The 56,931-nt window shown below is 60.5% G+C and carries 53 protein-coding genes (2 of these 53 only partly in view); 25 read left to right on the top strand and 28 right to left on the bottom strand.

Features of this window, described 5'->3' with window-relative positions; all coding sequences use genetic code 11:
- On the bottom strand, positions 1–272 hold the 5' portion of the coding sequence (locus tag ACILSE_RS04300; protein ID WP_395716120.1) for a protein kinase domain-containing protein. The gene continues 3,694 nt to the left of window position 1, outside the view; the window shows 272 of its 3,966 coding nt (coding positions 1–272); it begins with the start codon at positions 270–272; the stop codon falls past the left edge of the window.
- Positions 273–388: 116 nt separating this feature from the next.
- Between ACILSE_RS04300 and ACILSE_RS04305 the strand changes: the two genes are divergently transcribed.
- Entirely contained in the window at positions 389–1,276 is an 888-nt protein-coding gene (locus ACILSE_RS04305) for a S1 RNA-binding domain-containing protein (RefSeq protein WP_395716121.1), read from the top strand.
- Here the strand turns inward: ACILSE_RS04305 and rpiB are convergent, their stop codons facing one another.
- Positions 1,277–2,965 carry a ribose 5-phosphate isomerase B gene (rpiB, locus tag ACILSE_RS04310; RefSeq protein WP_395716122.1) on the bottom strand — a complete coding sequence of 563 codons (1,689 nt, stop codon included), beginning with the start codon at positions 2,963–2,965 and terminating at the stop codon, positions 1,277–1,279.
- A 146-nt stretch (positions 2,966–3,111) separates the two neighbouring features.
- Positions 3,112–3,579 carry a low molecular weight protein arginine phosphatase gene (locus ACILSE_RS04315; RefSeq protein ID WP_395716123.1) on the bottom strand — a complete coding sequence of 156 codons (468 nt, stop codon included), beginning with the start codon at positions 3,577–3,579 and terminating at the stop codon, positions 3,112–3,114.
- Between the two features lie 149 nt (positions 3,580–3,728).
- Between ACILSE_RS04315 and ACILSE_RS04320 the strand changes: the two genes are divergently transcribed.
- Positions 3,729–6,356 carry a protein kinase domain-containing protein gene (locus ACILSE_RS04320; protein WP_395716124.1) on the top strand — a complete coding sequence of 876 codons (2,628 nt, stop codon included), beginning with the start codon at positions 3,729–3,731 and terminating at the stop codon, positions 6,354–6,356.
- Positions 6,357–6,367: 11 nt separating this feature from the next.
- On the opposite strand, the gene ACILSE_RS04325 is transcribed toward ACILSE_RS04320, so the two are convergent.
- Positions 6,368–7,318, bottom strand: coding sequence for a hypothetical protein (locus ACILSE_RS04325; RefSeq protein ID WP_395716125.1), 951 nt, complete (start codon positions 7,316–7,318; stop codon positions 6,368–6,370).
- Positions 7,299–8,108 carry a ParA family protein gene (locus tag ACILSE_RS04330; protein ID WP_395716126.1) on the bottom strand — a complete coding sequence of 270 codons (810 nt, stop codon included), beginning with the start codon at positions 8,106–8,108 and terminating at the stop codon, positions 7,299–7,301. Before ACILSE_RS04330 ends, ACILSE_RS04325 begins: the two co-directional genes overlap by 20 nt.
- A gap of 92 nt (positions 8,109–8,200) precedes the next feature.
- Between ACILSE_RS04330 and ACILSE_RS04335 the strand changes: the two genes are divergently transcribed.
- From ACILSE_RS04335 to ACILSE_RS04345, 3 genes are all read left to right on the top strand, one after another.
- Complete coding sequence (locus ACILSE_RS04335; protein ID WP_395716127.1) at positions 8,201–8,530, top strand: hypothetical protein; 330 nt, start codon at positions 8,201–8,203, stop codon at positions 8,528–8,530.
- 21 nt (positions 8,531–8,551) lie between these two features.
- Entirely contained in the window at positions 8,552–9,136 is a 585-nt protein-coding gene (locus tag ACILSE_RS04340; RefSeq protein WP_395716128.1) for a hypothetical protein, read from the top strand.
- A gap of 172 nt (positions 9,137–9,308) precedes the next feature.
- Positions 9,309–10,136, top strand: coding sequence for a hypothetical protein (locus tag ACILSE_RS04345; protein WP_395716129.1), 828 nt, complete (start codon positions 9,309–9,311; stop codon positions 10,134–10,136).
- A 66-nt stretch (positions 10,137–10,202) separates the two neighbouring features.
- Here ACILSE_RS04345 and ACILSE_RS04350 read toward each other — a convergent pair whose 3' ends face one another.
- On the bottom strand, positions 10,203–12,416 hold the full coding sequence (locus tag ACILSE_RS04350; RefSeq protein WP_395716130.1) for a redoxin family protein: 2,214 nt from the start codon (positions 12,414–12,416) through the stop codon (positions 10,203–10,205).
- A gap of 125 nt (positions 12,417–12,541) precedes the next feature.
- On the opposite strand from ACILSE_RS04350, the gene ACILSE_RS04355 reads away from it, so the two are divergent.
- On the top strand, positions 12,542–13,489 hold the full coding sequence (locus ACILSE_RS04355; protein ID WP_395716131.1) for a 6-bladed beta-propeller: 948 nt from the start codon (positions 12,542–12,544) through the stop codon (positions 13,487–13,489).
- Positions 13,486–14,151, top strand: coding sequence for a hypothetical protein (locus ACILSE_RS04360; protein WP_395716132.1), 666 nt, complete (start codon positions 13,486–13,488; stop codon positions 14,149–14,151). Before ACILSE_RS04355 ends, ACILSE_RS04360 begins: the two co-directional genes overlap by 4 nt.
- On the opposite strand, the gene ACILSE_RS04365 is transcribed toward ACILSE_RS04360, so the two are convergent.
- Positions 14,106–14,810, bottom strand: a complete 705-nt coding sequence (locus tag ACILSE_RS04365) for a DUF1080 domain-containing protein (RefSeq protein ID WP_395716133.1) — start codon at positions 14,808–14,810, stop codon at positions 14,106–14,108. The genes ACILSE_RS04360 and ACILSE_RS04365 overlap by 46 nt on opposite strands.
- Positions 14,811–14,989: 179 nt before the next feature.
- On the opposite strand from ACILSE_RS04365, the gene ACILSE_RS04370 reads away from it, so the two are divergent.
- From ACILSE_RS04370 to ACILSE_RS04400, 7 genes are all read left to right on the top strand, one after another.
- Positions 14,990–15,241 (top strand): hypothetical protein, encoded by a 252-nt coding sequence (locus ACILSE_RS04370; protein ID WP_395716134.1) that lies wholly within the window; start codon positions 14,990–14,992, stop codon positions 15,239–15,241.
- Complete coding sequence (locus ACILSE_RS04375; protein WP_395716135.1) at positions 15,238–15,444, top strand: hypothetical protein; 207 nt, start codon at positions 15,238–15,240, stop codon at positions 15,442–15,444. Before ACILSE_RS04370 ends, ACILSE_RS04375 begins: the two co-directional genes overlap by 4 nt.
- Positions 15,445–15,474: 30 nt before the next feature.
- Entirely contained in the window at positions 15,475–16,350 is an 876-nt protein-coding gene (folD, locus tag ACILSE_RS04380; RefSeq protein WP_395716136.1) for a bifunctional methylenetetrahydrofolate dehydrogenase/methenyltetrahydrofolate cyclohydrolase FolD, read from the top strand.
- A gap of 31 nt (positions 16,351–16,381) precedes the next feature.
- Positions 16,382–17,548, top strand: a complete 1,167-nt coding sequence (locus ACILSE_RS04385; protein ID WP_395716137.1) for a serine hydrolase domain-containing protein — start codon at positions 16,382–16,384, stop codon at positions 17,546–17,548.
- A 49-nt stretch (positions 17,549–17,597) separates the two neighbouring features.
- On the top strand, positions 17,598–19,142 hold the full coding sequence (locus ACILSE_RS04390; protein ID WP_395716138.1) for a S10 family peptidase: 1,545 nt from the start codon (positions 17,598–17,600) through the stop codon (positions 19,140–19,142).
- 252 nt (positions 19,143–19,394) lie between these two features.
- On the top strand, positions 19,395–21,596 hold the full coding sequence (locus ACILSE_RS04395) for a DUF1549 domain-containing protein (RefSeq protein ID WP_395716139.1): 2,202 nt from the start codon (positions 19,395–19,397) through the stop codon (positions 21,594–21,596).
- 47 nt (positions 21,597–21,643) lie between these two features.
- Positions 21,644–22,960: a DUF1501 domain-containing protein gene (locus tag ACILSE_RS04400; protein ID WP_395716140.1), complete on the top strand. Its 1,317-nt coding sequence runs from the start codon at positions 21,644–21,646 to the stop codon at positions 22,958–22,960.
- A gap of 58 nt (positions 22,961–23,018) precedes the next feature.
- On the opposite strand, the gene ACILSE_RS04405 is transcribed toward ACILSE_RS04400, so the two are convergent.
- A complete protein-coding gene (locus ACILSE_RS04405) occupies positions 23,019–24,116 on the bottom strand; it encodes a PEP-CTERM sorting domain-containing protein (RefSeq protein WP_395716141.1) in 1,098 nt (365 codons plus the stop codon).
- Between the two features lie 173 nt (positions 24,117–24,289).
- Here ACILSE_RS04405 and xseB point away from each other — a divergent pair, with 173 nt between their 5' ends.
- Positions 24,290–24,640 (top strand): exodeoxyribonuclease VII small subunit, encoded by a 351-nt coding sequence (xseB, locus tag ACILSE_RS04410; protein ID WP_395716142.1) that lies wholly within the window; start codon positions 24,290–24,292, stop codon positions 24,638–24,640.
- 3 nt (positions 24,641–24,643) lie between these two features.
- Positions 24,644–26,536, top strand: a complete 1,893-nt coding sequence (gene dxs / locus ACILSE_RS04415) for a 1-deoxy-D-xylulose-5-phosphate synthase (RefSeq protein ID WP_395716143.1) — start codon at positions 24,644–24,646, stop codon at positions 26,534–26,536.
- Positions 26,537–26,569: 33 nt separating this feature from the next.
- Here dxs and ACILSE_RS04420 read toward each other — a convergent pair whose 3' ends face one another.
- A complete protein-coding gene (locus ACILSE_RS04420) occupies positions 26,570–27,238 on the bottom strand; it encodes a L,D-transpeptidase (RefSeq protein ID WP_395716144.1) in 669 nt (222 codons plus the stop codon).
- A 191-nt stretch (positions 27,239–27,429) separates the two neighbouring features.
- Between ACILSE_RS04420 and ACILSE_RS04425 the strand changes: the two genes are divergently transcribed.
- Positions 27,430–28,116, top strand: coding sequence for a YdcF family protein (locus ACILSE_RS04425; RefSeq protein WP_395716145.1), 687 nt, complete (start codon positions 27,430–27,432; stop codon positions 28,114–28,116).
- 23 nt (positions 28,117–28,139) lie between these two features.
- Here ACILSE_RS04425 and pheA read toward each other — a convergent pair whose 3' ends face one another.
- Both pheA and scpB read right to left on the bottom strand, forming a co-directional pair.
- A complete protein-coding gene (gene pheA / locus ACILSE_RS04430) occupies positions 28,140–29,219 on the bottom strand; it encodes a chorismate mutase (protein WP_395716146.1) in 1,080 nt (359 codons plus the stop codon).
- Positions 29,220–29,236: 17 nt separating this feature from the next.
- Positions 29,237–29,977 (bottom strand): SMC-Scp complex subunit ScpB, encoded by a 741-nt coding sequence (gene scpB / locus ACILSE_RS04435; RefSeq protein ID WP_395716147.1) that lies wholly within the window; start codon positions 29,975–29,977, stop codon positions 29,237–29,239.
- 134 nt (positions 29,978–30,111) lie between these two features.
- On the opposite strand from scpB, the gene ACILSE_RS04440 reads away from it, so the two are divergent.
- Complete coding sequence (locus tag ACILSE_RS04440) at positions 30,112–31,311, top strand: hypothetical protein (protein ID WP_395716148.1); 1,200 nt, start codon at positions 30,112–30,114, stop codon at positions 31,309–31,311.
- Between the two features lies 1 nt (position 31,312).
- On the opposite strand, the gene ACILSE_RS04445 is transcribed toward ACILSE_RS04440, so the two are convergent.
- Together ACILSE_RS04445 and ACILSE_RS04450 are read right to left on the bottom strand one after the other, a co-directional pair.
- Positions 31,313–31,729 carry a cupin domain-containing protein gene (locus ACILSE_RS04445; RefSeq protein ID WP_395716149.1) on the bottom strand — a complete coding sequence of 139 codons (417 nt, stop codon included), beginning with the start codon at positions 31,727–31,729 and terminating at the stop codon, positions 31,313–31,315.
- Positions 31,730–31,807: 78 nt separating this feature from the next.
- A complete protein-coding gene (locus ACILSE_RS04450; protein WP_395716150.1) occupies positions 31,808–32,068 on the bottom strand; it encodes a hypothetical protein in 261 nt (86 codons plus the stop codon).
- A gap of 47 nt (positions 32,069–32,115) precedes the next feature.
- Here ACILSE_RS04450 and ACILSE_RS04455 point away from each other — a divergent pair, with 47 nt between their 5' ends.
- Positions 32,116–33,078 carry a phosphoglycerate dehydrogenase gene (locus ACILSE_RS04455; protein ID WP_395716151.1) on the top strand — a complete coding sequence of 321 codons (963 nt, stop codon included), beginning with the start codon at positions 32,116–32,118 and terminating at the stop codon, positions 33,076–33,078.
- 7 nt (positions 33,079–33,085) lie between these two features.
- Here ACILSE_RS04455 and radC read toward each other — a convergent pair whose 3' ends face one another.
- The 9 genes from radC to ACILSE_RS04500 all read right to left on the bottom strand — a co-directional run bounded on the left by radC (position 33,086) and on the right by ACILSE_RS04500 (position 39,570).
- Positions 33,086–33,781 (bottom strand): DNA repair protein RadC, encoded by a 696-nt coding sequence (gene radC, locus ACILSE_RS04460; protein ID WP_395716152.1) that lies wholly within the window; start codon positions 33,779–33,781, stop codon positions 33,086–33,088.
- A 51-nt stretch (positions 33,782–33,832) separates the two neighbouring features.
- Positions 33,833–34,843, bottom strand: a complete 1,011-nt coding sequence (locus tag ACILSE_RS04465) for a polyprenyl synthetase family protein (protein WP_395716153.1) — start codon at positions 34,841–34,843, stop codon at positions 33,833–33,835.
- Positions 34,844–34,941: 98 nt separating this feature from the next.
- Positions 34,942–35,544, bottom strand: coding sequence for an N-acetylmuramoyl-L-alanine amidase (locus ACILSE_RS04470; protein WP_395716154.1), 603 nt, complete (start codon positions 35,542–35,544; stop codon positions 34,942–34,944).
- On the bottom strand, positions 35,541–36,026 hold the full coding sequence (locus ACILSE_RS04475; RefSeq protein ID WP_395716155.1) for a LysM peptidoglycan-binding domain-containing protein: 486 nt from the start codon (positions 36,024–36,026) through the stop codon (positions 35,541–35,543). Before ACILSE_RS04475 ends, ACILSE_RS04470 begins: the two co-directional genes overlap by 4 nt.
- Positions 36,027–36,064: 38 nt before the next feature.
- Positions 36,065–36,466: a hypothetical protein gene (locus tag ACILSE_RS04480; RefSeq protein ID WP_395716156.1), complete on the bottom strand. Its 402-nt coding sequence runs from the start codon at positions 36,464–36,466 to the stop codon at positions 36,065–36,067.
- Positions 36,467–36,584: 118 nt separating this feature from the next.
- A complete protein-coding gene (locus ACILSE_RS04485; protein ID WP_395716157.1) occupies positions 36,585–37,001 on the bottom strand; it encodes a Tfp pilus assembly protein FimT/FimU in 417 nt (138 codons plus the stop codon).
- Positions 37,002–37,175: 174 nt separating this feature from the next.
- Positions 37,176–37,913 (bottom strand): TlyA family RNA methyltransferase, encoded by a 738-nt coding sequence (locus ACILSE_RS04490; protein ID WP_395716158.1) that lies wholly within the window; start codon positions 37,911–37,913, stop codon positions 37,176–37,178.
- Positions 37,914–37,925: 12 nt separating this feature from the next.
- Complete coding sequence (locus tag ACILSE_RS04495) at positions 37,926–38,504, bottom strand: hypothetical protein (protein WP_395716159.1); 579 nt, start codon at positions 38,502–38,504, stop codon at positions 37,926–37,928.
- Positions 38,505–38,553: 49 nt separating this feature from the next.
- A complete protein-coding gene (locus ACILSE_RS04500) occupies positions 38,554–39,570 on the bottom strand; it encodes a hypothetical protein (RefSeq protein ID WP_395716160.1) in 1,017 nt (338 codons plus the stop codon).
- A gap of 189 nt (positions 39,571–39,759) precedes the next feature.
- On the opposite strand from ACILSE_RS04500, the gene ACILSE_RS04505 reads away from it, so the two are divergent.
- The 3 genes from ACILSE_RS04505 to ACILSE_RS04515 all read left to right on the top strand — a co-directional run bounded on the left by ACILSE_RS04505 (position 39,760) and on the right by ACILSE_RS04515 (position 42,120).
- Positions 39,760–40,017, top strand: a complete 258-nt coding sequence (locus ACILSE_RS04505) for a hypothetical protein (RefSeq protein WP_395716161.1) — start codon at positions 39,760–39,762, stop codon at positions 40,015–40,017.
- Positions 40,018–40,108: 91 nt separating this feature from the next.
- Complete coding sequence (locus ACILSE_RS04510; protein WP_395716162.1) at positions 40,109–41,353, top strand: hypothetical protein; 1,245 nt, start codon at positions 40,109–40,111, stop codon at positions 41,351–41,353.
- Entirely contained in the window at positions 41,350–42,120 is a 771-nt protein-coding gene (locus ACILSE_RS04515; RefSeq protein ID WP_395716163.1) for a carbon-nitrogen family hydrolase, read from the top strand. Before ACILSE_RS04510 ends, ACILSE_RS04515 begins: the two co-directional genes overlap by 4 nt.
- Here the strand turns inward: ACILSE_RS04515 and gmk are convergent, their stop codons facing one another.
- On the bottom strand, positions 42,121–42,723 hold the full coding sequence (gmk, locus tag ACILSE_RS04520; RefSeq protein WP_395716164.1) for a guanylate kinase: 603 nt from the start codon (positions 42,721–42,723) through the stop codon (positions 42,121–42,123).
- A 92-nt stretch (positions 42,724–42,815) separates the two neighbouring features.
- Between gmk and ACILSE_RS04525 the strand changes: the two genes are divergently transcribed.
- Positions 42,816–44,162, top strand: a complete 1,347-nt coding sequence (locus tag ACILSE_RS04525; RefSeq protein WP_395716165.1) for a Gfo/Idh/MocA family protein — start codon at positions 42,816–42,818, stop codon at positions 44,160–44,162.
- Between the two features lie 67 nt (positions 44,163–44,229).
- On the opposite strand, the gene ACILSE_RS04530 is transcribed toward ACILSE_RS04525, so the two are convergent.
- Positions 44,230–45,504, bottom strand: coding sequence for an efflux RND transporter periplasmic adaptor subunit (locus ACILSE_RS04530; protein ID WP_395716166.1), 1,275 nt, complete (start codon positions 45,502–45,504; stop codon positions 44,230–44,232).
- A gap of 123 nt (positions 45,505–45,627) precedes the next feature.
- Here ACILSE_RS04530 and ACILSE_RS04535 point away from each other — a divergent pair, with 123 nt between their 5' ends.
- Both ACILSE_RS04535 and ACILSE_RS04540 read left to right on the top strand, forming a co-directional pair.
- Positions 45,628–46,431, top strand: a complete 804-nt coding sequence (locus ACILSE_RS04535) for an alpha/beta fold hydrolase (protein WP_395716167.1) — start codon at positions 45,628–45,630, stop codon at positions 46,429–46,431.
- Between the two features lie 53 nt (positions 46,432–46,484).
- Entirely contained in the window at positions 46,485–49,490 is a 3,006-nt protein-coding gene (locus ACILSE_RS04540; protein ID WP_395716168.1) for a PSD1 and planctomycete cytochrome C domain-containing protein, read from the top strand.
- Here the strand turns inward: ACILSE_RS04540 and ACILSE_RS04545 are convergent, their stop codons facing one another.
- The 4 genes in view from ACILSE_RS04545 to ACILSE_RS04560 are tightly spaced (at most 33 nt apart) and all read right to left on the bottom strand, a layout consistent with a single transcriptional unit that may run on beyond the window.
- Entirely contained in the window at positions 49,491–52,613 is a 3,123-nt protein-coding gene (locus tag ACILSE_RS04545) for a PAS domain S-box protein (protein WP_395716169.1), read from the bottom strand.
- A 4-nt stretch (positions 52,614–52,617) separates the two neighbouring features.
- Positions 52,618–53,484: an alpha/beta hydrolase gene (locus ACILSE_RS04550; RefSeq protein WP_395716170.1), complete on the bottom strand. Its 867-nt coding sequence runs from the start codon at positions 53,482–53,484 to the stop codon at positions 52,618–52,620.
- Between the two features lie 22 nt (positions 53,485–53,506).
- A complete protein-coding gene (locus ACILSE_RS04555; protein ID WP_395716171.1) occupies positions 53,507–54,787 on the bottom strand; it encodes a hypothetical protein in 1,281 nt (426 codons plus the stop codon).
- A gap of 33 nt (positions 54,788–54,820) precedes the next feature.
- Positions 54,821–56,931: the 3' end of an alpha-2-macroglobulin family protein gene (locus ACILSE_RS04560; protein WP_395716172.1), read on the bottom strand. 3,862 nt of this gene lie beyond the right edge of the window; 2,111 of the gene's 5,973 nt are visible here — the last part of the coding sequence; its start codon lies beyond the right edge, outside the window; it ends in the stop codon at positions 54,821–54,823.

The raw sequence follows: 56,931 nt of genomic DNA on the forward strand, positions 1-56,931 counted from the left end.
TGTCGCTCTGCCTCAAAGCGGGCGATGATCTCCTTCGAGTCCATGCCGGCCTTGATGACCTTGAGCGCCACCTCGCGGCGAATCGGCTCGCTCTGCTCCGCACGCCACACGGTGCCGAATCCGCCTTCCCCCAGGATTTCGATGAGCTTGTAGCGTCCGAGCATGTCGCCGGGCTGTTCCAGTCCCACCGGCAGGAATGCGCGCATATCCACTCGCATGGTGGCATCCAGGTCGGCGGGCGCGGTGAGTTCTTGGGAAGAATCAGATGTCATTGGGGAACGATTGACTCTAGATCACCCGGAGACGCTGAGGCCAGCGCATTTTCCGCGTCCTGTCGGCATGGAAGCAACCGCTGGCATGATTCCGCTCCGCGTCTAGTCTGCGGATCATGGCGCAGATCGGCAAACACAACTCACTCACCGTCCTTCACAGCACGGCGCATGGCGTTTATCTGGACGGTGGCGAGCATGGCGAGATCCTGCTGCCCAATCGTTACATCCCCAAAGGCACGAGCATCGGCGATGCGCTGGAGGTTTTCGTTTATCGTGATTCCGAGGACCGGCTGGTGGCGACGACGGAGAAGCCTTTCGCCACTGTGGGCGAGTTTGCCACGCTGGAAGTTGTCAGTGTGAACCGCAACATCGGCGCTTTCCTGAACTGGGGCCTGCTGAAGGATCTGCTGCTGCCGTTTCGCGAGCAGGCTGAGCCGGTGCGTGTGGGTGACAAGGTCGTCGCCTACATCCTGGTGGATGAAAAAACGGACCGGATCATCGCCACAACGCGGTTGAACCGTCATTTGAGCCGTGAGAGGCCGGCCTTTCGTCTGCAGCAGCCGGTTTCGTTGCTCATCACCGCCCGAACGCCGCTGGGATACAATGCGATCATCGAGGGAACGCATCTTGGACTGCTCTACCACTCGAATGTGGGCGCGCCGTTGCAAGTCGGACAGCAGGTGAAGGGCTTCATCGCCGCGGTGCATCCCGGCGGCAAGATCGACCTCAGCCTCGATGCTTCAGGCTACCAGCGCGTCGAGTCGTTGACGGACCGCATTCTGGAAGCGCTCAAAAACAATGGCGGACGGCTCGATTTCGACGACGACACACCGCCGGAACGAATACGCAGCGCGTTCGACGCGAGCAAGAAAGCCTTCAAACAGGCTCTCGGCGCACTGTACAAGCAGCGCCGCATCCGCTTCACGAATCCGGGCATTGAAACCTTGGACATTCGCGAAGCGAAGGAGGGCGATTGGAAGCCTTCCGCACAAAGCGGAAGATGATCACGGCAGCGGAAACCGCTGATTCGCCGCGCTGACCTCTTTGCGAATCTCAGCCAAGACGGCGTCGTTTTCGCGGTTGGTGAGCGCACGGTCGATCCAGGCGGCGATTTGGGTCATCTCGGCTTCTTTCATGCCGCGAGTGGTGACGGCGGGAGTGCCGATGCGGATGCCGCCGCCGAGAGTGATCTTCTCGGTATCGAAGGGGATGCCGTTTTTGTTCACGGTGATGGCGGCTTTGTCGAGGGTCTCGCTGGCGATTTTGCCGTTGAGGCCTTTCGGACGCAGATCGACGAGCATGAGGTGGTTATCCGTGCCGCCGCTGGTGATGCGGTAGCCGAGCGCCATGAGCGCGGCGGCGAGAGCCTGGGCGTTTTTCACGACCTGCTGCGTGTAGGTTTTGAAGTCAGGCTTGAGGCATTCGCCGAAGCAGACGGCCTTGGCGGCGATGACGTGCATGAGCGGGCCGCCCTGCACGCCGGGGAAGACTTGGCTCTGGATCTTTTTGAAGAGGTCCTCGTGGTTGGTGAGGATCATGCCGCCACGAGGGCCGCGGAGGCTCTTGTGCGTGGTGGTGGTGACGAAGTCGGCGTATTCCATCGGCGAGGGATGGGCACCACCAGCGACGAGGCCAGCGATGTGGGCCATATCGACGAAAAGATAAGCGCCGACGCTCTTGGCGATCTCGCTCATCTTTTTGAAGTCGATGATGCGCGGATACGCGGAGGCACCGGCGGTGATCATCTTCGGCTTCTCACGCAGGGCGACTTCGGCGAGTTCGTCGTAGTTGATGCGTTCGTCGTCGGCGCTGACGCCGTATTGGCAGAACTGGTAGAAGCGGCCGCTGAAGTTGGCAGGATTGCCGTGGGTCAAATGGCCGCCGTGGGCGAGATTCATGCCGAGCACTTTGTCGCCGGGCTGCAGCACGCTGAAATAGACGGCGGCATTGGCCTGCGAGCCGGAATGCGGCTGCACGTTGGCGAATTTCGCGCCGAAAAGCTCGCAGGCGCGGTCGATGGCGAGCTGCTCGACCTTGTCCACTTCCTCGCAGCCACCATACCAGCGTTTGCCGGGGTAACCTTCGGCGTATTTGTTCGTGAGGCAGCTACCTTGAGCGGCCATCACGGCGCGGCTGGTGAAGTTTTCGCTCGCGATGAGCTCGATGTGGTCCTGCTGGCGATGCTGCTCGCCCTGGATGATGTGGGCGACGGCGGGATCGGCAGAGGCGAGGATGCTGAGGGGGTGGGCTTGGGTGTTCATTTTATCGACGCGGCGGCCATGACGGCCTCCAGCAAAGGGGGTGGCGAGCCAGGCGTCCGCGATGGCTTTCGCGGTGGCTTCGGGCGTGGTTTTGCCGGCGAGGCAAAGAATGTTCGAGGCGTTGTGCTCGCGGGTGATTTTGGCGGTCTCGACATCGTGCACAAGGGAGGCCTGGATGCCGGCGTGGCGATTCGCGGCGATGCTGACGCCGATGCCGGTGGTGCAAACGAGGATGCCTGCATCGGCGCGGCCGTCCAAAACACTCTCGCTGACCATTTCCGCGAAGTCCGGGTAGTCCACGCTGTCCATCGTGTGCGTGCCGACGTCCTCGACTTCAAAACCCGCCGCCTTCAGATGCGCCGCTACGGCGTTTTTGAGCACGAGGCCGCCGTGGTCGGAACCGATGGCGAGGGTGCGGGGGAGTGTGAACATGGGAATGACGAAATCAGAATAAGGAATGACGAATAAACGATGAATGAACCGTGTTCAGATGCAGAGCCGAAGGCATGCCTGCAACCGGACAGTTCCGGGTATTCGAGATTGGAGCCTGATTCTTCATTCTCTGATTAATGGTTTCATCATTCTTTATGCGTCTGCTCGATGTAGGCGAGCAGGCTGGGAAGCATTTTTTCCAAATCTCTCAACGTCTCCTCATAGGCGGAGCGCCCCTGACCGAAGGGGTCGGACACGTCCCGGCCACGCAGCGTGTCATCGGCGGCAAATTCGGAAACGAGATAAATTTTGTCCGCGTGATCTGGAAAGGCCTCCTCCATGGCCGAGATGTGATGGCCGGACATGGCGAAGACATGCGTCGCGGCGGCAAGCATGTCCGCACTGAGCATCCGGCTGGCGAAATCATCGCGGAAGAGGCCTTTTTCACGCAAAATGGCAGACGTGTGCTTGCTGGCGGGCATGCCGGGCGCGGCGGCGACACCGGCGCTGGCCACCTCGTAGTCGGAACGGTCCTTCACGAGATCACGAAACAGCGCCTCTGCCATGGGACTGCGGCAGGTGTTTCCGGTGCAGACAAAGAGGACGCGTTTCAAGGGGCGGGCAGTGTGGCAGGACGGGCGGCCTTGTCAAAGCATGAGCCGGTGAATGCAGGAAAGATGTTTTCATGGAACATCGCGCTTGCCAAACGGTTGACTCATGGGTTTTGCTTGAGCCTGTTGATTTTTCAAGCGCTCGAACAGGGATGGCAGAACGATACAAAATTTATGAAAAGCTCGGCGCGGGCGGCGTCGGGGCCGTCTTCCGTGCGTACGACAGCCAACTCAAACGCTGGGTGGCTGTAAAGCGATTGTTGAGCGCCAACGAAGCCAACGCCGATAAAGATGTCGCCACCGAGCTGCGCCGTGAGGCCGATGCGCTCGCCTCCATGCGCAATCCGAACATCGTCACCATTTTCGACGTGGCTAGCGATGAGGAAGGCCTGTTCATGGTGATGGAGCTACTGCAGGGCGAGGATCTGGCGGACGTCGTCGGCCGCGGTCCCCTGCCCTACGACGACTTCAAGGAGCTCGCCTCACAAACGCTCGAGGGCCTGCTCGCCGCGCACCAGCACCACATCCTGCATCGCGACATCAAGCCGGAGAACATCAAGGTGGAGCGCCTTCCCGGCGGACGCATGCAGTCGAAGATCATCGACTTCGGCCTGGCGCGCTCCGGTTTGCGCGCGCGCAAGCAGACGGAGGACCAGGAAGGCACGGTGATGGGCTCCATCTACTACATGGCCCCCGAGCAGCTCACCCGCGAACCGGTGGATGAACGCACGGACCTTTATTCCCTGGGCTGTGTGTTTTACGAGGCTCTGTCCGGGAAAAAAGCCTTCGATGGCGAATCCATGGCGGATGTGATCGACAAGCACATCAACCACGAGGTCACGCCGCTGCATGTCATCGCTCCGCATGTGCCGCAGTGGCTCGGAGCGTGGTGTGCGCGCCTGATGGCGCAGAAGCCTGAGGACCGCCCGGCGAACGCGCAGCAGGCCATCGAAGAGTTCCGCGCCTGGGAGAAAATGCCCACGATGGTTCCTTACGGCCCGTGGATGGGCATGTACGCACCGCCGCCGGTTTACATGCCGCCCGGGCAGCCCGCGTACGCCCCGCCGGGGACAGGCACGGTTCCGCTCACAGGCTACTACCCGCCTGCTCAGCAGCCAGGCACAGGAGCGGTGCCGGTGGTCGCCGAGGCCGTGCCCGTGGAAATCATTCCAGAAGCCCGGCCGGTCGTCGAAACCGCTGCGATCACCTCCCCTCTGGCTCCCGCGCCCCGCAGGCCGGGCACCGGACGTGCCACCACGCAGCCACGCCAGCCGTCCGGCATTCAGCCATCCCCCGGTGGTGCCCCGGCATTGAGCAAGCAGCCTTTGCCCGTCAAAAAAATCGCGATCATTGGTGGTGCTGTTGTGCTGTTGGGGATTGGCGGTTGTTTCTTCTTTGGCGGAAGCTCGAGTGGCGCGAAAAATCGCGGAGGGAATACCTCCGTGCTTTCCAATATCGGCATTTCTTCGGCCCCACCGAAAGTCACCTTCCAGCTCCCGCAGGACCGTTCCTACCCGCCAGCCGATCGTGGCATCTCCCTGTTCTATGTTGGCAACACCGGCATCCTGACCAATCGCAAGGGCGGCGACGGCAAGCCCGCCCAGGCCAACAACAACGAGGTGGTCGTCGAATGGCACGACATTTCCGAACGCGGCGGCGACAACATCCTGCGCAGCTTCCAAAACAGCGCGGATCATGCCCCCAAACGTGTGGAGTGGCCGCAGTCCGCCGGAGGAACGCCGAAAACCGGCCGCTCGGTGCTTGATTTCCGTCCGCGCGGCGGGAAGCCCTGCGCGCTCGTGCTGGACACGCCCGGCAAGGAAGATGTGAACATGCCCTTCGGCGGCAACAACCTGCCGGGAAACGACAAGGGGCTGACTGTCGTCGTTGCCTTTCAGGCGGACGCCTCACGACTGCCCACGAAGGTGCTCACCCTCGACGGGGATGACGGCTCCAGCGTGTCCCTCAGCGTGGACACCGGGAAAAACCTCATCGCAAAGGCTGAACACCAGAGCTCCAACGCCACGCTGACCTCCAAGGATGTGAACGGCACCCTCCCATGCCTCGCATTCATCACCTGGAACGCGGCCACCCAGGCCGTTGAGTTGCGGGTTCGTGACGCCGCCGGCAAAGCATTCACCTCCACGGGTGGCAAGGCCTCGCCACCGGGCAAACCGCTCAATCTCCTGCAAATCGGCCGCGTGAAAAACGACGCGGGAGCCAATGCCGGCGCCGCGGACCAGTTCAGCGGTTTCCTGGCCGAGCTGTTTGTTTACTCGGTTGTTCTGAAACCGGATCAACTCCAGCTCATCGACGGACGCGTGCGGGACTACTACTTCCAGGCCTCCGCGCCATCGCCGTTGAAAGAACGGCTCAAAACAAAGCTGGCGTGGATCGAGCCGCGCGGTTCCTGGAAGCTCGGCGCCAGCCACAAAAAGGAGGACTGCGCCAAAGCCACCGATGGGAACACCGCCTCGCGTTGGACCACCGGCAGCTCCATGAAAGGCGGAGAATGGTTCAGCATCGAGCTGCCTGCGGACGAAAACATCGCCGGGGTCGCGCTCGACACCCAGTCGAACAACCAGGACTACCCCCGCAAATACAAGGTCGAGGTGTCCTCCGATGGCACCCAGTGGAACGCCGCTGCCGAGGGAAATGGCGGCCAGGTGACCGAGATCATTTTCAAAGCGCCGCAGAAAGGACGCTTTGTGCGCATCACCCAAAGTGGCAGCGCTGGCAATCACTGGGGCATCAGCGAGCTGGCTCTTTTCAAAAAGTGACCCAAGCGACGTTACGCCGCGCTCATCGCCGCGCACAGGGCGCCGCGTAAAATCTGAGCAACTTCCTCTGCCAGGCCCTCAGGAGCGGCCACGGCGGCATGCACCACTCCAGATGAAGTCTCGCATGGGATCACGGTGAGCACATGCCCCGAGGCCAGGGGCTGGCGCATGACCGGCGGTGGTGAGCAGGCGGCGGATGCGCCGGCACGGGTGGCGGCCCCCCAGGCCATCATCGTGGAAAGCACCAACCCCGCCTTCGCCTCCCCGCCCCAGAGCACCTCTCCGTCATCGCTCATCACCAGCACATGACCGCCATTCTCCTTCAAAACATCCCGGGCCCAACCGGCAAAGGCCGCCAGACGCGCATTCTGCGGTCCTCGCGGGATTTCGAATGAAGGAAAACTCTGCGGGCCACTCATGCTTGCGCTGGTCGTTTCCGCCAGAGGTGAAGGAACGTCCGCCATCTTGGGGCGGGCGTCAGCGCTTTGGCCATTCAAGACAGTGTTCGCGGACTCCACAGGCGCTTCTGTTTTCAGCGATGGCTCGAGCGTTCGTGTCAGAATGCCCGCCTCAGTCGCCCGCTGGCGTATCGCGCGAAGCTTGTCACGGATGCGGCTGAGCGGCAGCGCGGCGGCTGGATTGTGCAGCGCGTGAGCGTGAGAATCATGCCCGGCCTCATCGTCAGAAGCACTCTGTTCTTCTTCGATCGCCGGCAAGTGATCGTGCTCCGTCTGCAGCTCGGAAGAATGGGAGATCTCAGACTCGTTCTCCCCCCGCTCGTCAGCAAGGTCGTCATCCGCGCTGAATGACGCAAAACCATGGGCGGTCTCTGCTGTGAAAGCTTCCGCCGGCGCTGTTTCGATCTCCACGACCGGTGATGAGGTGGCTGCGCGATCATCGTGCGGCGCGATCTGCTCCACCAGCGCCTTCAGCCTGTCCGCGTCAATCCAGGAGACTTGCATGGCCTTGCTCCTTCTCTCGTTCTTTTGCCAGTCCCGTGCGCTGCTCCAGTTCGGCGGCGATCTGGTCGAAAATCAGCGCCTCCGGGGGCGGATTGCGCTTCGTCAACGCCACGGGCACTCCGAGCGCGCTGGCTTCGAGAAACGAAGCCAGCCGCGGAATGCTCTGCTGGAACATCAGATTCGCCGGCAGCATCTCCCGCAGCTCACGCGCCACTTTCAGGCTCATCTCCTGCTCCCGCATGACCATCGTCAGCAAAATGCCCGCCACGCGCACGCCCGCGCCCTCCGCGCGGAAACGCGCCAGCGTCTCCAGCAGATGCGGTACGCTGCGGATCGCCAGAGGCTCCGCCTGCTGCGGCAGAATCACAAAATCACAGGCCTTCACCACCGCTTCCGTCGTGCTGCTCATCCCCGCCGCCGTGTCCATCAGCACGATGTCCGCGCCGCGCAGTTCCGCGCCGCGCAGCAGGTCAGCCAGCCGTGCCGGCACCTCGTGCGCGGGCCAGCCCTGCCGGGCGCAGGCATCATACTGGCCTGCGGGAATGATCTCCAGCTCCGGTAGCCGCGTCGGCACCACGATCTTGCCCAAATCCCCGCCACGGACCAGAAACTCATGAAAACCCTCCCGTGCCTTCGCGCTCTTCGCCAGGGAAAGGCCAACGCCGCCCTGCGGATCAGTGTCAATCAAGAGCACCCGCCATCCACGCCTTGCCAGCGAGTAGGCAAGGTTGATGCACAGCGTGGTTTTCCCCACGCCTCCCTTCTGGCTGGCCGTTGCAATCGCGATCACGCGCCGATGCTAGGGTGTGTTTGCCGCTTGGCAAGGATGTTGCACAAATGATACGCCGACGTTAGATCAGTGCGCTAAAGCTCGCGCTATTCATGAAACGGCACCTGATTATTTGTATTTCCCTCGGGCTGCACTGTGTCTCTTGTGAAAAACATGAGGCCTTGAATAAGGAAGCCTCCATGCTGGATGCCACCCTGTTCGATGAGCAGGCCCGCATCACGCAGCTCGATAAACACATTGTCGAATTGGGTGGCCGGGAAGCTGGCGAACAGCTTCGTCTGCAGTTGGAGATGTTGCGCTCCCGGACCACTGGCATCGAGAAGCAGAATGACATCCGTGCAAAAAAGTGGGCTGAAATCGAGGCGGAGTTCGTAAAGCTCAAACCCGCAGCAGAAGCATTCAAATCATCGCATTCGCAGTAACCACTCAACAATACCCGCACGATGCTTGAATTTCGCCTTGGGTCCCTTTTGCTTAAGTTGCTCTTGTTTCTAGCCCTAGCTCTTGGCGGCTACGAGTATTTCATCCGCATGGATGAATTGAAGGCGGAAATCGCCAAGAAAAAGAATCAAATCCAGGAATTGCAAGAGACCGCGAACGCCAGAAGCGCGGAATATCAGGAACTGGCGCGGGTCAAAAGCCAGATCTCCGATCTTCTCAAGCGTGAGACTGTAGCTCTTCAACAAAGGGACATGATTGATCAAAAAGAGCGCCGGCTCACCGGAGAGATCAAATATCTTTCCCAAACAATACCCACTGTAGTGGAAAAAGCCCGCGCTGCCGCGATCGGGACAACCATTAAGGTACTGAAGCTGGAAAGCCGCTCCGCGCTGCTTAATGCGAAAATCATGAGGATTGAGGACAACTCGGTCACCTTCATGCATGAGGAAGGCGTGGCAAATTTCAAAGTGTACACTGAGGAACTGCCACGCGATTTTACTGACAAATACGATCTCGGGCCAAAGAGCATTTCAAAAGGGCTAGAGTTGCTGAGTGACGAGTTATCGGCGGCACAACAGGAGCGCTAATGCTCGCCAAGTCGGAAGGAGGCACGTGAAAAAGATTGACCACGCCCGACTTGTCGCAATCGTCGTTGAGGTTAAATTTTTAAGTTGTTACTAGTGCGTGATTACCAACGCTTATCAACACAGTGTCACATTTCACTTGGAAAATCGTTAACATCTAAACATTGAAACCACTATGAAAAGATTGATTCACACAACTCTTTTGGGCTTGATGTTGATCCCGTGTCTAGCGAAGGCTGATTCATCGGAGGCCGCAGGGCGCTTGTTCGCTGAAAAACAAGAACGGCAAACTTTTTTGAAAAACGTTGGGATGGCCATGGCACAAGATGTGGCTCCACAAGTTATTGCCGAAGCAAAACTCTTTTATGGTCTATCGAACGGTGACACCGACTATCTCCGTCAAAACTTGGCTTTATTCGAAAAAGTAGCGCGGTCCCTCGACGCGAGTCGGACCATCAAATTCAAGACTGTAGATGAATGGAATGAGAAAATTAACTTCGTGAAAGAGTTGGCGGAATCCCCACAGCCAAATACAACTACGACGCCCTCTGGAGAGGATTCGAAAGCTGAACTTCTGAGGCTTCAGCAGCAACTCGAAGAGAAAACCCGGCAACTCGAGCAGCTACAGGCAAATGCGAATCAGGCTGCGTCTCAAGAGTACAATGTGCCAATTGTAAGCGACGATCCGAGTCTAGGAAACCCCGCACTCCGGTCTCAAGTCACTCGGGAGTCGTTGGGAAAGGTGTTTATCCCGGGGAAAGGCTGGCTTTCTGTCGGTCCGAATGGGCCAATTGATGCTGGTCAAAAACAGGTGGTTTCTCGAGTTCGCACACATGCCGAAGTCCGAACCAGAGAGCTAGCTAAAGCTGCTTCAGCTGCAGGAATGACGCCCGCAGAGTATTCGAATATGCTTCAAAGACAGCAGGCATCCCGGAATTTGAATAGCCTGACCAATGAGATCTCAAGACTAAACAGTCAGATTTCTGCCCTCCGCAAATATTAAAGTTTCCGCATGTTAGCTGTGCTTTTTTGTGCAGCTCGATTATAGGACCTGCGCTAGAGCAGGTAATCACTCCCCGCCTGCAACCGTCGGATTCAGCGGCGTGTAGTGCTCCAGGTAGCCGATCATCATTTCGTCGTAGGTCTGCTGGCCCCAGCGGACATTTTTGGTGGGATCAGGATTCGCTGGGTTTTCAGAGCTGTTGTCGAAGACGGCGGTGATTTTGAGGGTGGTGCCGCGTGGGAGGAAGCGGGGCATGGCGTAGTCGTAGCGAAGCTGCCAGTTGAAGTCGTAGCGGGGGATGTCGAGCAACGTTTCGGTTTTGCCATCGGGTGAGACGGCCTCGAATTTGAAGGCTTTGCCGCGTACATGCATGTGGGCCATCCAGGCCATCGCATTGATGTCCGTGGGCAGTTTGCGCTGGGCGGTTTCGATGTGGTTCGCGGCTCCGGCCGGGATGTTGATGCGCGCGTTCGGCAGTGCGGTGGTGTGGACGACGTATTTAGGCGGCTCTTTGGAGAAAAGCAGGCCCATGCGCATGGTGTCCTGCACGGCTTTGCCGCTTGGCGTGTAGTGAATCTGGAAGCTCACCGTTGCTCCGGCGGGCAGTTTGCGGGCAAAGCCTTCGGGATAGATCTGTTTCGTGTTTCCGGGCACATAAGCGGCCCAGTAGCCTTCGCTACCCTCCTCGCCGCCACCGCGCACCTTGCGGCCTTTTTCAAAGACGGTGACGATGACGTGATGCACCACCTGCCGCTCCGTGGGCAGAATTTCGTAGCCGCGCACCCAGCGGTCTTCGGCGAAGTCAGTCGTCACCGTGACGTGCTGGTAAGGCATGGTGCCCTCGGCCTTGATCGAAATCGCTCTTGATGAAGCGATAATGGCGTCCGGTTTGCCAATGCTCCACTCGCTGGGGAACTGGCGCGGCTTCGGCGCGTCGGCCAAATCGCCCTTAGGACGATCCGAGGCCAGCCAGGCGAGTAATTCGGCGCGATCTCGTTCGGAAAGCGAGCGATCATTCGCCCACGGCGAGTGCATCTGGCCTTCCAAGGCGGCGGCGAACCACGGCGGCATCGCCCCACGCTCCACCTGCTTGCGAATCATGCCCGCGTGCTCGATCACCGTGTCGTAAGAATCGAGTGCAAACGGCCCCACGCCGCCGCTGTGATGGCACTCCACGCAGTTGGCCTGCATGATGCGGGCGATGTCGCGATGATAGGTGACACTGCTCGCGACGGTGTTTTTTTCCGGAAGATCGAGCGCACAGCCCGGTGCGCTCGTCGCGGCGATTTCCGAAGGCTTGCCGCTCAGCATCGCGGTCACGGCATCACGCAGGTAATGATGCGCAGGCTGCTCTTTGGCGTAGCCAAGACCGTATTGGTCATTCAACGCACCGCGATAGACGAGCGTTCGCGTCGCATCGAGCAGGAAGACCTCCGTGGTCGTTGTTGCGGCCAGCGTCTGCGCCAGTTTCGCCTCGGCATCGAGCGCCACGGCGGATTTCAAGCCGTGTTCCGTGATGAATTTCGTGATCTCCTCGCCCTTCTGGCCTGGAGGCGCGTTCACGAGCAGCAGCTTCACATCTTGTGCTTCCAAATCCTTTTCCAAGCGTGCCGTCTCCGGTCCCAGTTTGCCGCTGATCGGGCAACTGGCACTGAACAGCGCGATCACGAGGCCGTTTTTGCCTGCGGCGGCGCTCAGCTTGAGCTCTTTGCCATCCAGGGTCCTCAACGCGAGATCATCGACCATGCGTCCGACGCCGTGGTCGGCCCCCTTGAGCATCTGCGGCGCCTCTTTGAAGGAAGGATCCTCGCTCGCGGGCTTGATGGGGCTGCTGGTAGTCGGGCTGTCGGCAGCGCCGCGTTTGCGCAGACTGGCGAGCGTTTTGACCGCCTCGTCCAGCGTCACGCTGCCGTCCTTGTCGGTGTCGAGGCCGTTGAACCAGCGTTTGTTCGGCAGTTCTTCCTCCGTGAGCTTGCCGTCGGCGTTTTTGTCGAGCCGCTTGAAAAGACCGCCGGTGTCCGAGCCGCCGCCGATGAGGTTCTGCGTCTTGCGCACGCCTTGCAGCGCCTCTTCGCGGGTCAGCGTGCCGTTTTTGTCGGCATCGAGCATTTTCAAATACTGCGCGCTGTTCATCTCGTCGCCGCTGATGACGCCGTCGTTGTTTTTGTCGAAGGCTTTGAAGCGCGAGTCGAATTCCGCGAGTTGCGACTGAGCGCGCAAGCCGATGGCGGAAACGGCCAGCGCAACGCCGCCGAGGAAGATGAAGCCAAGCTTTTTCATGGGAGGGAGTGGAATGTGAACTCGATGGGTGACGGGAAGTTTCCTGCCGTATGACAGGATCATCCAGCAAAATGAATCCTGCGCGATTGACTCCGCCTCCGGTCTTCGTTTGAATCGCCCCTCTGATGAACAACCGTATCCTCTCCCTCCTGTCCGTCATCGCCCTCTCCGGCAGCGCTGCTGCTGAAGTGGCCTATGAATTCGTCCCGAACTTCATCACTCCGCCACCCGGCAAGGAAACCATTGGCAACGGCCACGGTGAAATCGCCGTGGATTCCTCCGGGAAGGTCTATGTGAGCGTTCAGGAGGCCAACGCAGGCATCCAGGTCTATGGCACCGACGGCAAGTTCATCAAGGCGCTGCCGCTGCCGCCTTCGCTGCATGGCTTCGTGATCCGCAAAGACGACGATGGCGAGTTCATCTTCGCCGCTGTGCTCGGCGAGCAAAAAGTCATCAAGTGCGACCTCGAAGGCAAGGTCCTCATGACCATCCCGACAAGCGAATTCCCCGCCGACAAGGTCGGCAAGGGCCTCAAGCTCACGAACTGCGACGTCGCCCCCAACGGCGACATCTACGTCGTCGATGGCTACGGCCAGAGCCACATCTTCGTCTTCGGACGCGACGGGAAGTTCAAGAGCGTCTTCGGCGGCCCTGGAGAGCCGCTCAAGCTCGCCAACGCCCACAAGATCTTCATCGACCGCCGCTTTGAGCCTGCCCGCGTGATGATCTGCGACCGCGGCCACAAGCGCATGCTGCACACCCAGCTCGACGGCACCTTCATCGGCGAGATCGCCACCGAGATGCGCAATCCCAGCTCCGCCAGCTTCCACGGCGACCTGATGTGTGTCGCTGAAATCGCCGGCAACGTCAGCGTGTGGGACAAGAACAACAAGCGCGTCGCCGACCTCGGAACGAGTCCGAAACCGACGAACACGCCTGGAATCGAGCCCAAAGACTGGCAGCAGGGCATCGTGACCAGCCCGCATGGCATCACCTTCGACAACGACGGCAACATTCTGGAAACCGAATGGAACAAGTGGGGCCGCGTTCTGAAGTGGAACCTCAAGAAATGAGGAATCACGAATTCGGAACGACGAATGATCTGCCGCTTCGCGTCTGGCATTCATTCGTCATTCTGATTTCTGCATTCGTCATTCTGGCTCCTGCCAGCGCCATGGGCCACGGAGCGGAGTTTTTGAGCGCGAAACTCACGCTGTTGCCGGATGCTGAGGTGCGGCTCGAAGTCACCGCCGATTACGGTGGCAATCCTCTCATCTCGGACGAAGCCGCCGCAAAAGAAGCTTTGCTCGATCCCATCCAGCTGCGTTCTGGCAACACACTCGTACCATTGTCGAAAATCACGCCTGCCAGCGTCACCAAGCATGACAACTGGGTGGAGTTTGCGCCCGCCTCCTATCTGCCGTCCGACACGGAGACGCAGCCTCATGCCTTGATCACGTCGGCCTGGCGCTGGCGCAGCGCATTGCCGGAAATCGTCTTCGAAATGCCCAAGGGCAAACTGCATGACGTGCTGCTGTGGACGCATGACGAAAACAACCCCGATGCGCCGCCGAAGTGGATGCTGCTGCTCGCCGGAGACAGATCAAAGGCCATCGCCGTCCACTGGACGCCCTGGTGGCGTCGCTGGCAGACGTTGATGGCCTCGTCGTTTTTTGTTCTCGCGCTCGGTTACTTTGTCTCGCGGAACTTCACATTCCGCCAGCGCACGCTGTAAGGGCCGGCGCCTTTCGGGATGCCGTGCACCTGGAAGCCGATGTAGCCCTCAGAATCACCGGGCTGGGTGAAATCGGCAGTCTTCACGCCGTTCACGAAGCTCTGGTAGTGGTCGCCCTTCACCACGATGCGATAGTGGTTCCAGTCGCCTTTTTTGAAGGCTGCCTTCGCCGCGTCGGTGCGCACAGCCTCGGTCTTCGTGAGGATGCTCCACCATGTGCCGCGCCGGGCCTCATCGTAAAAATCACCGGCCGTGCCATTGATGGCGATCTCACACTGCGGGCCGTAGAGACGGCCTGCGGGCAAAGGTCTGCCCCCTTTGCTGCCTTCCGGCGCCGGGTCGCCTTCCTTCGCGATGTGACTGCGCACCTGCACGCCGGAATTCAGCGCGTCATCCACGTTGACCTCGAACTCGAGCTCAAAGTCCTTGAAGGGACCGATGGCGAGGAAGGTGTTCGGGCTGCCATCAACCGTGGTGCCGATCAGCACGCCGTTTTCCACCTTATAAGTGGCCTGACCACTGATGATCTGGCCGCCCTGCAATGAACCGTCTGCGAACCAGTATTGCCAGTCCGGCCCTGAATCTTGGGCTTGGAGCGTAAAGAATGCGGTGGTGAGCACGGCGGCAGCCGAGAGGGAGGCGATGAGGGTGGTTTTCATAAAAAAGAGGCGTGTTGAACGCCTTTCGCGTGGGATTTCCATCGAAAAGCCGAATTGCTTAACAAAACTTAATAAACTAGGTGATTTTTACCCGGTAAAAACCTCAAATAAATCGAAACCAACCTTGACCACCCGGCCAAGTTCGAGTTAAAACCAGATTATTACCCGGTTTTAATTGGATGGCCCGCCCCTCAAACACCTTCGATTCACTCTCGCTGACGATCGCGGTCACTCCGCAGATCAAGCAGTATCTCGAAGACCTGACCTTGAAGGGCACGTTTGGCAGCAGCCCCGCCGAGGCGGCGCGGATGCTTCTGAGCAATGGGATCGATGCCATGTTGAACACGGGTGCTTTGGAAAGACGCAAATGGACGCTCAAGGACGGCGAACTCGTCCTGGTCACGCCCGATCAACCTGCCCTCACCTCATGACACTGCAATTCGATCTCCAAGCCGACTCTACCGTCTTCTCCACCCTTGTGGAGGTCGAAATGACCGACACTGACCGCAGCCTCAAGGGCAACTGGAAGTCCGAAACGCGACTCTCGATGCTTTCGCATGAAATTGCCCGCTACATGCCCGAACTCGCCACCATGCTGGCCCAGGCCGGAAAGCAGCGGATGCTGGCAGCTTGAAATGCCGCCCACCTTGCGCCAACGAGGCGCATGCCCCTCATTTCCGGAACCGCCGTCGCTGAAAAAGTACTCGCCGAATGCCGTCGTGACATCGCGGAACTCGCAGCCAAGGGCCGCAAGCCAGGTCTCGCCGTGATTTTGGTCGGCGATGATCCAGCCTCCCGCGCCTACGTTCGCTCGAAGGACAAAAAGTGCCGCGATCTGGGCCTGCACTCGGTCAAACTGGAGCTCCCGGCCACCACAACGCAGGATGAGCTGATCGCGCACGTCCGCGCCTTGAACAACGACCCTGCAATTCACGGCATTTTGGTGCAAAGCCCGCCGCCCAAGCACATCGACGAGGCGGCCATCGTGCGGGCGATCGATCCTGCGAAGGATGTAGATGGCTTCCATCCCGTGAATGTGGCAAAACTGGCCCTCGAAGACCCAACAGGCTTCGTTCCGTGCACACCGCTCGGCTGCCAGCGCCTGCTGATCGACGCCGGCATCGAAACCAGCGGTGCGCATGCCGTGGTCGTTGGTCGCAGCATGATTGTCGGCAAGCCGATGGCATTGCTGCTGATGGCCAAAGGCAAAGGCGGCGACGCCACTGTGACCGTCACGCATTCCCGGACGCGTGATCTCGCCGCCATCACCCGGACAGCAGACATCATCATCGCCGCCATCGGCCGCCCGCATTTCATCAAGGCCGAGCATGTCAAGGAAGGCGCGGTCGTCATCGACGTCGGCATCAACCGCGTGGATGATCCCAGTAGCGAGAAAGGCTACAAACTCGTCGGCGATGTCGCCTTCGACGAAGTCGCTCCGAAATGCCGTGCCATCACGCCGGTTCCCGGCGGCGTCGGCCCCATGACCATCGCGATGCTGATGGCGAACACGATCAAGGCCTGCAAGCAGGCTGCATGACGTGTGCATTGGCCAGCGTTGAGTGAGGCGCATGAAATCCAGCCTCGCTCTCCTTTTTCTCGTCTCTCAAGCCCTCGCTCTCGACTCCGCCAAGCTCGCCGCCATTCATCCGGCAATGGAAGAGGCGGTGAAGGCGAAACAAGCCGCCGGAATCGTAACGCTGGTGATGGAGAAGGGCAAAGTCGTGCATCACGACGCGGCGGGCATGGCGGACATCGCCAAAGGGCGTGCGATGGAGAAGGACGCGCTGTTTTGGATCGCCTCGATGACGAAATCAGTGAACGGAGCGGCAGTAATGACGCTGGTGGATGAGGGAAAGCTCGCGCTCGACGAACCGGCGTCGAAATGGCTGCCGGAACTCGCGAACGTGACCGTGCAGGGCGGCGCAAAGCCTGAGAAGCCCATCACGCTGCGCATGCTGCTCTCGCACACGGCGGGCATCGCCTTTCCGCCGCGTAAACCGACGGATGGAGCCATTTCGCTCAAAGCCTATGCCGCCACGCTCATCAAGACGCCTTTGGCCTTCCAGCCCGGCAGCAGCTACGAGTATGGCTTCGGCCCCACGGTGGCCGGACGCATCATCGAGATCGTCAGCCGCATGAAATACGAGGACTTCATGCGCACGCGCCTGTTTGAGCCGCTGGGCATGAAGGACACGACGTTTCACCCGAATGACGCGCAGCGCGCACGAATCGCCCGAACCTACAAGATGGATGAGGACACGCATCAGCTCGTGCCCGGCTACAATCCATTCGTGACGAGCGATTCGAGCGTGCAGCACATGCCAGAGCCTGCGGGCGGCCTGTTTTCCACGGCGCAGGACATGGGACGCTTTTACGCGATGATCGCGAATGGCGGCGAACTCGACGGCAGACGCATCCTGAGCGCGACAAGCGTCGCCGAGATGACGAAGCCCGTCACTGCCGGCGAAAAACAGCTCAACTACGCCTGCGGCTGGCAGTGCAACACGGAAACGCAGCGCGTTTGCGCTGCCATGCCCGTAGGCAGCTTCGGTCACGGCGGCGCCTTTGCCACGAATGGCTGGATCGACCCGAAAAGCGGCATCGTGACGGTCTTCCTCGTGCAAAACGTGCTTGTGCCCGACAGCGGCAAGCCTCGTGACGCCTTCCAAAACCTCGTCATGGCGGCCGCGGGCATCACGGTGAAGCCGCTTGCCGCCAAGCAGGCCAAGCGTTGATCACGCGCACGCCTGGTGATTCTGATTCCATTTGGAACAAGGGCGTGCCATGCTCCATGCCGCCATGACGATCCAACCGAACTTCTTTGCCGTTTTGTGCGCTTTTGCGCTGCCCCTTGGTCTTGTTGCCGAGGACGAGAAAAAGCCGGAGGAGCCCAAGAAGGAGGAGAAAAAGGACGATAAGAAGCCGGAGGACGACAAACCGGTCGTGACGGAGGGCAAGGTGACGATCGGCGACAAGGAGATCGCTTATGACGCGAAAGCAGGCACGCTGCCCATTTTGAAGCCGGACGGCAAGCCGTCGGCGCAGGTGTTTTACACGGCCTACACGATGAAGGGCGTGAAGGACGCTTCGAAGAGGCCGGTGACGTTCTGCTTCAACGGCGGCCCAGGTAGCAGCAGTGTGTGGCTGCATCTCGGCGCCTTCGGGCCGAAGCGCGTGGACCTGCCTGCGGACGGCCTGACGCCGCCGAAGCCGCCGGGCGGGCTGGTGAGCAATGAATTCTCGATCCTGGGGGTGACGGACCTCGTTTTCATCGATCCCGTGAACACCGGCTTCAGCCGCGCAGAGGACCCGAAGAACGTGGGCGAGTTCCTCGGCGTGCAGGAGGACATCCAGAGCGTGGGCGAGTTCATGCGGCTGTGGGTGACGCGGGAGCAGCGGTGGAAGTCGCCAAAATTCATCGCGGGCGAGAGCTACGGCGGCATTCGCGGTGGCGGACTGGCGCAGCACCTCCAGCAGCGGCATCGCATGTATTTGAACGGGATCATTATCGTCTCCGGCCTGCTGGATTATGCGACGCTCATCGCGGGGCCGCTCAATGACACGCCGTACCTGGTGGGACTGCCCGCGATGACGGCGACGGCACACTATCACAAGAAGCTGCCGCCGGATTTGCAGGCGGACTTCAAGAAAGCGGTGGCGGAGTCGCGTGAGTTCGCCTTTGGCGAGTATGCATCAGCGTTGCTCAAAGGCGCGGATTTGACGAAGACCGCACGCGAGGCCGTGGTGCGGCAACTCGCGCGCCTGACCGGCCTGCCGAACAAACTCATCGAGGAGCAGGAACTGCGCATCGACAGCGGGGTGTTCCGGGAGATGCTGCTCCGGAAGGAAAAGCTGGTGCTGGGAGCCTATGACGCGCGCGTGACGGGCCGGGATGGCGACGAGTCGGAGAATCACCCGCAGATCGAGCCCTTCATGCGAGTGGTGGGCAGCATCGCGGCTGCGGCGATGAACGCCTACCTGCGCGAGGAGCTGAAGTATGAAAAGGACCTGCCTTACGAGGTGCTGGCTCCGCAGCCAAACTGGAACCATGGCAAAGGTAACAGCTACACGAGCGTCAGCGGCCAGCTCGCCGACGCGATCCGGCAGAATCCGCACCTGCGGGTGCTGGCGATGGTCGGCTGGCGGGATCTGGTGACGCCGCCAGACAACATGATGCTCAGCGTGCGCCAGATGCGTCTGCCGGACGAACTACGCAGGAACATCGAATTCGCCGAGTATGAGAGCGGCCACATGATGTACACAAACCGTCCGGACATGGAAAAAATGCACGCGGACATCATGGCTTTTATAGAGAAGGCGTTAAGATGATGGATCTGGGCTAGAGATTGCCTTTTCGCAGCTCTCGAAACGCAAATCGCTGATTATTAATCATCTGAGATGAAAAATCGGACCCGGATATGCCTTTATTGGCGATTGACTCGCTAGCCAATCCAGAAGCCGCCGTCCGTTTGGCAGGAAGACACTTGCCGAAAACGCAAAAATCCGGCATTTTTACCTAATTGAAGGGCATTCCAGCCCGTTCAGCCCTTTAGAAGTTCACACACTTCATTCCATACCACCATGAAACAAACCACGAAACTGCTCAGCAGCCTCTTCGTCACGGTCCTTTTCGCGGGTTCCGCTCTTGCGGAACTTCGCACTTGGACAGACAGCAAGGGCCGCCAAGTCACCGCCTCATTCATCGGTCTCGATGGTGAGAACATCATCCTGCAGACCGCGGATGGTGCCACGCACAAGTTCCCGCTGACAAATCTGTCCGCGGAAGATCAGGCGTTGGCCAAAACCATGAAGCCTTCGGAACAGCCTGTGATGCTGGCAAACGCCACCGTCGCCCAAGCCGCCCAAACGATTGACCGCCTCGTGGCAGGCGGCCTCGTCCGGGCCAATCCTGAGCGCGTGAAGGGCGGCAAGAAGCCCATCACCGGCTTCAACCCACTGGCGAATGACGAACAGTTCGTGCGCCGTGTTTACCTGGACATCGTGGGTCGCATCCCGAACCACACGGAAACCACGCAGTTTCTGCAGGACTCCAATCCGAACAAGCGTGCGAAGCTGATCGACATGCTGCTCGACAGCCCCGGCTACAACAGCCACACATTCAACTACTTCGCCGAAATGCTCCGTGTGAAGGATCGCCTCGAGCAGGACAACCTGCGTGGTGTTCCCTACATCAACTGGATGCAGGATCAGATCGCCAAGAATCGCCCTTGGAATGAAATGGTCTATGACATGCTTACCGCTACAGGCAAAATGTGGCACAACGGCGCAGCTGGCTACCTGCTCCGTGACGCTGGCATGCCTTTGGACAACTTGGCCAACACGCTGGCCGTCTTCCTCGGCACTGATGTGGCCTGCGCCCAATGCCATGACCATCCCTTCTCCGACTGGACCCAGCACCAGTTCTATGAAATGGCGGCTTTCTTCGGAGCCACGACCACCAACATGCGCACCGCCCAGGCCCGCAAGGACAAGGACTCCCCGGGCATGATGAATGCGATGAACGACTTGATGCCGAAGATCGAGGAGATGGTCACCAAGAGCGGCCAGGACATCAAACGCATCCGCAATGGCATCCAAAACTACATGGGAGCCAATCGCGCCATCGTTGGCGACATGGACAAGAACAGCATCAAGCTGCCGCATGACTACAAATACCCGGATGCCAAGCCCGGCGATCCTGTGGAGCCCAAGTTCATCATGTGGAGCAAGAACGACAAGAACCTTGCCGCCTACAAGCAGAAGGTGAAGGAGCCACAAGAGCTGCGCACCGCTTTCGCCAAGTGGACCACAGATCCGAGCAACCCCCGCTTTGCAATGGCAATCGCCAACCGCATGTGGAAGCGTGCCTTCGGCCAGGGCATTTCCGAGCCGGTCACCAACATCGACGACCCGAAGCAGTCGGTGAATCCTGAACTGCTCGTGCATCTGGCCGAGGAAATGAAACGCGTGAAGTTCGACATCAAGTCTTTCATGCGCATCCTTTTCAACACCCGCGCCTACCAGTCCGAGTCCACGACGGAAAAAATCGCCATGGGAGAGCCCTACTATTTCCAAGGCCCGCTTCTTCGCCGCATGACCGCGGAACAGGCTTGGGACTCCTACATGACACTGGTGCTCGGCGACCCCGACAAATACACCAAGCCTCTGGAAGACCTCTACAGCCGCTCCATCGACCTCGACCTCAGCAATCCGAAGCTTGATGCGCAGACGGTGCTCGTGAAATACGACGCCTTCCGCAAGATGGCTGAAAAGGAACGCGCCCTCATGGGTGGCGGACTCGCTGAGGCCGGCGGCGACATGATGATGGAGGACAACAAGAAATCCAAAGGCAAGGCTGACACCGCCCCTGCTGGTGGAATGATGGAAAACGCCTCGCTGAGCTACAATGGCATGGTTCTTCGCCGTGCAGCCGAACTCGAGCAGCCTGCTCCGAACGGCCACTTCCTGATCGACTTCGGTCAATCCCCTCGTGCGCTCATCGACGGCAGCATCAAGACCGGCTCCGTGCCTCAAGTGTTGATGATGATGAACGGCAAGGCTCAGGAAATGCTCACCAGTTCGGATTCACTCATCTTCCGCACGATGGAAAAAGTGAAGTCTCCCCCGGAAAAAGTGGAGGCGCTCTTCATCTCGGTGCTCAATCGCCGCCCCACGATGGCGGAGAAAGACATCGCCAAGCGTGCTCTTTCAGGTGGTGATGACGGCTACGCCAACATGATCTGGGCGCTCATCAACACCCGTGAGTTCATTTTCATCCAATAACACATCCACACACCCACATACCCAATAACGCGCACTCAACAAATTCTATGAAAACCGAATTGAACCGCCTCAATGAAATCTCGCGCCGCGAGCTCATGCTCCGCACCGCGAAAACCGCACTTGGTGTCAGCCTTCTGCCTGCCAGTTCCCCCTTCCTCCGCGCTGCGGAAACCGCCAGCAAGAGCGGCCCGGGCACTCCTGGCTTCGGCAAGGCCAAGCACGTCATCTTCCTTTGGATGGGTGGCGGCATGACACACATCGACACCTGGGATCCCAAGGACGGACCGACCAAGGGGCCGACCGATCCCATCAAAGCCAATGCCGGTTCCGGCAACATGGACCGACTGGGCGGAACGATGGAAAAGATGGCCAAACTGGCCAACAAGTTCTCCATCATCCGTTCGATGAGTTCCAAAACGGGCGTGCATGAATCAGGCACCTACATCATGAAGACGGGCTACGAGCCGCGCGGAACCATCGTCCACCCAGCCATGGGTGCTTGGGCCTCGCATTTCCTGGGCCGTGTTAAGGGCGTGACTCTTCCTGACAGCGTTGTCGTGAACAGCGGCAGTTCTTATCCTGGCAACGGTTTCTTCCCGACCACGATGAGCCCCATTCCGATCTCGAACCCGGAAGCCGGCCTGCAGAACATCAAGCCAAGCTCAGGCGTGACGGATGGTCAGTTCCAGAAACGTCTCTCGCTGATGGATGAGTTCGACACTTCCTTCCGCAAGAAATTCCAATCCGAGGAAGTTAAGTCCTACTCCGAGTTCTACGACGAAACCGTCAAGCTCATGAAGAGCGAGGACCTCAAGGCATTTGACCTCAGTCAGGAGCCTGCGGCGGTTCGCGAGAAATTTGGCCGCAACAACTTCGGCCAAGGTGCTCTGCTTGCCCGTCGTCTGGTCCAGGCCGGTGTGCGTTTCGTTGAAGTGCAATTCGGCGGCTGGGATATGCACAACACTATCGACAACGCGCTGGGTAACACCGGTGCGACGATGGACAATGTTTTCGCCACGTTGATCGAAGACCTGATTTCCAACGGTCTCTTTGAATCCACGATGATCGTCATGGGTTCCGAATTCGGACGCACACCGGACATCAACGAAAACGATGGTCGCGACCATTATCCGCTCGCTTACTCCACCGTCTTTGCAGGCGGCGGTGTCAAAGGCGGTTTCGTTTACGGCTCCACCGACAAGGAAGGACGCCGGGTTGCCGACAAGCAATGCACACCGCAGGACTTCCTGGCCACCATCGGCCACGGCATGGGCCTTCCGGTGGACGAAGTGGTCATGTCCCCCTCTAACCGTCCGTTCACGGTCGGCGACAAGGGTGTTCCGGTCATCGACATCTTTGCCTGATCTGGATTTCAGCAAGAATCCTTCAAACGAAGCACCCGGCGCAAAGCCGGGTGCTTTTTTATGCCTCAGGACGGCCGCTCCGACTCCTGGACAAACAGACAAAAGCAAATGCGACCCCGGCCAGTATCAGGCTGCCAGGCTCGGGGACCAGCACAGGGCTCAGCGTGAAACTGAAGTCGTCAAAAAAGTTTTTGAAGCTCGCAGCCCCGTTGTTCAGCGGTCCGCCCCGCAAATCCCACTGTAGTTCCGTCAGCGCTCCCGCGTCCAGCCCCAGGCTTTGATTGGACAGCACGTTCGTCTGGACACCCAAGGTCGACGTAAGATCATCAAAAGCGCTGACCACGATGCCGGCGGTGTTGTTGACCGGGTCCAGGATGACCACCAGTTCGGACCAACCGGCGGTACCCATCCGATGCGCCGTAGTCTGCCAGTTTCCCCCGCCTGGAAGGCGGTATTGCAGGTAGTTGTCCCCCGTGTAGCCGACTTGGAAAACAGTCTGGTTCGCGGCATCGCGCAGCGAGAGGCTCAAAATGTTGTCCAAATCCGTGTCATCCCAATCCGATGGGCAGAGCCAGAAAGCCATCTGGACAAGGCTGCTGCCAGTCGCCGCAGGTGCGGTGCCGCCATAGTCCCTTGAGTCCAGCGAGTAAGCGTAACTGAGATTCGTTTCCGAAGCCAGCAGGTTGAGCACGCTCTGCCCTGTACGCGCTCCTGGATAGCGGTAGGCATGCACATAGTCTCGTGTGAAACTGCCGTCGTAATAATAGGGCGCGTTTGAATCCTCCTCCAATCGACCTCCTGCCAAAGCCCGCCAGAGGCCCGAGTTGTCACTGATGTCCACTGCCGTTCCACCCGGACCGCCACTGTTCGTGCCGTATTGTCCGGCGTTATACCGGCTTAAGTCGGCACCATGCGTGCCATCCCCCAAGGTGTTCGGATATGTTCCCAATGGCACCACACCCGTGAAGCCATTGGCATCGATGTTATTGAGGTAAAACTGAGCATCTCCGGCCAGAAATGACGAAAGGATCTGCCCGTTCAGAGGAATGCGATAGCCATCCTGTTCCTCAAAACTACCCAGATATGCATTTGCATTCTGAGCTCCCCCTAAGAGGGCGCCCAGCAAACAGAGGCAGAACAGGAAACTTCTTTTCACAATCTGAGTACATATTTAACAGTATTTAATATAATTTCAATAACTTATGGGCTTTTGGTATGCTTTCCCATCATTTATCCACACCTCATTCTCACCGGCTTTTCCTGCTTGCGACGCCATTCGATCCCCTGATAATGGCCGCCCTTCCGCCCCTGCGCCAGCGCACGCGCACCATGAGCAAATCCAGCCCCAAATCTGACGAACTTTCCTTCGAGGACGCCATGCAGCGCCTCGACGAGATCGTGGCGGGCATGGAGGACGGCCAGCCCACCTTGGAGGAAATGATCTCCAGCTATGAGGAGGGGGTGGGTCTCCTAAAGCTCTGCCGCCAGCGCATTGATGGAGCAAGACGACGCGTCGAACTCATCAGCGGAGACATGGAGGGAGGAAAGGTTTCGCTCACGCCGTTTGAAGACGGTTCTATGGACGAAGAAACCGAGGAATCATCTGTTAAGCCCCGCCCTCAACTCCGCCGACGGAAAACCACCGACGCCGAGTCTGGTGGGGAAATACGACTTTTTTGAATTGTGGATACCACCGAACTGCCAGCCATCAACTCCCCCGCAGATCTCAAAGCCCTGCCCCTTGAGAAACTGCCCGCCCTCGCGGAAAAGATCCGCAAGACACTGATCGAGACGCTCAGCCAGACCGGCGGCCATCTCGGCCCGAATCTCGGTGTCGTTGAACTGACCCTTGCCTTGCACCGCGTCTTCGACACTCCGAAGGACCGCTTCGTCTTCGATGTCGCGCATCAGGGCTACATCCACAAGATGCTCACCGGCCGCTGGGACAAGATCCACACCATCCGCCAGCACGACGGCCTGAACGGCTTCCTCCTCCGCACCGAGAGCGAGCACGACTGCTACGGCGCGGGCCACGCCGGCACCGCCCTCTCAGCCGCTCTTGGCATGGCGACTGCGCGCGATCTCTCCGGCGGCGATGAGAGCGTTGTCTGCGTCGCCGGTGATGCTGCCTTCACCTGCGGCCCCGTCTTTGAGGCGATGAACAACATCGCCGCGCACACCAAGCGCCTCATCATTGTCCTCAATGACAACGAATGGTCCATCGACCGCAACGTTGGTGCCATCGCCAAATACTTCAACGCAATCGCCACCAATCCCGGCTACGCGTCGCTTCATCAGAAGGCCGCGAGGTTGTTTGAGTTCGTCCTGGGTGAAAACGCGCGCAAATTTGCCGAGAAAGTCGAGGGCAAGGCCAAGAACATCATCCTGCCGCAGAGCGAGACTCCTACGAACCGTAGCGTGCTTTTCGACGAGTTCGGCATCCGCTACTACGGCCCCATCGACGGCCACGACATCCCGCTTCTCATCCAGACCTTCGAATTTCTCAAGACGCAGAACGAACCCGTCATCCTCCACATCATCACGGAGAAAGGCCGCGGCTACAAACCCGCGCTTGATGACCCGCTCAAGTTCCACGGCCTCGGCAAATACAACGTCGAAACCGGCGAGACCGCTGCCACCGACAAGCCCACCTACTCCCAGGTCTTCGGGCGCGCCGTCACCGACTTCGCGAAGGACGATGAAAAAATCGTCGCCATTACCGGCGCCATGCCCGGCGGCACCGGCCTCAGCGTCTTCAAAAAAGAATTGCCGGACCGCTACTTCGATGTCGGCATCGCCGAGGAGCACGCCGCGCTCTTCGCCTGCGGCCTTGCAACACGGGGCATCAAGCCCTTCCTCACCATCTACTCCACCTTCATGCAGCGCGCGTTCGACATGATCGTGCATGACATGGCCATTCAAAACCTCCCCGTGCGCATGTGCATGGACCGCGGCGGCCTCAGCGGCGACGACGGCCCCACGCACCATGGTCTGTTCGACATCGCCTATCTGCGCGGCATCCCCGGCATCGTTCACATGCAGCCGCGGAACGAGGACGAGTTCGTGGACATGCTCTGGACCATGGCGAACTACGATAAAGGCCCCATCGCCATCCGCTACCCGCGTGGCAACGGACCCGGTGTCATGCCCAAGGAACGCCCCGCGCTCCTCGAGATCGGGAAGGCCGAGGTCATCTCAGACGGCAGCGACGTCGCACTCATCGGCCTTGGCGACATGTTCCCCATCGCCGAGGCGGCGAAGAAAGAACTCGAAGCCAAGGGCCTCTCTGTCGCCCTCATCAATCCACGTTGGATCAAGCCCCTCGACATGACGTGCATCTCATCCTTCGCCAACAAAGTGAAGGTCGTCTGCACACTGGAGGACCATGTCCTGCGAAACGGCTTTGGCGCCGGTGTCATCGAGGAGCTTAGCGATGCTGGTATTCACACGCCTGTCATCCGCATCGGCTGGCCCGACCAGTTCGTCGAGCACGGCACCCCTTCGATCCTGCGCAAAAAACACGGCCTCACCGTCGAAAACTGCGTCGCCAAAGTGCTTGCGGCGCTTAAAAAATAGTGATCGTCGAACCGGGGAGCACAATCGATAGAATCACTCCACGATCTTTACCGGCGTGCCAATCGGTGCATTGTGATAATAGATTCTTGCCATGTCAGAGGGCAAGCGGATGCAGCCGTGTGAGTCGGCGTAGCCAGGAAGATAGCCCTCGTGCATGCCGACGCCACCTGTAACGCGCATGAACCAAAACATCTTCGCCCCATCAAAACGTCCGCCTGGGGGCCTCGGGTCCTTGCGATTGTCGATCTGAGTCTGCAGCACGTTGCCGTGTTGATCAACCCAGTCACCGTACACCGACGAGTGGTGATCCGGATCTTTTTCAATGACCCGAAAGCTTCCTTTGGGCGTGGGAAACTGCGGACTGCCCGTGCAGACTGGCGACGAGCCCACCTTGTGCCCGCCTTTGTAGAAGTATGCCCGCTGCTCGCCAAGAACGATTACGATTTTCGGAGAACCTGACACGCCATCCCCGCGCCAGAACGTGTCGTCGAGGTGGTGTTGTCCCTTCGATCCTCTGGCGCCGAATTTTGGCAGTTTCACAAGTCCCCAGTATTCGTCCAGCGTGACTCTCTCGTCGACGACGTAATAAGCGCCCCCAGGTGCAGGCCGGTAACTGACGGTGGTGCAGCCAGTTACGCTCGTGATCAGCGCCAGAGAAAGCGATGGCAGTAAAATAACGGCGCGGAGCTTGGAACGGGGCATGGCAGCTTGTGGATCGGTTTGGTTTAGGACACTGGAACACAGCAGGACTTGCGCCAAAGACTTTTGTCGCCCATTCAGCGGCTCGCTGACTTCGCTGGCCTTACTATATGTCCATGAAATCTCTCCTGCCCTTCGTTCAGCCTCTCGGAGTTGCCTGGCTTCTACTCACCGCGTTTTTGCTTCGGCAGATTATGAAGCGTCGGCAAGCCACCACGGCCCTTGCCGCCGCCTCTTGGTTCGTGCTCACCCTTTTCACATGCACAGCTCTTCCATCCCTACTTCTTGATTCTCTGGAGAGTCGGCATCCGCCAGTGGCAGCGGGAGATCTTCCCGTTTGCGACGCGATCGTCTGCCTCGGCGGTGGTGTGTCACCGTCACCTCCCGAACCCGCAGGAGTTCATCTCAAGAGCGCTGCCGACCGGCTTCCTGCAGCGCTCATCTTGGCACGGATGCAAAAAGCCCCTCATCTGGTGATCGGAGGAGGCGGCTACAAAATCCACGGCAAGTGGCACTCTGAAGCGGACACGCTCAAAGACCTGCTCAATCCCGTTTTGGGCACCCCAGTAGCTGTTTTCAGTCTCGGTTTGTGCGCCGACACTCATGACGAAGCACTCAAGACGGCCCGGCTGGCGCAGGATCATCAGTGGAAAAGCATTCTCCTGGTCACATCGGCCTATCACATGCCCCGGGCCTTGGCCGTCTTCCGGCGGCAGGGGCTGCAAGTCACTCCTGTTCCATGCAATTACATCACCTCGAAGTTTCGTGGCACAGAACGTGACCCGATTCATCCGCCCAATCATGGCGAACTTGAATCTTTCAGCCTTTGGATGCACGAGATCGTCGGGAGCCTGGTCTATCGCTGGAAGGGCTGGATCTGATTTCTCCAAGCCACCCTGGCCTTTTACCTCTCCTCCACCCAGCCCGGCGCGGGATAGCTGCCGAGCGTCTTCACCTGAACCGCATGCTCTTCCAGGGCGGCGACCGCCTGCTGGATCGGCACATCGCTATGATGGCCGCTGATTTCGAGGAAGAAACGCGCCTGGGTACCGCAGGGCGTGGGGCGGTTCTCGATCTGACGCACATTGATGTTCCGGGACGCGAAAACCTGCAGGACCTCCATCAGCGCTCCAACACGATCCTTGGAATGGATCATCAGCATCGTGTTGTCGTTGCCGGATGGCGGCCCGGAGCGGCGACCGAGAATGATGAAGCGCGTCTGGGTGGCGTATTCGCGCGGAGAAGTGGCAATCACGCGCAAACCATGCAGTTCGGCGCCTAGAGGAGTACCCAACGCGGCGATGCCGGCATTCTGCGCGGCGAGCGTGGCCGCCGCGCTGGTGCTTGCAGATTCCAACAGCTTGGCGCCGGGAAAACTCTGTGCCAGCCACGGACGGCAATGCGCGAGCATCTGCGCGCAACCGTGAATCTCCGTGATCGTGGCGTTAGCGCCCTGCGCCATCACGGCGGCATCGGCTTTCCACAGAATCTCCGCGTAAATCTGCAACGAACTATCGGCGAGATGGTCGAGCGTGTGACTTACCGCGCCTTCCGTCGAGTGCTCGATGGGCAGCACGCCATAATCGGCGGCTTGGGACGCCACACGGCCGAAAACGCCCTCCGTGCTCGCCTCCGCGAGGTATTCGACACAGTGGCCGAATTTGTTAACCGCGGCCTGATGCGTCCAAGAGCCGGCAGGGCCGAGGTAGGCGATCTTAAGGCTGTCCTCCAGTGCCAGCGCCGCGCTCATGATCTCGCGGAAAATCGCGCGGATGGCGCGCTCGGTGAGTCTTCCCTTTTGCGCGCGGTTCAGCTCCGCCAGCTTGCGCAGAAGCTGGTCCTCGCGGCCAGGCACATAGATGTCGAGATCGTCCTTGCGCTTGATTTCACCGACGGCATGCACCAGCTCCGCCCGCTCGTTCAGCAGACGGAGAAGCTGCTGGTCGATGCTGTCGATCTTCTTGCGGACTTCTTCGAGGGACATGACCGCAGAGTGGGGATTCAGGCTTCGGCAGATACCGTTTCAGACACGGCTTCCTCGGCCGCGGCGACAGGCGCGAGCGAAAGCTGCTGCTCATGCGGCTGCTCGCTGTTCGCCGCTGCTTGTTCATCCGCGGCAGGCAGCTTGACACGGCGCAGTTCGGACGCGTTCGGCATGTCGTCGAGGCTGCGCACGCCGAAGTAGTCGAGAAACGCCTCGGTGGTGCCGTAAAGCAGCGGACGACCGGGAAGATCGGCACGTCCTTCGATTTTCACCAGACCGCGGTCGATGAGCATCTGCACCATCGCATCCACCGAAACACCGCGGACTGCTTCGACGCCCGCCTTGGTGATCGGCTGGCGGTAGGCGATGATCGCAAGCGTTTCGAGCGCCGGCTGGCTGAGTCGCTGGATCTTTTTGCCCGGATACAACGCACGGCACCACTCCGCATACTCGCCACGGGCGGCGATGCGCCATCCGTTCGCACGTTCGACGAGCGTGAAGGCATGCTTCTCCGCTTCGTAGCGGGCGATCAGCTCATCCAAGATCGCGCGCACCTGCTCCTCGGTCGTTTCCGCCAGCGGAGCCACCCATTCCGGAATCTGCGGGCTTTCGAGAGCGCCTTCACCACCCGCGGCTGACTCGGCGGCCGACTGCAGGATGTCCTTCGCCGTTTCTTTGACAGCGGCGCACATCTGCGGCACGCCCAGCGGTTCCTGGGAGGCAAAAAGAAGGGCTTCAACGATCGAAATCAGTTCCATGACAAGGGTGGGCAACCTCAAGCGAGCCAGCGTGGCGAGTCAAGCCGGGGAACACACTTCAAATCCCTCGACGGCGCGGCGTTCCAATGCCGCCGTTCTTGACATCACGGTCCCGCCCGCGCTCTCATGCGATCATGGCCTTGCGTCTGGACACCGCCGTCATCCGTGGCGAAATCGACAACACCACCCGCGAAAACGTGCGCGGAAAGATCTGGCTCGTCGGGCGTGACGAACCCGTCGTCATCGACCTGCGCGGCAATGCCTGGCGTGATGTCGCCGGCTGCAAGGTCACCTTCACCAATCCCAAACCGGCCCCGCAGCCCGCCGCCGACGCGCTCCAGCCGAAACAGAAAGGCTACGTCGGCGACATCACCGCCTCCCGCAAAGTAAAGGTCTTCACCGTGCCCGAAGAGGAATGGCTCGCAGCCTACGACGAGGACCGCATTCAGGAAGCCCCCTCCGAGTGGCGTAACGCGCTCTACCTCGAATGGTTTTCCGAGGAAAACGGACGCGTCGTCATCGAGAGCGCCGATTTCCAGCTCGGCATCTCCGAATGGCTCTGGGAAATGGACGAGGCGCAAGAGGAGGCGCAAAAGATGACCAACCTTCACGCCATGCGCGGCTGGCTGGCAGGCATCATCCAGCGCCCCGAGCCGAAAAATGACGATGACGACGAGGAATTCGACGACAGCGAGGAGTCTTGGGAAGAATCCCTCAAACAATCCGACCGTCTTACCGACGCCCACCTCGAAGCCCTCGAAAAATACGGCGAGGACGGTCTCGACGACGACCGCGTCTCCTTTGTCATGGGCTGGGACCATATGCTCGGCGGTGATACCGGCGAAAAGCCCGATGCCGACGATGATGACTCATGGCAGGACGTCGCGCCGTCCGGGGAGTTCGGCACCGCGGACGACGATGAGGACGTCTTCATCGACGAGGACAGCCCGGAAAGCCACCCGCTGCAAAAACGCTCCCACGACCTCCTCCTTCGCCTCATGACAGAGCTCGACGACGAGCGCGAGGAGAATGCCGAGACCAGCGACGGCAACACAGCGCTCGACCGTTTCATACGTAACACGATGAACATCAGCGGCAAGCTGGCCGGCGCGCTCGGCATGCGCGGCTTTGCCGGCTCGCGCAACAAGGGCTACGTTCTCGCCATCCTGCGCCGCTGCCTGAACTGGGCCAACGAAGCTCTCTCCGCCTTGAACGAGCTCAAAGAATCCTCTGCCTGGCAGGGACGCTCCAATCTGCTCGAAGAATTTCGCGCCGAACTCTTTGCCCTGCGCGATGGCATGACGGACTTGCGCAGAGAAATGCGGGAGAAGTAGCTCAGGCCGCCCGCAGCGACTTCCACGGCTCTTCCTGGCTGTGATCGACGATCCCCGGCTCATCCGCCTTCGCGGGTGAGAGGATCGCCAGGAACACCAGCATCTCATCTCCCGCGTTCCATGTGCCATGCACTTCACCCATCGGGATGAACGCCATGTCACCCGGGCCGAGGATTTTCTTCTGTTGGCCGACCCACTGCTCAGCCTTGCCAGAAATGACGTAAATCAGCTCCTCCCGCGTCGGATGCGAGTGGAAGGGATGGCTGCGGCCCGGCTCCATGTTCGCACGCACCATCATGAGATGCTCGTTGTTCACGATGTCGCCGCGGCACAGCCACTCCTCGAGCGTCCACGGGGAGAGAAAGTCCACTTTTTCAGCAGCAGTGACAAAACGGCGGTCGGAAATGGTGTCAGACATGATGGAGGAGGCTAATGGCTTGGAAACGCAGGGACAAGACTCTTGATTGCACCAGGGGCTATCTGATCTGCCACACCGTCAATACGTGAACAGATCCTTCACACCCCACGCCTGCCCGCTCTCGCTGTCCCGGAGCTTCACGGCACGGTTCAGCGCGTCGGCCATGCGCTGCTTCATGTGCTTCGTCAGCCGGCGGCCCTTGCGGGCGCGTTGGACGGCCTTGTGCGTCATCGGCTCCGTGCTGGCGGCCACCAGATCGTGGTTCCCCAGCCCGTGCGTGGTCATGATGGCATCCAGAGGCTGCACGCCCATGTTGCGCTCGATTTCGTCCTGTCCCATGCTTCTCATCTAGTTCCGATTCCCGAATTCCCAACCTCGAATTTGCCATGCGCGTCCTTCTCACCACCACCAGCTATCAAGACACCCCCGGCGACCACCATGCGCTGCTGGAGGCGCAGGGCTTTGAGATCCACCGCGAGCGAGGACCACTGCCGGAGAGCCGCATGCTGGAGCTGGCCGGTCAGTTTGACGCCTTCCTCTGCGGTGACGACGAAATCACCCTGGCCGTGCTCGACAAGTCGCTGCCCCGTCTGCGCGTGATCTCGAAATACGGCATCGGGCTGGACAAGATCGACGTCGCCGCCTGCACGGAGAAGAAGCTGCCCGTGCTCTTCACACCCGGCGTCAATCACACCACCGTCGCCGAGCACACCTTCTGCCTGCTGCTGGCGCTCGTGCGTAATCTGGTCGATTCCGCCAACGCGGTGCGCAACGGACAGTGGAAGCGCGTCACCGGCCACGAGATCTGGAATAAGACCATCGGCATCGTCGGCCTCGGCCGCATCGGCCAGGAGGTGGCGCGTCGAGCGTCGGCCTTCGGCATGAAGATTCACGCCATGGACCTGCCGCAATACTGGCCGAAGGCCTTCGCCGACGAGTTTGCCATCACCCAGCACGAGAGCATCGAAACCATGCTGCCGCACCTCGATGTGCTGAGCCTGCACGCGAATCTGAGCGAGAGCACACGCCACCTCGTGAATGCGAAACGCATCGGCCTCGCGAAAAAGGGCCTGCTGGTCGTCAACACCTCGCGCGCCGAGCTCGTTCACATGCAGGACATGATCGCCGCGCTCGAAAGCGGCCAGGTGGGAGGCTACGCCACGGACGTGCTCGATGAAGAGCCGCCGCCCGCTGACCACCCGCTGCTGAAGCACCCGAAGGCCCTCATCACCCCCCACATCGGCTCCCGCACCTATGAAAGTGTTCCGCGCCAGGCCATGCGCGCGACCTTGAACCTGGTGAACTACCTCAAAGGCGAAAAAGACGTCATCCAGGCCAACAAGTGGTGAAACCCGTTCACAGCAGTCCGTGCTCGCGGAAGCTGAAATAGGGCTGCGCGCGTGATTCGGAGGGCGTGCCGATGACGAGGTGGTCCTGAAGGATCACGCCCATCGTCTCCGCGGCATCACGGAGACGGCGGGTGAGACGGCGGTCGGCATCACTGGGCGCGGGATCGCCGCTGGGGTGATTGTGGACGAGAATGAACGCGTGGGCGTTATGAACAAGCGCCTTGCGAATGAGGTCGCGCGGAGCGGCGGTGCTTTCATTGATGCTGCCGCGAAAAATTTCCTCGCAGCGCATGAGCGTGAGCTTGGTGGTGAGTAGAATGAGCCGCACCGACTCGTAGCCGAGCGCCTGCATTTCAGGGCCGATGAAGTCATAAACCGCGCGCGGGTGATCGAGCACGATGTCAGGTTTGGATGCCTCGCGCGCACGGCGGCCGAGCTCAAACGCGGCGGCGAGCTTCGCGGCCTTGGCGGGGCCCAGAGCTTTGATTTCAGTCAACACGGCCGGTTCGAGTCGTGAGAGATCGCGGATGGAACCATAGTCACGGAGCATGCGTTCGCCGATTTGGAGGGCATTCTCGCCTTTTGTGCCGGTGTTGATGAAAAGTGCGAGCAGTTCGGCATCGGAAAGCGCCTGGGGGCCGAGGCGCAGCAGGCGTTCGCGCGGGCGGTCGTTCTCCGGGATGTCGTGAATGCGGTGGGACATGCGAGAAATGGTCCGCGCAGTCTGACACAGGCCGGCCGATTTCGGCAAGGCTCAATGAATAGCCCGGCACTGATCGAGAAGGCCGTGCAGATAGCCGACGATGTCCTCGAGCGCCTGTTTGTGCGGCGTGGCGGGAAGGCCGATCAGATCGGCGCGGGCAGAAAGCAGCATATCCTGGGCGAACTTCACCGCCCGCTCGACAGCGCCGTCGTAATCGGCGATGCCGGCGAGGATGGAGGTGTCCATCGGCTCGCCCTTGAGCAGCATGCGGCTGAGCTTTTGCTTCTGGGCGTCAGTGGCGCTTTCGAGGAGGTAAAGAATGGGCAGCGTGAGCTTTCCACGCGCGAGATCGGTGCGCAGAGTCTTGCCGACGGTTTTTTCATCGCCCACGAGGTCGAGGCAGTCGTCGTAGATTTGGTATGCGGTGCCGAGCTTGAGACCGTAATCGCGCAAGGAGCGCTGAACGGCCTCGGACTGATGATTGAGGCGCGCACCGAGCTCGCTGGCGGCTGCGAAGAGCGCGGCGGTCTTCATCTCGATCATCTTGAGATAATCGGCGACGGATAGATTCAGGTCGAAACGGCGCTGTGTTTGCAGGATTTCTCCGGAACACACATCCCGCGAGGCGCGTGCAATGGTGCGGCAGACATGGGTGTCATCAAACTCGGTCGCCAGTTCCAATGCGTAGGCGAAAAGACTGTCGCCAAGCAGCACGCTGAGGCTGCTGCCCCATTTCGCGACGGCGGTGGGCACTGCGCGGCGGATGTCCGCTCCGTCCATGATGTCGTCATGAACGAGCGAGGCGATGTGGACGAGTTCAAGGATGACGGATAGGCGCGTGTGCCCCTCATGCGTGCCGCCGGTGGCGCCTCCGGCGAGCACGGCGAGCGCGGGGCGTATGCGCTTGCCGGAGGTTTTGCAGACATAGCTCACATAACCCTCGACGCCGGGGTCAAAGGCGCGCGCCTGGTCAAGAATGGCCGCCTCGACGTGCTCCAGATCCGCTCGCACGAGATGAAACGGGAAGACGGGGTTGCTGGCGCTGGTTGCGGTGGCTGACATTGATTGAATTAACGTTTCGACCACGGCGGGAGGTTCGTCAAATAGCGGGCCAAGGCTTCATCATGTCTGATTTTCAAAAGAAATGAAAACCAGGACGCTCAGCGAGCCCGCACGGCGAGAAGTCCGCTGACAATAGCGTCGGCTAGCTTCTGGCGATGAGCGGGATCTGCGCAGCGCGCGGCCTCGCGCTTGTTGCTGATGTAGCCGCATTCGACGAGCACGGCGGGCATTTGGGTTTCTCGCAGCACCTTGTAATCCGCGTCGAAAATGCCGCGCGACCCACCGGGAACCTTGCTTTTGATGCTGCGGCTGATCGCGCTGGCGAGAATTTTGCCACGCGGACTGCGATAGTAGGTCTCGCCGCCGGAGATGATGGTTTTTCGGCTGCCGTTGAAGTGAATGCTGACAAAGACCGATGAAGGCACGCGGTTGGCGATGCGCGCGCGCTGGTCGAGTTCAACAAACGTGTCCGTGCGGCGTGTCATGACCGTTTTGAGGCCACGGGATTTCAACCCGGCCTCGACACGCTTGGCGACATCAAGGCAGAGCCGTTTTTCAATCAACCCGTTCCAGACGGAGCCACCATCCTTGCCGCCGTGACCCGCGTCGATGACGACGGTGGAGAAGCGCAGCGTTTGAGAGGCGGCCGGCACGGCGGGCAGCGCCAGCGCGGCCAACACGATGCAGGCGAGTCGGATCACTTGGGAATCTTGAGCGTTTTGCCGGCGCGGATGAGGTCGGACTTCAGGCCGTTGGCGGCCTTCAGTTTGGCGACGGTGGTACCGTTCTTGCGAGCGATGGTGCCGAGCGTGTCGCCACTCTTGATGGTGTAGGAGCCGCCCTTGCCCGAGGATTTGGACTTGGAGCCGGATTTGCCCTTGGAGCCACGCGAACCGCGCGTCGCCGCTCCTCCATGCGATGTGCGCCACGATGAGTAGTCCATGCCAGCCCCCTGTCCGCCCTCGGACGCCCAGTCGGTCTTGTAGTCACCGTTGTCCGCGAACGGGTAATCTTTGTGCGCCATGCTGTGCGGCGGCGTGCTGGCAGAGCCGTGGAGATTGATGACAGGCAGGTTTTTCGGCAGGCCTTTGATGTGCCCGGAGTTTTGACACGAGGCCAGCAACAGCAGGAGAGGGGCGACGAGGCCGGTTTTGAGCAGGAACTTCGTGATGGGGTGGCTCATGAGTGTGATACGCCAATCTCGCGTGATTCACGCCCGAATCAATCCGGCGTGTGAAAGCGGCTGATCTTCTGCTTCACACGCGGGATGCCGCTCTTGTCTTTTTCGAGGATGATGGTGCGCTCGTGGAAGTGCTCCGCGCCGCTGCCGGGCAGGCTGTAACGCCACTCGGTGTCCTCGGGCATGTTGCGCTCCATGGGATTTTTGATGGTGTTGTAAACGGAGCGGCCGTCCATGCCGACGCGCACCATTTTGAACTTCCGCTCGGTGAATCCCTGCGCGTAACGCGTGCTGGTGGAGCCAAAGTGCCTCACAGCCTTCATCGACTCGGAGATGCTGTAGCCGTAGTTCACGCTGCAATACAAGACCATCAGCGCCGGGATGAGCAGGATGGCGGCCGGGGTGAGGAGATACCAGTTCTTTTTGATGAAGGCGGAGTTCATGAAACCGCATGCTGGTGGAAACGCCGCTGACAGGCAAGACAAAACACACGGTCAACGTTGCGCGGACAAACCCGCCTCCGCGCATGGCTCACAATTCGCTCAAAGAGCGCAACTGGAATCACATCTTTTGATCTCCCGTCCGATGAGCTATCTCGCTGCTGCTGTAGCGCAGTTCACCGTTTACGATCCGCAGGTATTTGGCGGCACCTTTGATGTCTTCTTCGCTCAGCCCAGGAACCACAAACAGCCGTCCTTTCATCGCACCCTGAAGCGGCATGCCGCCACGGACGACGGCGCGCACTGTTTCAAGCACACTTTCCCCTTGGACAAAGTCCAGTCCGGCGGCTTGGGCCATGGTGCAGGTGGAAGAGAGTTCTTGGGCATTGCGACGATCACGAGCAGCATAGATCGCGTCGTTTTGGCTAAACATGGGAACCGAGATTCCTAGAATGACCCCAAGCACAGCCAAGAACATCAGGACTTCAAAGAGGCTGAAGCCGGAGTGGTGGCGAGAATGGCGCGTTGGTATTTTCATGAACGTTTGTTCCAATGATTGTAAATTATGATAATTATCGCATTGTTGCAAGCCAAAAACTCACAATTTTGCGCTTTGCCACAGTTTGGAGAATCCAAAATGACAATTCCGCCTTTGAAATTTCGGTTTTCCGCCTCGGTCCGATTTACTCCCCTTCCCTCGTGCCTCTGAGGCTCAGTCCAAAACCCGGAACCAAGCCAGGAACTCACGATTCCCATCCGTTCCTTGGATTGGTGACTCGATCAAGCCCTGCCACTGAAGCTGGGCCTGTGAACGCACGAATTCCTCGATGCGCGCGCATGCCTTGGCATGCAGATCCGGCTCCCGCACGATGCCCCCCTTGCCGATTTCCTCCCGGGAGAGCTCGAACTGGGGCTTGATCAGAACCACGGCATGCCCGCCGGCGCGCAGCACCTGCAAAGCGGCGGGCAACACCAGGGTGAGGGAGATAAAGGACAAGTCGGCCACGAGGATATCCACATCCTCTCCCACATCTTCACGTTTCATGTGGCGCAGGTTGAACTGCTCCCGTGAAACCACCCGGGGGTCGCTGCGCAGCTTCCAGGCGAGCTGATTGGTTCCCACATCGTAAGCGAAGACCTTCACGGCTCCCCTTTGCAGGAGGCAATCCGTGAATCCTCCCGTGGAAGCACCGACATCGAGCGCTTTCATGCCTGTGACATCGATCCCGAAGTGGTTCAGCGCTCCTTCGAGCTTCAATCCTCCGCGGCTAACATATTTCGGACGCTCGCGCACGACGATCTGTTCCCGTTCCTTCACCAGCCAGCCGGGCTGGGTGATACGCCGGCCCATCACGCTGACCTCGCCCGCCATGATGAGCCGCTTCGCCTGTTCCCGCGAAGGCACGACCCCGAGCTTCACAAGGGCGAGATCGAGACGTTCACGCTGCATCGGAGGCGGTGCTTATTTCCGAACAGGCAGGATCAGTTCGTCACCCGCCTCAATGGTTACGCCTGGCAGGCTGGCCGAGGTGTCGATGTCCACGACCGCTTCCGAAGCCTCGATGGTGTCTCCCACGATCACACGGCCCACCAGGCCATCGCCACGACGCACATCGAACTTCATGCCTTTGGTCAGTTCTTTGTCCTTGCCTGCGTTTATGACGGCAAATCCTTGGTCGTTGTGAATCTCGATCACCTTCGCCATCGTGGGCATGCCGAGAAGCTGCTTCTGAAGCGCCGTCAAGGGAGCCGCAGCAGGCGCCGCTGAGGGCTGCGTGGCGGGCGCGCCGGGCATCAGCCCGCTCCCGGCCAGCGGAGGCGCGGCGGGGACCGCCGCCGGCGGCGATTCCGGAACTGGTGGCAGGGTGGCGACCGTGGTGGGCTTCGCAGGCATGGCCATCTCGCGCACAGCCTGCTGCTTGCGAACGAGTTCGAGCTCTCTTCGGGCCCCCTGGGCCTCCTCCTGAGCCTCCCACGCCAGATAACTTGTGATGGCGAGCAGGATGACTGTGAGAGCCACGGCAAAATGGGAAAGACGCATGATCCCGCATGCTAGACGCAAGCTCCGCACGGATCAACCCTGCGCGCGATCAACGCAGCAACCCCAGCAACTCCCGCATGCGCAGCTCGATGTTCAGCAGGCTCGCCTGCACGCCTGAGAGCCACTCCATGTCCGCACCGTCAGGATTTTGCTGCACCAGCTTGTCCGTGGCGTTCAAAGCTGCCGCGAACAATGGAAGGCTCTGCTCCAGATCGACGACGAGAAATTGCCACTGGCTTTTCTCCTGACCGGTGAACTGCCGCAGGACATGAATCAAGTGCGCGGCCAGATCAGCCACGGTGGAAAGCAGCCGCAGCACCGCCGGTCGCGTGCGCACCTCCTCATTGAAGACGAGCAACCCTTGAAAACGCCTCAGTTCCTTCGCCAGCGCGGCGGATCGCTCCGCTGGATCACGCTCCTCGCGCCCAGGACGTGCGGGCTTCCTCGGTGCGCCGGAGGCGGGGTCGTTCTGCACCGCACCGAAGGGATCGCTGCCCGGCTTCACCGGCTGGAAGGGATCATCAAAACCCGGGCTGTGCAGAGCATCGGCCGACTTCGTGTTTCGCTTGCTGCCCAAAAGGAAATGCTTCCGCCGGGCGCGGTTCTGCCGCAGCAGGGCGGCCTCCTCCTCCTTGGTCAACTGCCAGCGCGGCGCGGAAACACGCAACTGCAAATGCCAGGACTGGATCAGGATGCGCTGGTGGTCCTGATTGAACCACTCGAAAAACAGCAGATTCTTCAATCCCGGCGGCACCGGTAGGGTCAGCAAGGCTCCCGACTGGGCCGCCCGGCGTCTTGGCAGTTTCGCGACGCGATAAGACGCCGTCATCAAGCCGCTGTAACCATGCTGAAGCGGTGCCACCGCCCCCACATGCTCCTCATTCGCCTGTAGCAGCGGGTTATGAAAGTCCACACGACAGCCGGCGATGTCCCGCAGGAAGTTTCCCACAAGTTCCACACGCACCGGCTGGCTCTGGCCCGCCAGATGCAACACACCTGTCACCAAGCCGGGCACTTCATTGGAGAGGTACCCACCGAGGATCGACGATTCGAGGCAAATAATCATTACTTGTCATATAAACTAGAGGCCGCTCGCGGATGCCGCAAGCGCCCATGCCTTCTGGACACAAAAAAGGCACACCTTCCTTACCGACCACATTGCGTGGAACTGTGGCAAGATTGCTGCTTGTTCCACATCTCATCTGGTGTAATGCCCCAGCACCCCAAATCTGAACCCCATATCCAAAAAACACCCATGAAAGACCTCGTTTACCTCAGCCGCTCCTTCGTAGAATTCGGCCCCTTCACCAAAAAGGAAATCATCGACTTCCAAAAGCGTGGTTTGATCGCCGACACCGACTACCTCCGTGACGAAGGCTCCGACAACTGGCTGCATTGCCAGGAGTGGCTCACCATCGTCCCGATGCCCGCGCCGAAGCTCGTGAAAAAGCCCGCCGCCAAGGAAGCTCCCGCAAAAGCACCTGCCGCGAAGAAGGCCAAAAAAGCCGCCTGATCCTGCTCCGGCCTAGACCTCTTCGACAATCGCAAGCGCGTCCCCGCCTCCGGGCTGGACGCGCTTCTTCTTGCATGCGAATAGCCCGCCTGTGAGCGAACACGCCGCCACCCGCCGCACCTTCCGCAACGAGCTCTGGCGCTCGCTGCCCTCGGGCGTCATCGACACGCTCACCGCCACCTTCGGCATGCTCCTCGCCGTTCGTGTCTTCCACATGGGCGATGTGGCAAAGTCCGTCTTCCTCAGCGCCACCAGCGGCGGCATGGTTGCCAGTTTGTTCGTCGTTCCGCTGCTCCTGCGGGCCAAAAGCACCATCCCGCGCACGGCGGCAAAGGTGCAGATGCTCGGCGGTGCCTTCATGACCGTCTCCGCCGCCTTTCCGCATGACCCTCTGCTCTATGTTGCCGGCCTCAGCCTCGGTTTGTTCTGCCTCTCCATGCAGATCCCGCTGATGACGCAGATCTACCGCATCAATTATCCCGCGCACATGCGTGGAATGCTTTACGCCGTCACCGGCGTCACACGCGCCGCCGCCGCCGTCTGCTTTGGCTTCGCGGGGGGCAAAATGCTCGGCTGGAATCTCGATTCCTACTCCTGGCTCCTCTGGGCCTTCTCGGCGAGCGGCTTCATCTCTGGGTTCTGGACTTATGGCCTGCCCGCCACCCCTTGGGAGGCGCCGGAAAACTCAAGCACCAGCCTGTGGAGTTCCATGCGCTGGATCCGGGAGGACCACGACTTCCGCACGCTGCTCATCTCCTGGATGATCATGGGCGTCGGCAACCTCGCCGCGTGCAGCCTCTTCGTCGAATACCTCGCCAATCCGCGCCACGGCATCAACCTGCCCGAGTTCGAAGTCGCCTGGATCACCGGCGTCGTGCCCGTCCTCGCCCGCGTGATCTTTTCGTATCCCTGGGGCCTCGTTTATGACCGCTTCCATCTCTTCACCGTCCGCGCCGTTTTAAATGTCTTCTTCGCCGGCGGCATCCTGTGCTTCTACCTCGGCCACGGCATCGGCTGGTGGACCTTCGGCATGGCCATGTGGGGCATGGCAAACGCCGGCGGCAACGTCACCTGGGCGCTCTGGGTCACCAAGCTCGCCCCCAAGCACGCCGTCGCCGAATACATGAGCGTCCACACCTTCCTCACCGGCATGCGCGGGCTCATCGCACCTTCCCTGGGCTTCGCCATGGTCAAAATTATGTCCTTCGACACCTTCGCCATCGTCTGCGGCCTCGCCATCCTCTCCGCCAGCGGCTTCATCACCGTCCGCGCCCGCACCAGCGACCCGGAAACCTCCAAACGCCTCAGCCCCGGTGCCAAGCCTGAACGCCTATGAACGTGCATCTCGTCCAACTTGACTCCATCTGGGAAGATCCTGCCGCAAATCATGCGAAGGCGCGGAAACTGATCGCCGGGGCCGCACCGCAGCCGGGCTCGCTGATCGTGTTGCCGGAGATGTTCTCCACCGGCTTCAGCATGAACCTCTCTGTCACCGCCGAGCCGGAAAGCGGGCCCACTGAGCAGTTTTTGCGCGAGATCGCCGCGCTGCACCAAAGCTGCGTCATTGGGGGCCTCGTCACAAAAACAGCCGGCGGCCGGGGATGGAATCAATCCCTCGCCATCGCGCCCGACGGCACGCTGTTCACCCGCTACACGAAAAACCGCCCCTTCAGCCTGGGGGGCGAGGACCAGGTGCACCAGGCGGGCACGAACGTGAACGTCTTCGAATGGCAGGGGCTCAAGATCGCCCCGCTCATCTGTTACGACCTGCGCTTCCCCGAACTGGCCCGCGAGGCGGTGCGCGCCGGGGCTGAGGTGCTTGTTTACATCGCAGCCTGGCCGGTGAGGCGCTTCCTGCACTGGATCACGCTGCTCCAGGCCCGTGCCATCGAAAACCAGGCCTACGTCATCGGTGTGAACCGCTACGGCAGCGATCCGCAGTTCAGCTACAACGGCCGCAGCCTCATCGTCGATCCTCATGGTGTCATCATCGCCGACGCGGGCGAGCAGGAACGCGTCCTCAGTGCTCAAATCGATTCCCAAATCGTTCGCGATTGGCGCTCACAGTTCCCCGCGCTCAAAGACGCCGGTTTGATGACCTGATCACATCAAACTCGTCCGCATCCTGCCCGCTTCGAGGATCGCGTCAAAGCGCCGCGCGTCATCCTCGCGTGAACCGCTGACCAACACGTGGCCGTAGGCACGCCAGTGCTCCATTTCCGCCGCAGCGTTCTGCATGCGCAGCTCAAACGCCGCCGCGTCCTCCGTGGCGCGGCCTGACAGACGAGTGCGCAGTTCATCGAGGCTCGGGGGCATCACGAAGATGTCCAGCAGGCAGCGTTTCACGAGTTCGTCCTCGCAGGCGCGCACCTGCGCCGCGCCCTGCACATCGATGTCCATGATCACGTCCACGCCACGCTTCAGATTTTCATAAACGTAGCTCTTCAGCGTGCCGTAGAGCCGCCCATGCACGCGGGCGTGCTCAAACAGCTCGCCACGCTCCACGCGGGCGAGGAAATCGGCTTCAGTAAGAAAGAAATAGTCCTTCCCGTCCACCTCCCCTGCCCTTGGCGCACGCGTGGTGCAGGAAACGGAGAACACCGCCTCGCCGCGATCGCAGACTTTTCGCGCGAGCGTCGTCTTACCGGTGCCCGAAGGCCCGGAAACGATGATCAACTGCCCCAGGCGCTGGTTTGAGAACTCCATGTCTGTCGGATAGCCACGCAAACTCCGAGTGCAAGAGACTTGGCAGGAGGCAAGTAATGGTTCAACCTCAAATTCCACCCACCACCACGACCATGCAAACCGCGTCTTCCCGCCGTCACTTCATCCGCGCCGCCGCCGCAGGCGTCTCCGCGCCGTTCATCCTTCCTTCCCGCGTCTGGAGCGCCGACACCGCTCCCAGCAAGCGCCTGACGCTCGGCTTCATCGGCAATGGCAAGATGAACAGCGGCCACCTCAACAACTTCCTCGGCCGCAAGGAAGTCCAGGTCGTCGCCGTCTGCGATGTGGACACCACCCGCCGCGAAAACGCGAAGAAGACCGTCACCGATCGCTACAGCAAGGACCAAGACACCACCTTCAAGGGTTGCGAGGCCTACAATGACTTCCGCGAGCTGCTCGCCCGCAAGGACATCGACGCCGTCGTCATCGCCACGCCGGACCACTGGCACACCATCGTCTCCATCGCCGCCATCAACGCTGGCAAGGATGTTTATTGCGAGAAGCCGCTCACCCACAACATCCACGAGGCCATCACCCTCATCAATGCCGTCCGTGGCAGCAAACAAATCCTCCAGACCGGCTCCCAGCAGCGTTCCAGCAAGGAGTTCCGTGTCGCCTGCGAGCTAGTGCGGAACGGCGTCATTGGCAAGATCCAGCGCGTCGAAACCCAGTTCGGGTCCCCCGCCAAGCCGAACGCGAACAAGGAAGAGCCCATGGAGCCCGGCCTCGATTGGAACCTGTGGTGCGGCCCGGCCCCGCTCGCCCCTTACAGCAGCGTGCTCAGCCCCCGTGGCGTCCACAATCACTTCCCCGCCTGGCGAATGACCCGCGAATACGGCGGCGGCATGGTCACCGACTGGGGCGCGCATCACATCGACATCGCCCAGTGGGGTCTCGGCGAAGATGAGAAAGGACCGGTCGAGATCATCGCCCCTGAGAAGCACGATGAGGCCAAGGAGGGCGCGAAACTCGTCTATGCCAGCGGCATCCCGCTCACCCATGTCAACAACGGCTTCGGCGTGTCCTTCTACGGCGAAAGCGGCGAGGTTCACGTCAACCGCGGCAAGTTCAAGCTCGTCATGGGCGGCAAGGTCGTGCACGAATTCCTCGGCAAGGACACCAAGGGCACCAGCCTCGACCGCGAGGTCATCATGGCGGAGCGCACCTTCCTCGCCGACGCGAAAGTGAAGCTCTACAATTCTCCCAATCATCACCAGGACTGGCTGGACTGCATCAAGAGCCGCAACCGTCCGATCTGCGACGTCGCCATCGGTGCCAGCACCGTCATCTCCTGCCACCTCATGAACCAAGCCTATTACCACGGCGGCACCCAGAAGTGGAACCCCGAGAAGCACGAGTATACCAGCGGCGGCGACGCCAAATGGCTCACCCGTGACTACCGCGGCGAGTGGAAGGTCTAAAATGGAGCACGGACGCTCTCGTCCGCATCCATCTCTCCCAAGGCGGCCTCGCAAGGGGCCGCCTTTTTTATTTTACCTCGTCACGCTTCACGACATCGCTGCCGTCCTTCACCGTGTCCGGCGGATGCATGAGCACTTCGTCGCCCGCTTTGAGGCCCTCTAGCACCTGGGTGAGCTTGCCGTCGGTGCGTCCGGCTTTCACCGTGACCACCTTGGCGTTGCCATTATCAAATAGAAACGTCTTCCACTCGCTGCCTTCACGGAACAAAGCGCCGGACGGAACCAGAAGAGTTTTGTCGCTGTGCCACACCGCCACGCGCACCTCCACTCGGTAGCGGTCGCCCAGGGATTTCAACGCCGAAGTCTGCGCCACGAAATCGCTAAGCACCAGCACCCTCTGCTCCTCCACGCCAAGCGCCGAAACCTTGGTAAACGCGGCCGGTTCGACGCGGCGCACGCGTGCCTTCGCAGGCTCATCTCCGCCCCATTGCTCGACCGTCACCTCCGCCCCAAGCTGGATCGCCACCGCGTCACGCGACAGGATCTCCGCCTCGATCTCCAGGTCAGTGGGATCGCCGATTTCGAGGATGGGTGCGCCTGGTGCCACGATGGTGGCGCTTTCCTGCTGCACGCGCAGAACAACGCCATTCACCGGGGCGCGCACATCGATCGACGCGCCCCCTTCGGCCGGTTTCTCGATCTGCAGCAGCGCCGCTTTCGCCTGCGCCAGCTCATAATCCGCCACCTGCAGCGCAAACTCCGCCGAGCGAACCTCGCGCGCCTTCATCTCCGCCTCACGCTCAAAGGTGTCTCGGTCCGTGTCACTGACGGTGCCCTTGTCAGTGTTGTTCTTGATGCGGTCCCAATTTGCCTGCGCGTATTTCAAGCCCGTGCGCGCCATTTCGATGTTTTCATTCGCACGGCTCCGCGCGGCTGTCGCCGCATCGACGTTTGCCTGAGCCTGCATGCGGGCACGAGTGTCGAGCAGCGGCGAGATCGCCGGCTCGATGCGCGTGAGCACCGTTTTGCCGCTCTCGACCTTGTCGCCTGGTTTCAAAACCACACGCTGCATGCTTCCCGCCACCGGCGCGGCCACGACATAGCGGTTGCGGACTCGGGTTTTTCCCTCCTCGGACACGTAAACGGTGAGCGGTCCATTCTGTACCACGCCCACCTCGACTTCCACCGGCCGCGGTTGCAATGCATAGAAAACAGCCCCGGCCAGTCCGGCGACAATGCCCCAGGCGAGCAGCTTTCTGGCTAGTCCCCGCCGATTCGGCAGACGTTTTGCCTCCCAGGGCGGCGTGGAGGATGATGCGGGGGCTTGACTGGCTTCAGACATGAGTGCGTAATCCATGATGCACGTGCTTTGACGCGTGGCAGGTGATTTTTGCTTGTTGCGTTCATGCCCCCCTGCTCAAATCCCCGCCTCTCCCATTCTTCATCACTCCAACCCTCCACAGCCATGCCCCACGTCGAAACCAACGGAATCAAAATGTTTTACCAAGAACGCGGCAGCGGTGATCCGCTCGTCTGCATCATGGGCGTGACCGCCCCCGGCGGCGTGTGGGACGCGCATGCTCAGGCCTGGGAGAAACACTTCCGCTGCATCCTCGGTGACAACCGCGGCGTGGGCGAAACCGACAAGCCCGCCGGCCCCTACACCACCGCGATGATGGCCGACGACTACGCCGGTCTCATGGACAAGCTCGGCATCAAGCAGGCACGCGTCGTTGGATGCTCGCTCGGCTCCGTCATCGCTCAGCAACTCGCCCTGCGCCATCCGGACAAGGTGAAGAGCATGATCCTCATGTGCACCTGGGCTCGCCAGGACCGCTTTGGCCTCTACACCTGGCAGCACCTCATGAAGTGCAAGGCCACGATGCGCCCCGAGGACTTCATGCACTACGTGCAGATGCTCATCTTCACCAAGCCGTGGTTCGACAACGACGACTGCTGGAACAACATGCAGCAGGGCCTCAAGGACGCCGCCACCAATCCCGCTCCGCAGCCCGTGCATGCCATGGAGGCGCAAAGCGCCGCCGCCATCACGCACAACACGCTCAACGAGCTCAAGAACGTGAAGTGCCCCACGCTCGTCATCGGCGGCAAAAACGACACCTTCACCCCAAAATGGATGAGCGAGGAAGTCGCCGCCGCCATCCCCGGAGCCGACCTGCACCTCTACGACAACGCCGGCCACGCCTTCCACTGGGAATGCCTCGCCGACTTCAATCCGCGCACCACCGAGTGGCTCTTGAAGCATTGATCTCCTGAAGCGCACGAGCGCAACACGAGACGGGCATGCGGCGTTTAACCCGCATGCCCGTTTTGCGTTTCACACACACTCTTCTGCTCGTTGCCAGTCTTCAGGCCGCGCCTGTTGATTTCGCACGCGATGTGCAGCCTCTCTTTGCCGAGCACTGCCTCGAATGCCACGGCCCCGATGACTCGAAAGGCGGACTCGTGCTCACCAGCCGCGAACTTGCCCTCAAGGCGCTGAAAAGCGGCGCGCATGGCATCGTGCCCGGAAAACCGGATCAGAGCGAGATGATCGCCCGCATGGCCTCGGACGATCCTGAGGAGCAGATGCCGCCACCGAAGCATCGTGCGAAACATCCGCTCAAAACACGCGACATCGAAGTCCTCCGCCAATGGATCGCCGAAGGAGCCAAATTCGAGGCGCATTGGGCCTACAAGCCGGTCGTTCGTCCCAAGGGCGGCGGCATAGATGAGTTCATCCGCGCCAAACTGGCCGAGAAAAGCATTTCACCCTCTCCCGAGGCCGATCCCATCACGCTCATCAAACGCGCCACCTATGATCTGCTCGGCCTTCCGCCCACCTTGTCCGACCTCTCCGATGCGTCAGCCTGGTCCGATCAAAAATACGAGGCGCTTCTGAACCGTCTGCTGGCCTCCGAGCGCTTCGGCGAGCGCTGGGGCCGTCACTGGCTCGACATGGCACGTTACGCCGACAGCGACGGCTATGAAAAAGACCGCCCGCGTCCAGACGCGTGGCGTTTTCGCGACTGGGTCATCCGCGCCATCAATGACGACATGCCGTTTGATCAGTTCACCGTCGAGCAGCTCGCGGGCGATCTTATTCCCGACGCAACGCCCGAGCAGATCGTCGCCACCGCGTTCAACCGTCAAACGCTCACCAATACCGAAGGCGGCACCGATCAGGAGCAGTTCCGCATCGAGGCATGCATGGACCGCACGGAAACACTCGGCACCGTCTGGCTCGGCCTCACGGTCGGCTGCGCGCGCTGCCACACGCACAAATACGATCAGATCACGCAGAAGGAATACTACCAGCTCTTCGCCTACTTCAATAACGGCGACGAAGTAAACCGCCAGGTGCCGAGCTCACCCGAGGCATGGGCCGATTACGAGAAAAAGAACGGCGATGCGGTGAAGAAGCTCATCCCGTTGCGCAAAGCCCTCGACGCCGCGAAAGCGGAGCTGCCCGTGAAGCTGCCGGAGTGGGAAAAAGCGGTCAAAGAACGCCTCGCCAAGGCCGCCGCGGCCAAAGCGGTGCAGAAGTTCGAAACGCTGCCCGTCGTTGAGATGAAGGCAAAGGCCGCGAAGCTCAAGAAACAAACCGACGGCTCGCTTTTGGCCGAAAACAAGGCACCGAAGACCGACAGCTACACCTTGAGCATCCGCGGCCATGCCAAGCCGATCAGCGCCCTGCAAATCGAAGTGCTTCCCGACCCGTCGCTGCCATCCCAAGGCCCGGGTTTCAACAAGAACGGCAACTTCGTACTCACGAAGCTCTCCGCCACCTTGGAGCAAAACAAGACCCGGCGTGAACTCACCCTGCATTCAGCCAAGGCTGACTTCGAGCAGAAGACCTTCACCGCGGACAAGGTGCTCGACGCGGATGATCAAACCGGCTGGGCCATCTCCGGCGGCACAGGAAAAAAGCACACGCTCACCCTTCAACTCGCCGAGCCCGTCACCCTGAAACCCGAAGAGACGCTCGTGGTCGAGCTGGAGCAAAACTACAAGCAGCTCGGGCATACCATCGGGCATCTGCGCCTGCTCGCCGCCAGCGAGGAAACCGAGGACAGCATCGCTCCGCCTGAAGTGCGCAAGATTCTCAGCGAAGAGCCGAAGCGCAGGAATCTGGTCGTGATCATGCCGCTTTGGGCCTGGATGGAGAAAGTCGATCCCGAAGTCGTCGCAGCGGATCATGCCTTGCGTGAGGCGGAGGCAAAACTGCCCAAACCGCCGCTCATGGACGTGCGTGTCATCGGTCAGCGCGTGAACAACCCGCGCAAAACCAACTTGCTGTACCGTGGCGACTTCCTCCAGCCTGCGGACGAGGTCACTCCCGCCGCTCTCTCGACCTTGCCACCGCTCAAAGGCACCTCGCGACTCGATCTGGCGAAATGGCTCGTCAGTAAAAACAATCCGCTCACACCCCGCGTCACCGTGAATCACATCTGGGCCCGTTTGTTCGGCGAGGGTCTCGTTCGCACCGTCGCCGATTTCGGCGTGCGCGGCGAGCCGCCCACTCATCCCGAGCTTCTCGACTGGCTGGCCGATGAATTCATGAAGCAGGGCTGGAGCCGGAAGAAAATCCTCAAGACCATCATGATGTCGGCCACTTATCGTCAGAGCAGCGCGATTCCTGCCAATCTCCCGCCCAAGGTGATGGAACTCGATCCCAAGAACTCGCTGCTGTGGCGTCAAAACCGCCTCCGCGTCGATGGCGAGATCGTGCGCGATCTGTACCTCGCCGCCGGCGGCCTGCTTTCCGCGAAAGTCGGCGGTCCCAGTGTCTTCCCGCCGATTCCCGAGGGCATCGACGCGCTGAGCTACGCCGGCAATTTCAAGTGGACCACCAGCAAGGACGAGGACCGCTACCGCCGCGGCATGTACACCTTCTTCAAACGCACTGCCCCGCATCCCGACCTCACCACGTTTGACTGCCCTGACGCCAACACGACCAACGTGAAGCGCACCGTGTCGAACACGCCGCTGCAAGCCCTGACCACGCTGAACGCGGAAGCCTTCGCCGAAGCCGCGCAGGCGCTCGCGAAACGCGTATTGACCGATGACTCGCTCAAAGATGACGACACACGGCTCACCCAGGCGTTCCGCCTCTGCGTTTCGCGTCCACCATCGCCGCAGGAACTCGCCGCAATGAAAAAGCTGCTCGAAGAATCTCGCTACACCTACAAAAACGGTCCCACAGAAGAGGCGAAGGCAGCCTTCGGCAGTCATGCGGCCACAAACATGCCAGCGGTCGAAAATGCCGCCTGGGTGGCGACGGCGCGCATCATCCTGAACCTGGACGAGTTGATCACGCGGGAGTGATCACGTCTTGCGCTTCTTGGTTCCGCCTTTCTTCACAGCCCGCGTCTTTTTGGCTTCGCATTTCCGCTCACATTCAAAGCGGCAGGTCACCACCACGCCTCGCCGCCCTTTGTTTTCCACCTTGAGCCTGCCGCCGATGAGATTGGCCCGGTAGGCCATCACACGCATGCCGATGCCGTCCCCCTTCCCTTTCCTGTTCTTCTTCAAGCCGGAGCCGTCGTCTTCCACACAAAGCTCGCATTCACCATCACCGGCCTTTCTGAGGGAAATACGGACATGCGCCGGCTTGCCGTGCCGGAGCGCGTTGTTCACCGCCTCTTGAGCGATGCGGAAGAGGTGCGCCTCCTTGTCCTCGCTGCCGATGCAGACGCCGGGCTCCAGCTCGAAGACGCATGGCGTGCGAAAGTTCGTGCGCACCGTCTCGGCCAGCAAATTCAGAGCGCCGTCGAGGCCGCGGTACTTCACGCTTGTCGGCGAAAGGCCATGGGACATGCGCCGCACCTCGGCGACGGATTCCGTCATCAACTGGTAAATGCGCCGCGCATGCTCCCTGGCCTCGCCCTGAAGCTCCGACTCAAGCGCCTCCATCATGATGAGGATGCCGGTCATTGACTGCCCTACGCCATCGTGAAGGTCATGCCCGACACGCGCCTGCTCCTGCTCGATGACGCGCAGCACCTCGCGCTGCAGCCGGTTGCGCTCCGTCACATCCGTGCAGGTGATGATGATGCGATCCGGTGAGCCATCCGGTTTGCGGGTGGAGGTGCTGCGGATCTCCACGCTGCGCCACTGGCCGTCCTTGGTGCGCAGGCGGATGTCGGCGGTCGGGTTGTCCTCGCCCCGGAGAAGTCGCTGAAAACGCTGCTTGGAGCGCTCAATCTCCACTTTCTCCATGAGGCCGGCCTCCCACGCGGTTTTGCCGATGATCTCGTTCACATCATAGCCCATGGTGCTGAAGAAGGCCGCGTTCGCATGCACGAAGCGCCCTTCGGTGTCCATCACCACGATGAACGCCGACGTGTGGTTCACCAGGGCTTGGTTGTAGGCCAGTTCGCGCCGGTAATTGAACTCCGCCTGCTTGCGCTCAGTGATGTCCTTGACCACGGCGATGTGCCGCAGCGGCGGTTCACCGGGCCGCCACATGGGCGCGACACTGAGGTTGATCCAAGTGATCGAACCATCGGGCGCCACATTACGCTTCTCCATTTGGAATCTGCTGATCTTTCCCGCCTTCATCTTCTCCATCTGGTCCAGATCATCCTTGAGATCGTCCGGGTGAGTCACGTCCATAAAGGTCAGACGAAGCATTTCCTCGCGTGTGCGATGATTGATCTCGCACATACGCTGGTTCACCTCGAGGTAACGACCGGTGGACGTCTCGATCACCGCGATGCCCACGGCCGCCAGTTCAAAGACGGCGCGGAAGCGTTGCTCGCTCTCCTCCAGCGCCTGCTCGGCCAGTTTGCGCGCTTCAATGTCCGAAATGGTTCCGGTCATGCGCACCGCCTCGCCGTTCTCGTCCCATTCCGCCTGGCCTCGGGCGAGAAACCACCTGTAGTCCCCGCTCTTCGTCATCAGGCGGAGCTCCACTTGGTAAGGAACGCGCTTTTCAAAATGCTCCTGCCGCATCGCGCGGACCCTCGGCACATCATCGGGATGCAAGCGGGACAGAAAGGCGCTTTCACGGCTGTTGGGCAGCTCGTTCTCGACAAACCCGAGCATCTGCTTCCATCGAGGGGAGAGATAAACGTCCCCTGTGACGATGTTCCAGTCCCACAGGCCGTCCGTGGTGCCGCGCAGGGCGCGTGCGTAGCGCTCCTCGCTGATGAGCAGGGCATGCTCCTTCCACTCACGCTCAATCGCAAGCGCGGCCAGGTTCGCGGCGCTGGCCACTCGCCGGACCTCCTGCTGCTGCGGTTCGTGTTTGAGGGAGTGGTAGCAGGCCAGCGTGCCGAGCACTTTTCCGGCGCTGCTGATGATGGGTTCCGACCAGCAGGCGCGCAGGCCAGCCTTCAGCGCCACTTTGTAAAAAGGCTCCATCCGCGCATCCGCCAGCATGTCGGGGCAGATCACACGTATTCCGGAATACGCCGCCGACCCGCAGCAGGCGGAATCCGGTGAGACGCGCATCCCGTCGATCGCCTGCCGGACATATTCCGGCAGTCCCGGCGCGCTCTTCAGTCGCAGATGTTCGCCAGAGGCATCCACGAGCATCACACAGCATCGCATGCCTGGGTGGGATGCTTCCACGTTGCGTGCGATCGCCTCCAGCACCGCGCTGGCGGGTGCGCCTTCGGCGATCAGCTTCAAGCTGTGCGCCTCCCGTTCCTCGGCCGCCTTGCGCTTCGTGATGTCCACATGAGTGCCTGTCATGCGCAAAGGCATGCCGGTCGCGTTTCTCTCGATCACCTTTCCGCGGCTGCGCACCCATTTCCAACTGCCATCCTTGCAACGCATGCGGAACTCGACCGTGTAGTCCTTCTCCCGTCCCTTGAGATAGTTTTCGATGACATTCTCGGCGATCTTGATGTCGTCTGGATGCAGCAAGCTCCTCCAGGACTCGAAGCTATTGGCCACCTCGTGCTCATCATAGCCGAGCATCGACTTCCATTGCCGCGAGAAGAACGTCTGGTTCGTCACCAGATCCCAGTCCCACATGCCGAAGCCCGAGCTTTCCAGTGCGAACCGCCAGCGTTGCTGGCTTTCCTTGAGCTTCTGCTCAGCCTGCACGCGCTCGGTGATGTCACGCGCCACCGCCTGCATCTCGACCAGACGGCCCGTTTCATCAAACATACCGCGGCTCACACACTGCATCCAGCGCACCTGCCCTTGGCCGTCGTAAACACGGTTCTCGATCATCACCACCGGGTTCTGAGGAGTGATCATGCCGAGTTTCTCCTCGATCATCGGCAGATCCTCTGCCACGGGGATGGGCTGCCAGCGCGTGCCCAGAAGCTCATCCTCGGTCTTGCCGAAAAATCGGCAGAACACCTCGTTCACAAACGTGAACGTGCCGTCCAGCCGGAAACGGCAGACGGTTTCCGTCAAATCCCCCACCACCATGCGATGGCGGTCCTGCGCAGAAATGGAAGTCGCGGCAGAAGAGGATGTGCTTACGCTCATGGCTTCAAGGAATATAGCTCATCGACTTCATCCACTCCGCCACGCGGTTCGGCCAGTCGTTCACCGGGCCTCCGCTCTGGCGCATGCCAAAGCCGTGACCACCTTTGGCGTAAATGTGCAGCTCGCAGGGGATGTTGAGTTTCTTGTATTCTAGGTAGAGCAAGGCGCTGGCAGTCGCTGGCCATGGATCGTCACCCGCGTGGATCAGACACATCGGCGGCGACTTGGCCGTCACCTCGTAGCCAGGGAGCAGCTTCCCTGGCTCTTCTTTGCTCACGAGGTAAGCCGGATAAACAGGGATCGCGAAGTTCGGCGTCGCGTCATCCACGTCCAGCGCCGGATCAGTCGTGTAGGTGCGCTTATTCGCATGCAGCGTCGTCATCACCGTGAGATGACCGCCTGCCGAGAAGCCGAGGATGCCGATGCGGTCAGGCTTCAGGCCCCATTCCGCGGCGCGATGACGGATGATGCCCATCGCGCGTTGCGCGTCCTGCAAGGCCTCACGACCAGGATCCTTCGGATCGCGTTTTGGCACGCGGTATTTGAGCAAGATGCCCGTCACGCCGTGCTTCGTGAGGAAGTCACACACCTGCGAGCCTTCATGCTCATACGCCAGGATGCCGTAACCACCGCCAGGACACACCAGCACGGCCGTGCCATTTGGTTTTTCCGGTTTGAACACCGTGATCATCGGATCGGTGACGTTCGTGATACGCATCACGTCATCCGCGTTCTTTTTCGGTATTTCCTTCTCCGCCTCGATCTTCACGCCGGGCTTCTCCGGCGCACCCCCGGGCCAGAGCTTCACGACAATCGGTTCAGCGGCGAAAACGGAGGTCGAAACGAACAGAAGAGCGGGAAAGAGCTTCATGGTGTCGCCATTGGAGCGGAAATCACCGCGCAACGCAAGGCAGCATCATCGCGTCCCGCATGCCGTGGAGGATTTTTTTGTCCGCCGGGCACACCGTGGCCAGCACACCGCCGAGCGCCGGATCATCGTCCTGCTCCGATGTGGCAAAGTAATACGGGCAAAGCCGCACACGGCTCTGCATCGCCCGCGTGGCCTGCTGCTCCTCGTTCCAGGCCGGATGCGTGACGACCTTCGCACGATGAAACTCCTGCAAGACGAATGGATTCGTCGGAAAACTTGCCAGCGCCTCGTCAATCGCCGCGCCCCACTGCTCCTGTGACAAATCGTGACCGATGAACACGCCGCGAGAGCCCCAGCCGCGCTCCGAGAAGCCGCTGATCTTCAAAACGAGCTGCCGCTGCTTCCCGCCGAACGATTTCATCTCGTGCCAGCTCTGGATGTCGAGCTTTGGCCAGACCGCGAACGGCGGCAGCGGCACCGGATCGACCACCCAGCCCATCGGGATGCACCTTTTCAAAAGTGCCAAGTGCTCAGGGCTCAGGGCTGAGTTCCAGAAGTCTTCCAGCGCCGGCGACCAGAACAAAGCAAGCCAAAGCTTCTCTTCGAGGAAGGCTTTGATCGGCGGCGTGAAGCTCAATTCGCCGCGCTCGGCCATGCGCAGCATCACATCCGCGTTTTCGACGTTCGCGAGGTCAAACAGCTCGAAGAAGCGGTAAATCGCCGTGCCATTCATCTCAAATGGCTGCACCTCCCATGGCCGCAGCACACGGCGGCCCAATCGCTCCGCCAGCCAGCTCATCTCCGGCACATAGTCGCCTGATTCACGAGAGATCAGGATGTCCTCGCTCGGAAACGCCGCCGCAAAGCCGTCGATCATGCCCGTCCCTCCACCAATCACGTTTTGATCGAGGCCCGCATACGTTTCATTCAACCACGCCGTCAAACCGATGCCGCCCGGCAGCGAATCCAGCTCCGAAATGCTCACACCGGTTTCCGTCAGCACCAAATCCGGCCGCAGCACACGCGGCAGGTCTTCATGCCAGCGCGGATTTCGCCCGAGCTCGATCACCCGCTGCGGCTTGCCCTGATCCAGCAGCTTTGCCACCCACGGATGCGCTTCATCAAAGTACAACCGATTGCACGCCCGCTGAAACGCCCGCAACGCCGGTCCGAGCGAACGAATCAACTCCACCGTCGCCGCATCCAGCGCAAACGCCTCCGGCGACAGCACCCACTCCTTGTCCTGGAAGAAACCCTGCTCAGGAAATGAGGCGCGGATGCGGGAGATGGCGGATGCGGGCATTGAGTGCAAAGACGGCGGGCAGGAGTGCCCGCTTCACTTCACTTCCGCAACCTTCGTGTTGCCCGAAGGCAGGGTGCGAATGCGCTGCGTGGGGCTGAGGCCGTATTTGTCGGGTTGATACATCGCTTCGATGCGGGCGGGCGGGGCAGTAGTGTCGCCTTCGGCGATGACGCGGGCGAGGTATTGCAGGGTGAACTTGCCCTTCGCGGGAGCGTAGTCGGTGAAGAACAGAGCGCGGTCCGTGCGGATTTCGCGGTGGTCGCAGAACCAGGGCTGCGTGCCGTCGGGCAGTTGGTCGGAGTCGCGCTCGCTCTGGGTGCCGAACTCGGGATTGATGGCTTCAAAAACGGCGGGCAGGGAGTCGTCGATGGCGAGGTAGCGGTCGCCACCGCCGATTTCGATCTTCAGCGTGACGACGACCATGTCGCCAACGCGGAGGTCGTCGGTGCCGGTGGTGGAGCCGTCCATGTTCAGCTCCTCGTAGCTGCGCTCGATGGCGTAGGCTTTGTTCTCTCCGGCGAAGTCACGCTGCGGCGGGAAGCTGCGGGCCTCCACGCGTGCAAAGGCCTCACGTCCGGCAGGAAGGGCAAGACTGAGCGGCGCGGCGCTGAGCGTTTGATTGAGCGCGAAGCTCACTTTCGCGCTGGAGAAGCCTGCGGCGAGGTTCAGCGGCTGGTTTTGGGCGTCCCAATGCGCGTTCGCGGTGAGCGGTTCGCCCGTTTTCTTCAAGCTGCGCTCATACGCGGACAAAGCGGTGAGCGTCCAGGCATTGGTGAAGGTGTTGCCCCACTCACCACGGCCGTTGCGTGATTGCAGGATGGAAACGGCGAGTTTTTCAGCATCCTCGGTCAAACCGAGGTGCGTGTAGGCGATCAAGCGCAGCGCCTTGTTCGCGCCATTGCCGGCCCAGTGGCTCCAAATCACGGGAGCAGAAGCTGGAGTGGTCGTTTTGGCTTTCGCGTCGGTCTTGGGCTTCGATTTGGCCACCTTGCCTTTTCCTTCTGGTTTCGGCGGGGCGGGAGGTGCGGGCGGTTTCCAGCCGAGGGTGTCCTTGATCTGCTGATCGGGTGTGTTGCTGAGGCACATCGAGAGCGCGAGGTAGAGGCGTGCGGTTTCAGGCAGCTTGTCGCGGCGGCCAAAGAGCAGGTTTTGATACGCAGGCTCGGGTTTGCCGGCCTTTGCGAGCGTGTAGAGCGCCAGGGCGGAGTCGGTGAGGTTATAGAAGTCCTTCTCCTCATCGAGGCCGCGCAGTTTCTTCGAGAGGAACTCGACGAGCTTGTTGATCGCGTCCGCCGGAACGTCCGCGCCTTGATCGCGCGCGCGCAGCAGGAGCAGGCCGCCGTAGGCGCTGCCCCAGAGGCTGGATTCTTGTCCGCCAGGCCAGTAGGCGAGTCCGCCTTCATCCGTGGTCATTTGCAGCAGCTTGTTCACGCCGGCTTGGATGACCTGCTTGGCCTTGCCGCCGCCGAGTTGATCCGGGAACAGCGTTTCGTATTTGCCGAGCGCGAGCCAGGGCATCGTGGCCGAGGTCGTCTGCTCCACGCAGCCATACGGATAATTGAGCACATAATCGAGCGCGTCGCGGGCTTCATAGAGACGGCTGTTGCTGATGCCGAGTGAAAGTTCGCCCTCGCCTTCGAGCAGCGCGGGATTCACGTCCTTGATGAGGTTTTCGACCGGTTCCTCGGCCTTGAGCCGTGTGTAAGCCACATGGCGAAGCTCCGGCACGGGGTGATTCACATCAAAAGTCGATTCCGTGCCGTCGCTGGCCTGCACCGGCCAGTTCACGGCCTTCGCGGTCCATTTCCACTTCGCGGTGCCGAGCTGCACAAACTGCACGGGGAAGGCGGTGGCGGCGGTTTCACCCGCTTTGATCTGCAAGATCACTTTCTGCTGCTTCGCGGTGCCTCGATCGGCCGCATTGAGCGATGCGGGGATGAAATCGCGCTTCTCGGCGATGAAGGTCGCGGTGCTGTCGAGATCGAGAGTGACCTCGACGGAGCCGGAATGCGGCGTGGTGTTGTGAACGACGGCTTTGACTAGGAATTCGTCGCCCAGACGGGCAAAGCGCGGCACGGCGGGCTCGATCATGAGCGGCTTGTTGATTTTGAAGGCGGACTCGCCCTTGCCGAAACGATCCACGC

Source organism: Prosthecobacter sp. (genome assembly GCF_044236155.1).
GTDB lineage: Bacteria > Verrucomicrobiota > Verrucomicrobiia > Verrucomicrobiales > Verrucomicrobiaceae > Prosthecobacter.

Excerpts from the sequence above, each read along its gene's own strand:
- rpiB (WP_395716122.1), bottom strand. The coding sequence starts at position 2,965 with ATGTTCACACTCCCCCGCACCCTCGCCATCGGTTCCGACCACGGCGGC.
- ACILSE_RS04345 (WP_395716129.1), top strand. The coding sequence starts at position 9,309 with ATGAAAAGATTGATTCACACAACTCTTTTGGGCTTGATGTTGATCCCG.
- ACILSE_RS04440 (WP_395716148.1), top strand. The coding sequence starts at position 30,112 with ATGGCCTTGCGTCTGGACACCGCCGTCATCCGTGGCGAAATCGACAAC.
- scpB (WP_395716147.1), bottom strand. The coding sequence starts at position 29,977 with ATGGAACTGATTTCGATCGTTGAAGCCCTTCTTTTTGCCTCCCAGGAA.
- ACILSE_RS04475 (WP_395716155.1), bottom strand. The coding sequence starts at position 36,026 with ATGAGCCACCCCATCACGAAGTTCCTGCTCAAAACCGGCCTCGTCGCC.
- ACILSE_RS04540 (WP_395716168.1), top strand. The coding sequence starts at position 46,485 with ATGCCCGTTTTGCGTTTCACACACACTCTTCTGCTCGTTGCCAGTCTT.
- ACILSE_RS04495 (WP_395716159.1), bottom strand. The coding sequence starts at position 38,504 with ATGCGTCTTTCCCATTTTGCCGTGGCTCTCACAGTCATCCTGCTCGCC.
- gmk (WP_395716164.1), bottom strand. The coding sequence starts at position 42,723 with ATGGAGTTCTCAAACCAGCGCCTGGGGCAGTTGATCATCGTTTCCGGG.
- ACILSE_RS04425 (WP_395716145.1), top strand. The coding sequence starts at position 27,430 with ATGAAGCGTCGGCAAGCCACCACGGCCCTTGCCGCCGCCTCTTGGTTC.
- ACILSE_RS04360 (WP_395716132.1), top strand. The coding sequence starts at position 13,486 with ATGAGGAATCACGAATTCGGAACGACGAATGATCTGCCGCTTCGCGTC.
- ACILSE_RS04395 (WP_395716139.1), top strand. The coding sequence starts at position 19,395 with ATGAAACAAACCACGAAACTGCTCAGCAGCCTCTTCGTCACGGTCCTT.
- ACILSE_RS04305 (WP_395716121.1), top strand. The coding sequence starts at position 389 with ATGGCGCAGATCGGCAAACACAACTCACTCACCGTCCTTCACAGCACG.
- ACILSE_RS04340 (WP_395716128.1), top strand. The coding sequence starts at position 8,552 with ATGCTTGAATTTCGCCTTGGGTCCCTTTTGCTTAAGTTGCTCTTGTTT.
- ACILSE_RS04525 (WP_395716165.1), top strand. The coding sequence starts at position 42,816 with ATGCAAACCGCGTCTTCCCGCCGTCACTTCATCCGCGCCGCCGCCGCA.
- pheA (WP_395716146.1), bottom strand. The coding sequence starts at position 29,219 with ATGTCCCTCGAAGAAGTCCGCAAGAAGATCGACAGCATCGACCAGCAG.
- xseB (WP_395716142.1), top strand. The coding sequence starts at position 24,290 with ATGAGCAAATCCAGCCCCAAATCTGACGAACTTTCCTTCGAGGACGCC.
- ACILSE_RS04490 (WP_395716158.1), bottom strand. The coding sequence starts at position 37,913 with ATGCAGCGTGAACGTCTCGATCTCGCCCTTGTGAAGCTCGGGGTCGTG.
- ACILSE_RS04530 (WP_395716166.1), bottom strand. The coding sequence starts at position 45,504 with ATGTCTGAAGCCAGTCAAGCCCCCGCATCATCCTCCACGCCGCCCTGG.
- ACILSE_RS04515 (WP_395716163.1), top strand. The coding sequence starts at position 41,350 with ATGAACGTGCATCTCGTCCAACTTGACTCCATCTGGGAAGATCCTGCC.
- ACILSE_RS04390 (WP_395716138.1), top strand. The coding sequence starts at position 17,598 with ATGCTCCATGCCGCCATGACGATCCAACCGAACTTCTTTGCCGTTTTG.
- ACILSE_RS04550 (WP_395716170.1), bottom strand. The coding sequence starts at position 53,484 with ATGAAGCTCTTTCCCGCTCTTCTGTTCGTTTCGACCTCCGTTTTCGCC.
- ACILSE_RS04465 (WP_395716153.1), bottom strand. The coding sequence starts at position 34,843 with ATGTCAGCCACCGCAACCAGCGCCAGCAACCCCGTCTTCCCGTTTCAT.
- ACILSE_RS04500 (WP_395716160.1), bottom strand. The coding sequence starts at position 39,570 with ATGATTATTTGCCTCGAATCGTCGATCCTCGGTGGGTACCTCTCCAAT.
- ACILSE_RS04365 (WP_395716133.1), bottom strand. The coding sequence starts at position 14,810 with ATGAAAACCACCCTCATCGCCTCCCTCTCGGCTGCCGCCGTGCTCACC.
- ACILSE_RS04485 (WP_395716157.1), bottom strand. The coding sequence starts at position 37,001 with ATGAAAATACCAACGCGCCATTCTCGCCACCACTCCGGCTTCAGCCTC.
- ACILSE_RS04335 (WP_395716127.1), top strand. The coding sequence starts at position 8,201 with ATGAAACGGCACCTGATTATTTGTATTTCCCTCGGGCTGCACTGTGTC.
- ACILSE_RS04455 (WP_395716151.1), top strand. The coding sequence starts at position 32,116 with ATGCGCGTCCTTCTCACCACCACCAGCTATCAAGACACCCCCGGCGAC.
- radC (WP_395716152.1), bottom strand. The coding sequence starts at position 33,781 with ATGTCCCACCGCATTCACGACATCCCGGAGAACGACCGCCCGCGCGAA.
- ACILSE_RS04370 (WP_395716134.1), top strand. The coding sequence starts at position 14,990 with ATGGCCCGCCCCTCAAACACCTTCGATTCACTCTCGCTGACGATCGCG.
- folD (WP_395716136.1), top strand. The coding sequence starts at position 15,475 with ATGCCCCTCATTTCCGGAACCGCCGTCGCTGAAAAAGTACTCGCCGAA.
- ACILSE_RS04375 (WP_395716135.1), top strand. The coding sequence starts at position 15,238 with ATGACACTGCAATTCGATCTCCAAGCCGACTCTACCGTCTTCTCCACC.
- ACILSE_RS04320 (WP_395716124.1), top strand. The coding sequence starts at position 3,729 with ATGGCAGAACGATACAAAATTTATGAAAAGCTCGGCGCGGGCGGCGTC.
- ACILSE_RS04355 (WP_395716131.1), top strand. The coding sequence starts at position 12,542 with ATGAACAACCGTATCCTCTCCCTCCTGTCCGTCATCGCCCTCTCCGGC.
- ACILSE_RS04555 (WP_395716171.1), bottom strand. The coding sequence starts at position 54,787 with ATGCCCGCATCCGCCATCTCCCGCATCCGCGCCTCATTTCCTGAGCAG.
- ACILSE_RS04445 (WP_395716149.1), bottom strand. The coding sequence starts at position 31,729 with ATGTCTGACACCATTTCCGACCGCCGTTTTGTCACTGCTGCTGAAAAA.
- ACILSE_RS04505 (WP_395716161.1), top strand. The coding sequence starts at position 39,760 with ATGAAAGACCTCGTTTACCTCAGCCGCTCCTTCGTAGAATTCGGCCCC.
- ACILSE_RS04535 (WP_395716167.1), top strand. The coding sequence starts at position 45,628 with ATGCCCCACGTCGAAACCAACGGAATCAAAATGTTTTACCAAGAACGC.
- ACILSE_RS04545 (WP_395716169.1), bottom strand. The coding sequence starts at position 52,613 with ATGAGCGTAAGCACATCCTCTTCTGCCGCGACTTCCATTTCTGCGCAG.
- ACILSE_RS04400 (WP_395716140.1), top strand. The coding sequence starts at position 21,644 with ATGAAAACCGAATTGAACCGCCTCAATGAAATCTCGCGCCGCGAGCTC.
- ACILSE_RS04385 (WP_395716137.1), top strand. The coding sequence starts at position 16,382 with ATGAAATCCAGCCTCGCTCTCCTTTTTCTCGTCTCTCAAGCCCTCGCT.
- ACILSE_RS04420 (WP_395716144.1), bottom strand. The coding sequence starts at position 27,238 with ATGCCCCGTTCCAAGCTCCGCGCCGTTATTTTACTGCCATCGCTTTCT.
- ACILSE_RS04480 (WP_395716156.1), bottom strand. The coding sequence starts at position 36,466 with ATGAACTCCGCCTTCATCAAAAAGAACTGGTATCTCCTCACCCCGGCC.
- ACILSE_RS04325 (WP_395716125.1), bottom strand. The coding sequence starts at position 7,318 with ATGCAAGTCTCCTGGATTGACGCGGACAGGCTGAAGGCGCTGGTGGAG.
- ACILSE_RS04450 (WP_395716150.1), bottom strand. The coding sequence starts at position 32,068 with ATGGGACAGGACGAAATCGAGCGCAACATGGGCGTGCAGCCTCTGGAT.
- ACILSE_RS04350 (WP_395716130.1), bottom strand. The coding sequence starts at position 12,416 with ATGAAAAAGCTTGGCTTCATCTTCCTCGGCGGCGTTGCGCTGGCCGTT.